Annotated in this window: 60 protein-coding genes (2 of these 60 running past the window's edge); 34 read left to right on the forward strand and 26 right to left on the reverse strand. The window is 47.6% G+C overall.

Annotated elements, in window-relative coordinates:
* The 7 genes from trpA to smpB form a co-directional block, all read right to left on the reverse strand.
* On the reverse strand, window positions 1-142 hold the start of the coding sequence (trpA, locus tag BM334_RS04195; protein ID WP_092838261.1) for a tryptophan synthase subunit alpha. 668 nt of this gene lie to the left of the window's left edge; 142 of the gene's 810 nt are visible here — the first part of the coding sequence; the start codon lies at window positions 140-142; its stop codon lies off the left edge, out of view.
* A complete protein-coding gene (gene trpB / locus BM334_RS04200) occupies window positions 139-1,371 on the reverse strand; it encodes a tryptophan synthase subunit beta (protein WP_092838264.1) in 1,233 nt (410 codons plus the stop codon). Before trpB ends, trpA begins: the two co-directional genes overlap by 4 nt.
* Before the next feature lie 15 nt (window positions 1,372-1,386).
* Window positions 1,387-2,808, reverse strand: a complete 1,422-nt coding sequence (gene trpCF / locus BM334_RS04205; protein ID WP_092838267.1) for a bifunctional indole-3-glycerol-phosphate synthase TrpC/phosphoribosylanthranilate isomerase TrpF — start codon at window positions 2,806-2,808, stop codon at window positions 1,387-1,389.
* The gene (gene trpD, locus BM334_RS04210; RefSeq protein WP_092838270.1) at window positions 2,801-3,805 is read right to left on the reverse strand and encodes an anthranilate phosphoribosyltransferase; all 1,005 of its coding nucleotides are present in this window, start codon (window positions 3,803-3,805) and stop codon (window positions 2,801-2,803) included. The genes trpCF and trpD overlap by 8 nt, the downstream gene beginning before the upstream one ends.
* 1 nt (window position 3,806) lies before the next feature.
* Window positions 3,807-4,421, reverse strand: a complete 615-nt coding sequence (locus tag BM334_RS04215; RefSeq protein ID WP_092838273.1) for an aminodeoxychorismate/anthranilate synthase component II — start codon at window positions 4,419-4,421, stop codon at window positions 3,807-3,809.
* Window positions 4,422-4,424: 3 nt separating this feature from the next.
* Entirely contained in the window at window positions 4,425-6,029 is a 1,605-nt protein-coding gene (locus tag BM334_RS04220) for an anthranilate synthase component 1 (protein WP_420849426.1), read from the reverse strand.
* A 271-nt stretch (window positions 6,030-6,300) separates the two neighbouring features.
* A complete protein-coding gene (gene smpB, locus BM334_RS04225; protein WP_055438511.1) occupies window positions 6,301-6,780 on the reverse strand; it encodes an SsrA-binding protein SmpB in 480 nt (159 codons plus the stop codon).
* Between the two features lie 107 nt (window positions 6,781-6,887).
* Here smpB and BM334_RS04230 point away from each other — a divergent pair, with 107 nt between their 5' ends.
* The 3 genes from BM334_RS04230 to sixA are packed head-to-tail and all read left to right on the forward strand — an operon-like array spanning window position 6,888 to window position 8,200.
* Complete coding sequence (locus BM334_RS04230) at window positions 6,888-7,325, forward strand: type II toxin-antitoxin system RatA family toxin (protein WP_092838279.1); 438 nt, start codon at window positions 6,888-6,890, stop codon at window positions 7,323-7,325.
* A gap of 2 nt (window positions 7,326-7,327) precedes the next feature.
* Window positions 7,328-7,687, forward strand: coding sequence for an RnfH family protein (locus BM334_RS04235; RefSeq protein WP_092838282.1), 360 nt, complete (start codon window positions 7,328-7,330; stop codon window positions 7,685-7,687).
* A 6-nt stretch (window positions 7,688-7,693) separates the two neighbouring features.
* On the forward strand, window positions 7,694-8,200 hold the full coding sequence (gene sixA, locus BM334_RS04240; RefSeq protein WP_092838285.1) for a phosphohistidine phosphatase SixA: 507 nt from the start codon (window positions 7,694-7,696) through the stop codon (window positions 8,198-8,200).
* Between the two features lie 46 nt (window positions 8,201-8,246).
* On the opposite strand, the gene smrB is transcribed toward sixA, so the two are convergent.
* Window positions 8,247-8,786 (reverse strand): endonuclease SmrB, encoded by a 540-nt coding sequence (smrB, locus tag BM334_RS04245; protein WP_092838288.1) that lies wholly within the window; start codon window positions 8,784-8,786, stop codon window positions 8,247-8,249.
* 100 nt (window positions 8,787-8,886) lie between these two features.
* Here smrB and prmB point away from each other — a divergent pair, with 100 nt between their 5' ends.
* From prmB to BM334_RS04270, 5 genes are read left to right on the forward strand one after another with little or no spacing between them, the layout of a single operon-like run.
* Complete coding sequence (gene prmB, locus BM334_RS04250) at window positions 8,887-9,783, forward strand: 50S ribosomal protein L3 N(5)-glutamine methyltransferase (protein ID WP_256209360.1); 897 nt, start codon at window positions 8,887-8,889, stop codon at window positions 9,781-9,783.
* 26 nt (window positions 9,784-9,809) lie between these two features.
* Entirely contained in the window at window positions 9,810-10,907 is a 1,098-nt protein-coding gene (aroC, locus tag BM334_RS04255) for a chorismate synthase (protein WP_092838291.1), read from the forward strand.
* 19 nt (window positions 10,908-10,926) lie between these two features.
* Complete coding sequence (locus BM334_RS04260) at window positions 10,927-11,496, forward strand: elongation factor P hydroxylase (RefSeq protein ID WP_092838294.1); 570 nt, start codon at window positions 10,927-10,929, stop codon at window positions 11,494-11,496.
* Window positions 11,486-11,620 (forward strand): entericidin A/B family lipoprotein, encoded by a 135-nt coding sequence (locus BM334_RS04265; RefSeq protein WP_072243350.1) that lies wholly within the window; start codon window positions 11,486-11,488, stop codon window positions 11,618-11,620. Before BM334_RS04260 ends, BM334_RS04265 begins: the two co-directional genes overlap by 11 nt.
* A complete protein-coding gene (locus BM334_RS04270; protein ID WP_092838297.1) occupies window positions 11,613-12,758 on the forward strand; it encodes an ATP-NAD kinase family protein in 1,146 nt (381 codons plus the stop codon). Before BM334_RS04265 ends, BM334_RS04270 begins: the two co-directional genes overlap by 8 nt.
* On the opposite strand, the gene BM334_RS04275 is transcribed toward BM334_RS04270, so the two are convergent.
* Window positions 12,755-13,075, reverse strand: a complete 321-nt coding sequence (locus tag BM334_RS04275; RefSeq protein ID WP_092838300.1) for a 2Fe-2S iron-sulfur cluster-binding protein — start codon at window positions 13,073-13,075, stop codon at window positions 12,755-12,757. The two genes, BM334_RS04270 and BM334_RS04275, sit on opposite strands and share 4 nt — an antisense overlap.
* Window positions 13,076-13,215: 140 nt before the next feature.
* Between BM334_RS04275 and BM334_RS04280 the strand changes: the two genes are divergently transcribed.
* Complete coding sequence (locus tag BM334_RS04280; RefSeq protein WP_092838302.1) at window positions 13,216-14,517, forward strand: NCS2 family permease; 1,302 nt, start codon at window positions 13,216-13,218, stop codon at window positions 14,515-14,517.
* 6 nt (window positions 14,518-14,523) lie between these two features.
* Window positions 14,524-15,009: a xanthine phosphoribosyltransferase gene (gene gpt / locus BM334_RS04285; protein ID WP_092838305.1), complete on the forward strand. Its 486-nt coding sequence runs from the start codon at window positions 14,524-14,526 to the stop codon at window positions 15,007-15,009.
* Between the two features lie 117 nt (window positions 15,010-15,126).
* On the opposite strand, the gene BM334_RS04290 is transcribed toward gpt, so the two are convergent.
* Window positions 15,127-16,833: a proline--tRNA ligase gene (locus BM334_RS04290; RefSeq protein WP_092839298.1), complete on the reverse strand. Its 1,707-nt coding sequence runs from the start codon at window positions 16,831-16,833 to the stop codon at window positions 15,127-15,129.
* A gap of 64 nt (window positions 16,834-16,897) precedes the next feature.
* Window positions 16,898-17,683: a tRNA (N6-threonylcarbamoyladenosine(37)-N6)-methyltransferase TrmO gene (tsaA, locus tag BM334_RS04295; RefSeq protein WP_338052140.1), complete on the reverse strand. Its 786-nt coding sequence runs from the start codon at window positions 17,681-17,683 to the stop codon at window positions 16,898-16,900.
* A gap of 172 nt (window positions 17,684-17,855) precedes the next feature.
* On the opposite strand from tsaA, the gene BM334_RS04300 reads away from it, so the two are divergent.
* Window positions 17,856-18,503, forward strand: a complete 648-nt coding sequence (locus BM334_RS04300; RefSeq protein ID WP_092838308.1) for a toast rack family protein — start codon at window positions 17,856-17,858, stop codon at window positions 18,501-18,503.
* 59 nt (window positions 18,504-18,562) lie between these two features.
* Here the strand turns inward: BM334_RS04300 and BM334_RS04305 are convergent, their stop codons facing one another.
* The 10 genes from BM334_RS04305 to BM334_RS04350 all read right to left on the reverse strand — a co-directional run bounded on the left by BM334_RS04305 (window position 18,563) and on the right by BM334_RS04350 (window position 31,857).
* Window positions 18,563-18,967, reverse strand: coding sequence for an H-NS family histone-like protein (locus tag BM334_RS04305; protein ID WP_092838311.1), 405 nt, complete (start codon window positions 18,965-18,967; stop codon window positions 18,563-18,565).
* Between the two features lie 117 nt (window positions 18,968-19,084).
* A complete protein-coding gene (locus BM334_RS04310) occupies window positions 19,085-20,728 on the reverse strand; it encodes an electron transfer flavoprotein-ubiquinone oxidoreductase (RefSeq protein WP_092838314.1) in 1,644 nt (547 codons plus the stop codon).
* A 23-nt stretch (window positions 20,729-20,751) separates the two neighbouring features.
* Window positions 20,752-22,956, reverse strand: coding sequence for a putative bifunctional diguanylate cyclase/phosphodiesterase (locus BM334_RS04315; RefSeq protein WP_092838317.1), 2,205 nt, complete (start codon window positions 22,954-22,956; stop codon window positions 20,752-20,754).
* Between the two features lie 2 nt (window positions 22,957-22,958).
* The gene (locus BM334_RS04320; protein WP_092838320.1) at window positions 22,959-24,899 is read right to left on the reverse strand and encodes an acetoacetate--CoA ligase; all 1,941 of its coding nucleotides are present in this window, start codon (window positions 24,897-24,899) and stop codon (window positions 22,959-22,961) included.
* A 51-nt stretch (window positions 24,900-24,950) separates the two neighbouring features.
* A complete protein-coding gene (locus BM334_RS04325) occupies window positions 24,951-25,847 on the reverse strand; it encodes a hydroxymethylglutaryl-CoA lyase (RefSeq protein WP_092838323.1) in 897 nt (298 codons plus the stop codon).
* Between the two features lie 11 nt (window positions 25,848-25,858).
* The gene (locus tag BM334_RS04330) at window positions 25,859-27,817 is read right to left on the reverse strand and encodes an acetyl/propionyl/methylcrotonyl-CoA carboxylase subunit alpha (protein WP_092838326.1); all 1,959 of its coding nucleotides are present in this window, start codon (window positions 27,815-27,817) and stop codon (window positions 25,859-25,861) included.
* 9 nt (window positions 27,818-27,826) lie between these two features.
* Window positions 27,827-28,615, reverse strand: coding sequence for an enoyl-CoA hydratase-related protein (locus tag BM334_RS04335; protein ID WP_092838330.1), 789 nt, complete (start codon window positions 28,613-28,615; stop codon window positions 27,827-27,829).
* 9 nt (window positions 28,616-28,624) lie between these two features.
* On the reverse strand, window positions 28,625-30,232 hold the full coding sequence (locus BM334_RS04340) for a carboxyl transferase domain-containing protein (protein WP_092838333.1): 1,608 nt from the start codon (window positions 30,230-30,232) through the stop codon (window positions 28,625-28,627).
* A gap of 27 nt (window positions 30,233-30,259) precedes the next feature.
* Entirely contained in the window at window positions 30,260-31,429 is a 1,170-nt protein-coding gene (locus BM334_RS04345) for an isovaleryl-CoA dehydrogenase (RefSeq protein WP_055438092.1), read from the reverse strand.
* The gene (locus BM334_RS04350; RefSeq protein WP_092838336.1) at window positions 31,426-31,857 is read right to left on the reverse strand and encodes a MerR family transcriptional regulator; all 432 of its coding nucleotides are present in this window, start codon (window positions 31,855-31,857) and stop codon (window positions 31,426-31,428) included. Before BM334_RS04350 ends, BM334_RS04345 begins: the two co-directional genes overlap by 4 nt.
* 71 nt (window positions 31,858-31,928) lie before the next feature.
* Here BM334_RS04350 and BM334_RS04355 point away from each other — a divergent pair, with 71 nt between their 5' ends.
* Window positions 31,929-33,107: an acetyl-CoA C-acyltransferase gene (locus BM334_RS04355; protein ID WP_092838339.1), complete on the forward strand. Its 1,179-nt coding sequence runs from the start codon at window positions 31,929-31,931 to the stop codon at window positions 33,105-33,107.
* Here BM334_RS04355 and BM334_RS04360 read toward each other — a convergent pair.
* Window positions 33,104-33,949: an EamA family transporter gene (locus BM334_RS04360; RefSeq protein ID WP_092838343.1), complete on the reverse strand. Its 846-nt coding sequence runs from the start codon at window positions 33,947-33,949 to the stop codon at window positions 33,104-33,106. The two genes, BM334_RS04355 and BM334_RS04360, sit on opposite strands and share 4 nt — an antisense overlap.
* A 1-nt stretch (window position 33,950) precedes the next feature.
* Window positions 33,951-34,835, reverse strand: a complete 885-nt coding sequence (locus tag BM334_RS04365) for a helix-turn-helix transcriptional regulator (protein WP_055438088.1) — start codon at window positions 34,833-34,835, stop codon at window positions 33,951-33,953.
* A 243-nt stretch (window positions 34,836-35,078) separates the two neighbouring features.
* Here BM334_RS04365 and BM334_RS04370 point away from each other — a divergent pair, with 243 nt between their 5' ends.
* From BM334_RS04370 to BM334_RS04475, 22 genes are all read left to right on the forward strand, one after another.
* Window positions 35,079-36,575 carry a CoA-acylating methylmalonate-semialdehyde dehydrogenase gene (locus BM334_RS04370; RefSeq protein WP_092838346.1) on the forward strand — a complete coding sequence of 499 codons (1,497 nt, stop codon included), beginning with the start codon at window positions 35,079-35,081 and terminating at the stop codon, window positions 36,573-36,575.
* Between the two features lie 12 nt (window positions 36,576-36,587).
* Window positions 36,588-37,745, forward strand: coding sequence for an acyl-CoA dehydrogenase family protein (locus tag BM334_RS04375; RefSeq protein ID WP_092838349.1), 1,158 nt, complete (start codon window positions 36,588-36,590; stop codon window positions 37,743-37,745).
* Between the two features lie 31 nt (window positions 37,746-37,776).
* Complete coding sequence (locus BM334_RS04380) at window positions 37,777-38,901, forward strand: enoyl-CoA hydratase/isomerase family protein (protein ID WP_092838352.1); 1,125 nt, start codon at window positions 37,777-37,779, stop codon at window positions 38,899-38,901.
* A gap of 107 nt (window positions 38,902-39,008) precedes the next feature.
* Entirely contained in the window at window positions 39,009-39,902 is an 894-nt protein-coding gene (gene mmsB / locus BM334_RS04385; protein WP_092838355.1) for a 3-hydroxyisobutyrate dehydrogenase, read from the forward strand.
* 10 nt (window positions 39,903-39,912) lie between these two features.
* The gene (locus BM334_RS04390; protein WP_092838358.1) at window positions 39,913-40,677 is read left to right on the forward strand and encodes an SDR family oxidoreductase; all 765 of its coding nucleotides are present in this window, start codon (window positions 39,913-39,915) and stop codon (window positions 40,675-40,677) included.
* A gap of 6 nt (window positions 40,678-40,683) precedes the next feature.
* Window positions 40,684-41,586, forward strand: a complete 903-nt coding sequence (locus BM334_RS04395; RefSeq protein WP_177215022.1) for a transcriptional regulator GcvA — start codon at window positions 40,684-40,686, stop codon at window positions 41,584-41,586.
* Complete coding sequence (locus tag BM334_RS04400) at window positions 41,579-42,205, forward strand: alpha/beta family hydrolase (protein ID WP_092838365.1); 627 nt, start codon at window positions 41,579-41,581, stop codon at window positions 42,203-42,205. Before BM334_RS04395 ends, BM334_RS04400 begins: the two co-directional genes overlap by 8 nt.
* 69 nt (window positions 42,206-42,274) lie before the next feature.
* The gene (gene rlmM / locus BM334_RS04405; RefSeq protein WP_177215024.1) at window positions 42,275-43,390 is read left to right on the forward strand and encodes a 23S rRNA (cytidine(2498)-2'-O)-methyltransferase RlmM; all 1,116 of its coding nucleotides are present in this window, start codon (window positions 42,275-42,277) and stop codon (window positions 43,388-43,390) included.
* Between the two features lie 251 nt (window positions 43,391-43,641).
* Window positions 43,642-44,202: a hypothetical protein gene (locus BM334_RS04410; protein WP_126801819.1), complete on the forward strand. Its 561-nt coding sequence runs from the start codon at window positions 43,642-43,644 to the stop codon at window positions 44,200-44,202.
* A complete protein-coding gene (locus BM334_RS04415) occupies window positions 44,175-44,855 on the forward strand; it encodes a Tle-like phospholipase domain-containing protein (protein WP_092838375.1) in 681 nt (226 codons plus the stop codon). The genes BM334_RS04410 and BM334_RS04415 overlap by 28 nt, the downstream gene beginning before the upstream one ends.
* Window positions 44,856-44,944: 89 nt before the next feature.
* Window positions 44,945-45,682, forward strand: a complete 738-nt coding sequence (locus BM334_RS04420) for an ankyrin repeat domain-containing protein (RefSeq protein ID WP_092838378.1) — start codon at window positions 44,945-44,947, stop codon at window positions 45,680-45,682.
* A 282-nt stretch (window positions 45,683-45,964) separates the two neighbouring features.
* Window positions 45,965-47,269 (forward strand): RHS repeat domain-containing protein, encoded by a 1,305-nt coding sequence (locus BM334_RS12725; protein WP_241970898.1) that lies wholly within the window; start codon window positions 45,965-45,967, stop codon window positions 47,267-47,269.
* 5 nt (window positions 47,270-47,274) lie between these two features.
* Window positions 47,275-47,958 carry a hypothetical protein gene (locus tag BM334_RS04430; RefSeq protein WP_092838384.1) on the forward strand — a complete coding sequence of 228 codons (684 nt, stop codon included), beginning with the start codon at window positions 47,275-47,277 and terminating at the stop codon, window positions 47,956-47,958.
* 184 nt (window positions 47,959-48,142) lie between these two features.
* On the forward strand, window positions 48,143-48,685 hold the full coding sequence (locus BM334_RS04435) for a hypothetical protein (protein WP_092838387.1): 543 nt from the start codon (window positions 48,143-48,145) through the stop codon (window positions 48,683-48,685).
* 27 nt (window positions 48,686-48,712) lie between these two features.
* Entirely contained in the window at window positions 48,713-49,012 is a 300-nt protein-coding gene (locus tag BM334_RS12620; RefSeq protein WP_126801820.1) for a hypothetical protein, read from the forward strand.
* Window positions 49,013-49,502: 490 nt separating this feature from the next.
* Entirely contained in the window at window positions 49,503-49,832 is a 330-nt protein-coding gene (locus BM334_RS04445) for a hypothetical protein (protein ID WP_092838393.1), read from the forward strand.
* Window positions 49,833-50,039: 207 nt separating this feature from the next.
* Window positions 50,040-50,594 (forward strand): hypothetical protein, encoded by a 555-nt coding sequence (locus BM334_RS04450; protein ID WP_092838397.1) that lies wholly within the window; start codon window positions 50,040-50,042, stop codon window positions 50,592-50,594.
* A gap of 99 nt (window positions 50,595-50,693) precedes the next feature.
* Window positions 50,694-52,106 carry an RHS repeat domain-containing protein gene (locus BM334_RS04455; protein WP_476742290.1) on the forward strand — a complete coding sequence of 471 codons (1,413 nt, stop codon included), beginning with the start codon at window positions 50,694-50,696 and terminating at the stop codon, window positions 52,104-52,106.
* A complete protein-coding gene (locus tag BM334_RS04460; RefSeq protein WP_092838404.1) occupies window positions 52,090-52,545 on the forward strand; it encodes a hypothetical protein in 456 nt (151 codons plus the stop codon). The genes BM334_RS04455 and BM334_RS04460 overlap by 17 nt, the downstream gene beginning before the upstream one ends.
* A 78-nt stretch (window positions 52,546-52,623) precedes the next feature.
* The gene (locus tag BM334_RS04465; RefSeq protein ID WP_241970900.1) at window positions 52,624-53,235 is read left to right on the forward strand and encodes an RHS repeat domain-containing protein; all 612 of its coding nucleotides are present in this window, start codon (window positions 52,624-52,626) and stop codon (window positions 53,233-53,235) included.
* A complete protein-coding gene (locus tag BM334_RS04470) occupies window positions 53,168-53,986 on the forward strand; it encodes a hypothetical protein (RefSeq protein ID WP_126801821.1) in 819 nt (272 codons plus the stop codon). Before BM334_RS04465 ends, BM334_RS04470 begins: the two co-directional genes overlap by 68 nt.
* Window positions 53,986-54,459 carry a hypothetical protein gene (locus BM334_RS04475; RefSeq protein ID WP_092838413.1) on the forward strand — a complete coding sequence of 158 codons (474 nt, stop codon included), beginning with the start codon at window positions 53,986-53,988 and terminating at the stop codon, window positions 54,457-54,459. The genes BM334_RS04470 and BM334_RS04475 overlap by 1 nt, the downstream gene beginning before the upstream one ends.
* A 397-nt stretch (window positions 54,460-54,856) precedes the next feature.
* On the opposite strand, the gene BM334_RS04480 is transcribed toward BM334_RS04475, so the two are convergent.
* The 3 genes from BM334_RS04480 to ppnN form a co-directional block, all read right to left on the reverse strand.
* On the reverse strand, window positions 54,857-55,861 hold the full coding sequence (locus tag BM334_RS04480; protein WP_092838416.1) for an isocitrate dehydrogenase: 1,005 nt from the start codon (window positions 55,859-55,861) through the stop codon (window positions 54,857-54,859).
* 118 nt (window positions 55,862-55,979) lie between these two features.
* A complete protein-coding gene (locus BM334_RS04485; RefSeq protein ID WP_055438077.1) occupies window positions 55,980-56,351 on the reverse strand; it encodes a DUF3192 domain-containing protein in 372 nt (123 codons plus the stop codon).
* Window positions 56,352-56,385: 34 nt separating this feature from the next.
* On the reverse strand, window positions 56,386-57,417 hold the 3' portion of the coding sequence (gene ppnN, locus BM334_RS04490; protein WP_055438076.1) for a nucleotide 5'-monophosphate nucleosidase PpnN. It continues 324 nt past the right edge of the window; the window shows 1,032 of its 1,356 coding nt (coding positions 325-1,356); the start codon falls outside the window, past its right edge — the gene reads right to left on this strand; its stop codon occupies window positions 56,386-56,388.

The following is a 57,417-nucleotide window of genomic DNA, read 5'->3' on the forward strand; positions in this document are numbered from 1 at the left end:
ATGCGTCGGCACCACCGGCCACCAATGCATCAATAACTTTTAAGCTGAGCTCTGGGGTGGGGTCGCCCAATGTCACAAAGGGAACAAATGCCCCTTGCTTAGCGGCTGACAAACGACTAAATAATTGTTCGTAGCGGCTCATGCTTGGCCTCCTTGCGGTGCTGACTGGGCTTCGGTACGTTCCTGTAAAATACGACGTACATGGTCAATGTCTTTGTCGCCTCGGCCAGATAGGTTAACCAACAGCACTTTAGGCGCATCGGGTTGCGCTGCACGTTTCAGTGCATAGGCCAACGCATGGGCAGACTCTAAAGCTGGAATAATACCTTCGTGCTTGGCGAGTATTTGAAAGGCTTCTAAGGCTTCGTCGTCAGTTACCGATTCATAGCGGGCGCGACCAATAGAGCGCAAATACGCATGTTGTGGGCCAACGCCAGGGTAGTCAAGACCGGCTGAAACCGAATAGCTTTCTTCAATTTGGCCTTCGTCAGTTTGCATTAAAAACGAGCGGCAGCCATGCAAAATGCCAGGCTTGCCGGCAGCTAGCGTGGCGCCGTGCAGGTGCGTGTCGACCCCTTTACCCGCCGGTTCAACGCCCACCAAAGCAACGTCTTGTTCGTCAATAAACTCGGCAAACATACCAATGGCGTTCGAGCCACCGCCCACACAGGCAATGACTTCGTCGGGTAGGCGGCCAATGCGTTCAAGCATTTGTGCTTTGGCTTCGGCACCAATCATGCGGTGAAACTCGCGCACAATGGTAGGAAACGGATGCGGGCCAGCTGCGGTACCAAGCAAATAATGCGTGGTACTGTAACTTGCTGTCCAGTCGCGCATGGCTTCGTTAACCGCGTCTTTTAGGGTGCCACTGCCGGCATCAACGGCGACCACTTTCGCGCCCATAAGCTCCATACGGAACACATTCGGTTGCTGGCGAGCGACGTCTTTGGCGCCCATGTAAATAATGCATTCAAGGTCAAGTAAGGCGCAGGCTAAAGCTGTTGCCGTGCCGTGCTGGCCAGCACCGGTTTCAGCAATAATACGCTGTTTACCCATGCGCTTGGCTAAGAGAGCTTGGCCAAGCACCTGATTGGTTTTGTGCGCGCCGCCATGCAGTAAGTCTTCGCGTTTTAAATAAATTTCGGTGCCGTTGGGCGAGTTTTGCGGCAAGTTACGGCACTTAGACAGTGGTGTTGGACGGCCTAAGTAGTTTTTTAATAGGTCGCGAAACTCGGCTTGGAAAGCTTCGTCGTTTTGCGCATCGATAAATGCTTGTTCAAGTTGATCAAGCGCTGGTAGAAGTATTTCTGGCACAAATTGGCCACCAAAATCGCCAAAATAGGCGGATAATTTTTCAGTTGAAGAGCTCATAAATACTGCACCTTGTTATGAATTCGATGAAAGTGTTTCGTGTTCGCGCGTTGCCACGCGGCCATACTGACGAATGGCAGCAAAAAACGCGATGATTTTGCCGGCATCTTTGCTGGCTTTAGCATGTTCTACGCCCGAGTTGACATCGAGGCGGTTGACGCCGGTTTGCTGCGCTGCCCTCAAGTTACTTAGCTGAATACCACCAGCTAGCACACACTGTTGGCGTTGCTGTTCGGTTAGCCCATTGAGCAGTTGCCAATTGAAGGGCTGGCCGCTGCCGCCAAAGCGGTTGTCGAGCAAAAATTCATCAACGTCCATTTGTGGAAGCACAAGAGGCTCATCGACGCCGATAGCCTTCCAAATTCTGGTGCCAGCGGGCAATGCTTTGCGTAGTTCACTAACATAGTCGAGGTCTTCTTGACCGTGCAACTGCACCACAGCAAGTTGAAGCTGCTTGGCGATGTCGCTTACTTGGGCCAAGGGTTGATCGGCAAAGACGCCCACGAACTCGAGTTGTGGCTCGGTGGCAACTATTTCAGCTGCCTGCTCGGGAGTGACACAGCGCGGCGAATGGCCGACAAAAATGAGCCCACCATAAGCGCTACCAGCCGCACGTACCACGCTTGCGTCTGCCGGTTTGGTTAGGCCACAAACTTTGTGTTGGCCGTAAATAAGTTCACGGCAGGCTTGGTCAACATTGGCTTGTTGCGACAAGGCACTGCCAATTAAAAAACCGTCCACATGTTCGGCGGTTTTACGTATGGCTTGATGCTCACTGTAACCAGACTCGGCCACCACCAAGGTACCAGCAGGTATTTGCTTGCTCATGCTAATACTACGCTGTGGGTCAATGGAAAGATCGTGCAGGTTGCGGTTGTTAATACCAATAATTTTGGCGTTTAACTTAAGTGCGCGCTCAAGTTCTTCTTGGGTAGCCACTTCAGTAAGAACATCAAGCTGGTAACGCGCTGCTAACTCGGCTAATTCACGATATTGGGTGTCGTCGAGTATCGACAGCATTAATAAAATAGCGTCGGCGCCGAAATGCCGTGCTAGCAGCACTTGCTCGGTGGTAACAATAAAGTCTTTGCATAGTACCGGCAGGTTTACGGCGGCACTCACGGCCGCTAAGTAGCTGAAATCACCCTGGAAAAAGTCGGGCTCGGTGAGTACCGAAATGGCATCGGCGTATCGGCTGTAGGTTTGCGCTAGGCTTACCGCATTAAAATTAGGGCGAATGAGGCCTTTGGAAGGCGACGCTTTCTTGCACTCTAAAATAAAACTGGCTCGGGGTTTGGCTAGAGCTTCAGCAAGGCTGCGGGTACTCGGTTTTAGTTCCGCGGTTAGCGCTGGCATATCCATCGTCTGCAATTGCTCAGCAAGCCGCAGTCGGCGTTTAGCCACAATTTTTTGTAATATTGACGGGGTATCAACCACGGTTAAACTCCTGCAGCTTTTGTAAGTGTGTCAGCGCTGCGCCACTGGCCAAGTGTTCGCGTACCAAGGCGGTTGCTTCAGCCAGTGACGCTGCTTGGTTGGCAATATACAGCATGGCTGCAACGGTTACTGCAACGGCGTTCAATTGTGCCTCGGTGGCTGTACCAGCCAAAACGTTCTGCAGTAATTTAGCGTTAAAATCGGCGTCGCCACCGCGCAATTCTTCGATGCTAGCGCGTTCTACGCCGAAAGTATCTGGGCTTAAGGTGTAGTCGTGCAGTTCACCGTCTTTCAGTTCTACCACATGGGTTTCGCCATGCAGGGCAATTTCGTCTAAGCCTGAACCGTGCACCACCATGGCCCTTTGGCAGCCGAGTAGGCGCAGGGTTTCAGCCATAGGGCGGCACCAACTTGGGTCGTAAACGCCCAATACTTGTGCATCAGGGCGAGCCGGGTTCACTAACGGGCCAAGTAAATTAAACAGCGTGCGGGTTTTCAATGTTTGGCGGCTTGGCATGGCATAGCGAATGCCTGGGTGATAATGCGGTGCGAATAAAAAGCAGAAATTAAAGGCATCTAACTGGCGCTCAGCAACTTCGGGGTCTTGTGTGACAGACAAGCCAAGGCTTTCTAACACATCGGCCGAGCCTGAGCGCGACGACACACTGCGATTGCCATGCTTAGCCACGGTTAAGCCCATACTCGCAGCAACTAAGGCTGCGGTGGTTGAGATATTCATGGTATTACTACCGTCGCCGCCGGTACCGCAGCTATCAATCACTAGTCGGGTAGGGCGTTTAAAGGTTTTCGCGGCACGCCGCAGAGCTTGCGCCGCGCCGGCCATTTCTGGCGGCTGCTCACCGCGCAGTTTCATGGCAACTAGCGCTGCTGTAATTTGAATGTCGTTTAGCTCACCTTTTACCAGGTGATCAAATAGCTTCTCAGCCGCTTTGGCGCTTAGCTCTTCGCCTGCAAGTAGTTGATGAATGGCTTGCATGTTAACTCCCGTACTGCTGCATTAAGTAGGCCACGGTTTGCGCCAACAATTGGCTGCCATGACTGGTTAATATGGATTCTGGATGAAATTGAAAGCCAATGGCTTGGTATTCTGGAAACTCAGCGGCCATGGGTATCGCCCCGATGGCAGCCAGAACCCGAATACGTTCCGGTAACCGGTAACCGCACAACGAATGATAACGCGCCACGGTTAAGGGGTTATCCAGGCCCGCAAACATGGCATGAGGCTGCGTCACAACCTGTGCTTTTTTGCCGTGCACGGTTTCATGGCAGCGGTCAATGTCACCGCCTGCGGCATGAATGAGCGCCTGAAAGCCCAAACAAATGCCTAACATTGGAAAGCGGCCTTTGGCCCCTTCAATAAATGCTAATAAATTACCTGATTGCGCTGGATGACCAGGGCCTGGTGATAAGCAAATAAGCTGTGGCCCAGTATAGTCGGCCATTTGTGCAAGTAACTGTGCGGCATCCACGTTGTTACGATAAATGACTAACGGGTAGCCAAGTTGGCGTAACTCGTCGACTAGGTTGTAGCTAAACGAGTCAAAATTGTCGATCATGACAATGCGTGCAGGAGCGGTGTTGGTGGTGTTCATGGTTTACTCCTGTACCTGTTGATTAGCAATTCTGATGGCTTCTAAGACGGCCCGCGCTTTGTTCTCTGTTTCTGCAACTTCAGCCGCGGGGTCTGAGTCGTGCACGACACCAGCGCCGGCTTGAACCACGGCTTGACCGTTTTGCACAAACGCCGAACGAATAACAATGCAGGTGTCCATGTCGCCGTGCCCGTTGATATAGCCAACAGCGCCGCCATAGCTGCCGCGGCGCTGCTTTTCAACACCACGAATAAGTGCTGCGGCGCTTATTTTAGGGGCGCCAACTAAGGTGCCCATATTCATGCATGCGCGGTAAGCATGCAGGGCGTCAAGGTCATCAGCCAGTTGAGCCACAACACGAGACACCAGGTGCATGACGTGTGAATAACGGTCTACTTGCAATAAGTCAGCGACGTAACGGGTGCCTGGCTGGGCAATGCGGGCTAGATCATTGCGTGCTAAATCAACCAGCATCATGTGCTCAGCAAGCTCCTTTTGGTCAAGGCGTAACTCAAGCTCCAATCGACTATCAAGGTCGGCATTAATACTGCCATTACTGTGTTTGCCGCGCGGACGGGTTCCAGCAATAGGGTATAGCTCAACTTGGTTGGTGTTTTTGGTATATTTCAGTGCAGATTCTGGCGACGCGCCAAACAGCTCATACGCCGGTGTGCGCATGAAAAACATATAAGGCGACGGGTTCATTTGTTTCAATTGCGCGTATGCAGCAAGGCTGTCTTGGCAGGCCATGGTGAAGCGTCGCGAGGGTACTACTTGGAAAATGTCACCAGCGCTAATGTGCTCTTTAAGATCAAGCACCTGCTGGGCAAATTCTTTTGCTGATGGCGTTGCGCTTACCTTGCTGTCAACCACTTGCGCTTGCGCAGCTGAGGGGCTGCTTGAGCTATTGACGGCCGGCAGCTGGCACAGTGCCGCAATACGGCCGAGTTGCTGTGCGATGTCTTGATAGTATTGCGCACTTTGTGGGCCGCTGAACAAACTGGCAAGTAGCTCGGTGGTTTGCTGTTGATGATCAATTACTAATAGCGTTTCAGCAACGTAAAACTGGTAGTCAGGGCATTGGTTAACCCCGTCATCAACGGTGGGCAACTGCTCGAAGCTAGCAACGTAGTCGTAGGCAAAAACACCGCCAATAAATAGCGCGAGCGGATGGATATTACCTTGTTGCGCATGCTGCTGCAGGCGCTGCTGAATAATACGCAGGGGTTCAACGTTACTCACCATACGTAAACGCGAATCTTCGTCGGCTGCGGTCGGCAAGGGTTCGAACGTGCAAATAAGCTGACTTTGTGCGGTGCTTAGCTGACAGACATCGCGCAACTGCTCCGTTAACCATGGCAGCAAGGCTTCGCCGTTGGCGGTTAATGCGTTAATAGTCACGGTTTGAGCTTGGCAGGTTAGCTCCAGTGCGGCATTGACCATAACTAAGCTTTTTAGATTTTGGCGAGACTGTATTTCTGCGGAGTCAAGCAACAAGCTAGCTTGTGAGGGGCCGCATAAACGTTGATACAAGCCCAATGTGTCGGCTTGGTATGGCAGCTTCATGCGTAAGCTTGTCAAATGTCCGGGCTGTTCAATAATATTCACAATGAATGTCCGCTTTAAGTTGTTTGTAAAGTTGTATAATTATTTGCGCTTCATTCGGCTTCAATTTGCGGACATAAAAAAACCCGCTCATTGAAGCGGGTTTTGAAGCATTACGTGAGAAACACGCACACAAGCATCGCCCGCTAGGTCGGGAAATGCCACCACCAGTTTTTTTGTGTTTGGGTCGTTAATGTGATGTTCAACACGTTATATAGCCTTTTTTAAACTTGTTTAAGTGTGAAACTGAAGTTATCGCTTTTTTATCTGCGTGTCAACGCACATTGTGCTTCATAATGCGCGCTTTTTGGCGCTGCCAGTCGCGCTCTTTAATGGTGTCGCGTTTATCGTGGGATTTTTTACCCTTAGCTAGGTAAATTTCCAATTTTACCAAGTGCTTTTTCCAATACATGGCAGTAGCGACAATGGCATAGCCCTCACGCTCGCTAGCGCCGATAAGTTTATCAAGCTCGCGCTGCTTTAACAGCAGCTTACGGGTGCGTTCTGGGTCGCAAACCACGTGCGAAGAGGCTGAAATAAGCGGCTGTATTTGCGCGCCCAATAAGTAAGCCTCACCGTTTTTGATGATGACGTAGGTATCGCTGATATTCACTTTGCCGGCGCGAATACTTTTTACCTCCCAGCCCTGCAGGGCGAGACCGGCCTCGAATTTGTCTTCGAGAAAATATTCATGACGTGCTTTTTTGTTCAGCGCGATGGTATTTGAATTCTGATTTTTTTTAGCTTTGCTCATAGCGCGTATTATACCTATGCCAATGAAAAAGAAAATTTGTTTGTGCATGTGAACACGTGCAAGAAATGCGCTATCATGCGCATCATTTGTAACGAACGAGGAAACCGATGCCGACTATTGAACGAAGCGCCTTGGTGCCATATAGCGATGCGCAGATGTACGCTCTGGTCAACGATGTCGATCGTTACCCGGAATTTGTGCCGGGTTGTCGTACCGCCACTGTTCTGGAAAGCACCGATGTTATGAAAGTTGCGCGGTTAGACATTAGTAAAGCAGGCATCAGTAAATCGTTTACCACGCGCAATACCCTTGAGCCGCATGAACGCATTGGCATGGAGCTAGTCGACGGGCCGTTTCAATATTTGCGAGGCGGCTGGAGCTTTCATGCGCTTGATCAGAACGCGTGTAAAATTGTGCTGAAGCTTGAGTTTGAATTTGCCAACCGTTTGCTTGGCATGGCGTTTGGTAAAATTTTCAATGAGTTGCAAAGCCGTATGGTTGATGCGTTTGTGCAGCGAGCACAACAGGTTTATGGGAATAATTAGCCATGTCAGCTGAGCAAATACAAATTGAAGTGGCTTACGCGATTCCGCAACGACAGCAAATTATTCCTTTGCGGGTCGTTGCTGGCACCACGGTTGCCGAAGCGATTGAGCAGTCAAATATCAAACACTATTTTCCAGAGATAGATCTAGAGCAACAAAAGGTTGGTATTTGGAGCAAAGCTGTTAAATTGGATCAAGAATTACGCGAGGGCGATCGGATAGAAATTTATCGTCCGTTGATTGCCGATCCGAAAGCTGTGCGTCGTCGTCGTGCTGATCAAGCCAAAGACGAAGGTCGCGCAGACCCTGTGACTGGTGGGCGTCGTCGGCGCCGCGCCGAGGCGGATGAGAATGAGGGTTGACAAGTCGTGGCGGTAACCTTGTTTATTATGCGTCATGGTGATGCAGAGCCAGCGCAAGCATTAAAAGCAGATGCAGTACGACCGTTAAGTACCATGGGCGAGCATGAGGTATTAGCGAGCGCAACCTGGCTGAATGACTATATTCAGCAGCGCGGCGGCAATGGCCTCGATTGGTTAACCGTAAGCCCCTACATTCGTGCGCAACAAACAGCCACCATTGTCGAGTCTGAAGTTGCTGTTAGCACGCGTGACATTTGCGAAGATGCAGTGCCCGAGAGCAACCCAGAAACCTTTGTCGATTGGTTTTTTGCTATGTTGCAAACGCACCATATGAACGCCAAGCACGTGATGTTAGTGTCGCACATGCCGTTTATTAGTTATTTGGTTGCTACGCTAGATAAACAAACACCACCGTTGTTATTTCCTACCGCAGCCATGGCAGAAATTCGTATTGATGTGAACGCTGGGCGCGCTGAATTTGTGCGTATGATTGCCCCTAGCGCAGCGGAGTAATTACAAAAAGCGCAGCGGAGTAATTACAAAAAGCGCAGCGGAGTAATTACAAACCGCGCAGCTGAATAAGTACCAATAGTGCCGCGGCGCCGCCGTACTCCTTTGGCGCCTGATGAAATGCTCGAACCGCCGGGTGTTGAATCAGCCAGTGCGGTAAATTTTCTTTTAATATTCCCTTACCATGGCCACTCATAATTGAGCAGCAGGCCAGCTGCTCGCGCTGACATGTATGCAGCAAAGCAGCTATTTCGCGTTTGGCCATTGCTTGTGTCATACCGTGTAAGTCGAGCATGATTTCCGGCGGGTAGTCGCCGCGGCGCAGTTGCTTGAGCACGTGCGTCGACTCACCTTCAGCACAATAGCGCACCGCGCCTTCGGGCAAATGCGCTCGAAAGGTATCTGAAAAAAAGAACTCGGCGTGTTGCTGTTTCGCGGCGGCGCGCTGGCGCTTGTCAAAATGTTGAGCTTCGCGCATGAAGGTGTTGCTGCGGCGTCGCTCGGGCTGATGAGTTTCACTGCGAATGCGGCGATCAACTTTCACTTGTTCACGAAACAGCGCGAAATCGTCGTCAAAATCTTTATTCATCGTGGTTCTATTGGTGCGAAATGAATGGTATTAGGGTATCTTATGTCGCTAAATATGCAATCGATTAAGTACTTAATCAGTTTAACTTCGGAGACAACGGGTGACAAACTTTAGCACCACGACACTGCATGACGCCATGCGTTGGAGTGTCAGCACCATGCAAGCGGCAGACATTTACTTTGGTCACGGTACGGATAACGCGTACAGTGAAGCGCAGCTGTTGTTAGGGCATGTTACTCAACTTAATTTTAGCCAACTGGATCAGTTTCAATCGGCACGTTTGCAAGACTCTGAATGGCAACATTTTACCAAACTTGTGCAGCAGCGCATTGATGAGCGTAAACCGGCGGCTTATTTAATTGGCCAAGCGTGGTTTGCCGGCTTGCCGTTTGTGGTTGATGAGCGTGTGTTAGTGCCGCGTTCACCTATTGCCGAGTTGATTGAACAGCGTTTTTCACCATGGTTAACTGACGAGCCGACACGCATTCTTGATTTATGCACCGGCAGCGGCTGTATTGCCATCGCGTGTGCGTATGCTTTTGAAGAGGCAGAAGTAGATGCGTTAGATTTGTCGCTTGATGCGTTAGCCGTGGCTGAGCAAAACATTGCCATGCATGATCTCGAACATCGTGTTATTCCCATTCAGTCGAACTTATACGATGCGATTCCGAAGCAACGTTATGATTTGATAGTGACCAATCCGCCTTATGTCGATGCGGAAGATATGGCTGATTTGCCGGATGAATTCCACCATGAACCGGAACTGGGTCTTGCTGCAGGGGATGATGGCTTGGACCTAGTGCGGACCATTTTGCGTGAAGCGCCCGATCATTTAACCGAAAACGGTTGGTTGGTCTGCGAAGTCGGCAATTCCATGGTTGCATTAGCGCAAGAGTTCCCTGAAGCACCTTTTGAATGGGTTCGCTTTGAGCATGGTGGGGACGGCGTATTTGTATTGTCTTATCAAGATCTTATAAAGTACCACCAACAGTTTTAAATTAACCACAGCGGCGAAAAAGCATTATGGCAGCAAATACTTGGGGTGAATTATTTCGAGTGACAACCTTTGGCGAAAGCCACGGGGCGGCGCTTGGTGCAGTTATTGACGGCTGCCCGCCGGGCCTAGAGTTGTCAGAAGCTGATATTCAACCGTTACTTGATAAGCGTAAGCCGGGCCAAAATCGTTATACCACGGCGCGCCGTGAAGCCGACGAAGTACGCATTTTGTCGGGCGTGTTTGAAGGCAAAACAACCGGTACTCCTATTGGTTTATTGATTGAAAATACCGATCAACGCAGCAAAGATTACAGCGACATAAAAGATAAATTTCGCCCAGGCCACGCGGATTATACCTACGCCCATAAATATGGTGTACGCGACTATCGTGGCGGCGGCCGCTCATCGGCACGCGAAACCGCGATGCGAGTTGCAGCAGGTGCCATTGCGCAAAAATATTTAGCGGCAACGCTTAATATGCAGTTTCAAGCCAGCGTGGTACAAATTGGGCCGCATAGCACCCACCCAGAATTAGCGACTTTTGACTGGCAGCAGGTAGCGGACGACCCACTGTTTTGTGGCGATGCGCAAATGTCAGCTGCTGCTCAAGACTATTTGAAGCAGCTGTTAAAAGAAGGCGACTCGGTGGGGGCGCGGGTGCGTCTAGAGGTGAACGGTGTTCCTGTGGGCCTCGGTGAGCCGGTATTTGACCGACTAGACGCCGATTTAGCGAAAGCCTTAATGAGCATTAACGCGGTAAAAGCAGTCAGTATTGGCGATGGGTTTGCAGTTGCGGAGCAGCGCGGTAGTGAACATCGTGATGCGTTAACGCCACAGGGGTTTAGCAGCAATCATGCAGGCGGTGTGCTAGGTGGAATTAGTAGTGGCCAACCATTGATTGCCGAAGTGGCGTTTAAACCCACCTCTAGTATTACCACTCCAGGTGACACTATTGACGTACACGGCCAACCAACCACTATTGTGACCCGCGGGCGCCATGACCCTTGCGTTGGTATTCGCGGGGTGCCTGTGGTTGAAGCAATGGCCGCATTGGTGCTGATGGACCACGTACTACGTCAGCGCGCACAAAACGGCACTGTCACGCATTCGTTTCCGCAAATTTAAGGGGTGTTTGGTCAGCAGTATGTCGGACAAGCATCATTATTCTGATTTGATTTCGCTATTTGCGCAGTGTTTTTACGACGAATTTAACACGCGCCTCGTGTGTGGCAACAACGAACCCTATTATCAGCCAGCAACAAGCGAGCAAGACCATCACCGCATTGTGTTTGCCCATGGTTTTTTTGCTTCGGCGTTGCATGAAATAGCTCATTGGTGTATTGCCGGTGAGCGTCGCAGGCAGCTCTTTGATTACGGTTACTGGTATGAACCAGATGGCCGCACGGCACAGCAACAAGCCGAGTTTGAGCGGGTAGAGCATAAGCCTCAGGCACTAGAGTGGCTGTTTTCATTGTGTGCAGGTGTGCCGTTTCAAGTGAGCGTGGATAACCTTGGTGGTATTGAGGTTGATCGCGAAGCTTTTACAAAAGCTGTTCAGCAACAATTAGCTACGTATATAATTAACGGATTACCACGACGCGCAGAAGTTTTTGCTCGGGCACTGGCGCAGTTTTATCGCCAACCATGGCCCGCTGCATTGATTCTTTCGTGGAATAATAGTCAACAAACTAAGGAAGTTACTTATGAAAATTAAATACTTTTTTATGTTACTCGTAGCTTTGGGTGTGAGTGGCTGTGCCACGGTAGAGGGCATCGGCAAAGACCTCGAAAAAGCTGGCGAAGCAATACAAAAAGAATCTCGCGACCAAAGTGAATAACTCCCACACCTTTCGTATTGGCTTGGTTGTTAACCCATTCGCAGGCTTAGGCGGCTCCGTTGCATTAAAAGGCAGTGATGGCGCTGAAACCGCCGCGAAAGCCTTGGCGTTGGGGGCAACCCCTAAAGCACCAGAGCGCGTTAAACAGGCGCTTCGAGTTATTCTGCCATATCAAGCACACGTGACCTTTATTACTGGCGCGGGTAATTTGGGTGCAGACATTTTAGAGTCGATGGGCTTTTCGTATGAGATTGCTTATGAAGCTTCACAAGAAGCCACTACTGCAGCAGATACACGCGCATTAGCCGAACACATTGGTGCGACAAAATCCGTGGATATTTTGTTGTTTGCTGGCGGCGATGGCACAGCGCGCGACATTTGTGCCGTTTACCCACTCGAACAGCCGGTGCTTGGCATTCCAGCTGGCGTGAAAATTCACTCTGGAGTTTATGCCATTTCGCCAACCGCCGCAGGTAAGGTGCTGGAGCAAATGCTCTCTGGCCAGCTGACGACGGTAACCCAAGCCGATGTTATGGACATTGATGAAGATGCGTTTCGTCAGGGAACTGTGCGCGCGCGCCGCTATGGTGAAATGCTGGTACCGGCCGAGCTGCGCTATGTGCAAGCGGTAAAAATGGGCGGTAAAGAGAGTGATGAATTGGTGTTAGCCGACATTGCAGCCGACGTTATTGAAGGCATGGATGACAATACTTTGTATGTCATGGGTTCCGGTTCAACCGTGGCAGCAATTATGGACGATCTTGGGCTTGATAATACCTTGCTTGGGGTTGATGTTGTGGTGCAACAACAACTGGTTGCTAGCGACGTGACGGCCAAGCAACTTGAACAACTCATTCAGCAGCACAACGGGCCAGTGCAACTGGTGATTACAGTCATTGGTGGACAAGGCCATATTTTCGGCCGCGGCAACCAACAATTAAGCCCAAAAGTTATTCGTTTGATTGGTAAAGACAACATTCACGTTGTGGCCAGCAAAGCGAAGTTACAGGCGCTTGGCCAACGGCCGTTAGTGGTTGATACCGGCGAGCCTGAACTCGATGCAGAACTTGCCGGCTTAATGCGGGTAACCACCGGTTATCACGACGAAGTATTCGTGCGTGTTGAAGGGGTTCATTAAAACTGCGATTTAGGTAGCCGTACGACAATGCCGTCAAGCTCTTCAGTCATATCAATTTGACAACTTAGGCGGCTGTTGTCTTGTGGTTCAATAACCATATCGAGCATGTCTTCTTCCATTTCGCTGGCGGGTGGTATTTTGTTCACCCAAGCTTTGTCGACATAACAATGACAGGTAGCACACGACATAACGCCGCCGCATTCACCTAAAATTCCGTCGATCATATGGTCAACGGCACCTTCCATTAGGTTTTGACCTACTTCAACGTCAGCTTCAAATTCACCGCCTTGGGCATCTATATAAATCACGCGTGGCATTTTGTTACTCCCATGATGTTGCGTGCCTTTGCTGGCGCAGCTTATCACAGTCTCGCTAGTTGATAATAGTCGAGAAATTAGCGCTAGATTAATGTAGAATACGGCAATTTTTTTAACCAGCAACGCAAGAGTGGGGGCTTATGCAAGCTTTATTGGAGCGACTGTTTCAGATCAAAGCGCAGGGTAGCACGGTAAAAAGGGAAGTTATTGCCGGTTTCACAACCTTCTTAACCATGGCATATATTATCTTCGTCAACCCTTCCATGCTAAGCGAAGCAGGCATGGACTACGGCGCTGTATTTGTTGCCACTTGCTTGGCCGCTGCCATTGGTTGTTTGGTGATGGGCTTGTGGGCCAATTACCCTGTCGCATTAGCCCCAGGTATGGGGTTAAACGCCTTTTTTACCTACAGTGTGGTGTTGGGTATGGGCTACACTTGGCAAACCGCGCTAGGGGCCGTGTTTTTCTCGGGCATTCTCTTCTTCTTATTGTCTGCCCTGCGTATTCGCAGTTGGATTATTAACTCCATTCCGGTGACTTTACGTTTAGCTATTGCTGCTGGTATTGGTGCGTTTCTTGCGTTAATTGGCTTAAAGAACGCCAATATTATTGTCGCTAATAACGCCACCCTCGTTACGTTAGGAGACATGGGCTCGCTGTCGGTACTATTAGCTGGTGCTGGCTTCTTTTTGATTATTGGCCTAGTTGCTCGTGGTATTCAGGGCGCTGCGTTAATTAGCATTCTTTTAGTGACCGTGGCCGGTTTTTTACTTGGCGACGTACAGTACAATGGCATTATCGCGGCACCGCCAAGCTTGGCGCCAACGTTTATGCAAATGGACATAGCTGCAGCCTTTGATGTGGCGATGTTGAGTGTTATTTTTGCCTTCTTGTTTGTCGACTTATTTGACACCTCAGGCACGCTCATGGCGGTTGCACAACGCGCTGGAATTGCTAAGCCGGATGGTAGTTTGCCGCGTTTAGAACGTGCGTTGATGGCTGATAGCACCGCTACGGTTGCGGGGGCCGCGTTAGGCACATCAACCACCACTAGCTATGTTGAGTCGGCGTCTGGCGTCGCCTCTGGCGGTAAAACCGGTTTAACCGCCGTGGTGGTTGGACTATTGTTTGTGGCAGCAATATTTTTTGCGCCATTAGCGGCTATGGTGCCCGCGTATGCAACAGCAGGCGCTATTATTTACGTTTCTGTATTGATGTTATTTACTTTACGCTCGGTTGATTGGGAAGACATTACGGAAGCAGCGCCTGTTGCTGTGGTGTTATTAATGACGCCACTGACATTCTCCATTGCTGATGGTATCGCGTTAGGCTTTATAAGCTATGTGGTGGTGAAGGCTCTGGGTGGCCGTATTCGTGAATTAAATTGGAGCGTGGCTTTATTAGCGGCGCTGTTTATCGCAAAATTTATTTGGTTGGGGTAAGACGTTATGGGATGGCATTCAAATCGCGAATTTTTCGTTTCTTGGGAAGAATTACATCGCGCAACTAAAGAATTGGCGCGACGCCAATTACCAGCAGAGCAATGGCGCGGCATTATTGCCGTTAGTCGTGGTGGGTTAGTGCCTGCGGCTATTGTTGCGCGTGAGTTGAATGTGCGCGTAGTTGACTCCGTGTGTGTGAGTTCTTATGACCATGATAGTCAGCGCGACAACGTCACCTTATTAAAAGATGTTAGCGCAACCGAAGACGGCGAAGGTTTTTTGGTGATTGATGATCTTGTCGATACCGGTAACACCTTGAAGTTCTTACGCGAGCGTTTCCCTAAAGCTAAGTTTATTACAGTGTACGCAAAGCCTGCTGGCATGGAATTAGTTGATGATTTTGTTGCTGATTTAGAGCAGGAAACTTGGATTCATTTCCCGTGGGACATGCATTTGCACTATGTGGAGCCATTGGCCGGCTCTGAAAGCTAAGCTCGTACGAGCTCGGTTTAAGCATTAAAAAAGCCCAGCTTGTGTTGCAAGCTGGGCTTTTTGTTTGTACGCACACTCGTTTGTGTAACTGTTTGTGTGACAAGTATGCCGTGACTCTTAAACCTTAGTTTTTAAGGTTGCAACCACGTCTGCAATAGCAATTTTGTCTTTATTGCCGCTGCGACGGTTCTTGTACTCAACCGCTTGCTCGTCAAGGTTTCGCTCGCCAATGACAACTTGATGAGGAATACCGATTAATTCCATATCAGCGAACATAACGCCTGGGCGTTCTTTACGATCGTCAAACAGCACGTTAAAACCAGCGGCCGTTAATTCGCTATATAGTTTTTCAGCGACTTCTTGCACCCGTGCAGACTTGTGCATGTTCATCGGCACAATGGCAACATCAAATGGTGCCAGCGCGTCAGGCCACGTAATACCGTACTCATCGTGATTTTGCTCGATGGCCGCGGCGACAATGCGTGATACACCAATGCCATAACAACCCATGTACAAGGTTTCGTGCTTGCCAGTGTCAGTTAACACGCCGACTTTCATGGCGTCGGAGTATTTTTTCCCGAGTTGGAAAATATGGCCCACTTCAATACCACGCTTAATTTGCAATGTGCCTTGACCACATGGGCTTGGGTCGCCGGCAACCACATTGCGTAAGTCAGCCACTGCAGGCAGCGCGACATCGCGCTCCCAATTGATATTGAAGAAGTGGAAGTTATCTTCGTTGGCACCTGCGGCAAAATCGCTCATAACCGCAACGCTGCGATCAATAACCATCGGTAAGTTTAAGTTTACTGGGCCGAGAGAGCCTGGGCCTGCACCAACTGCAGCGCGAATTTCTTCTTCACTCGCAAATGTTAGTGGGCTTGCAACCAGTTCGTGTTTTGCGGCTTTAATATCGTTGAGTTCATGATCACCACGAACAATGAGCGCCACCAGTTGGCCTTCTTCGGCACCGTGCACGATTAATGTTTTCACGGTTTGCGTTATGGGCAAATTAAACTGCTCAACTAATGCGGCAATGGTTTTTGCGTTTGGTGTCGCTACTTTTTCTAACTCAGCACTTGGCGCAGGGCGCTGCGTTTGTGGCGCCACAGCCTCGGCTAATTCAACGTTCGCGGCATAGTCTGAGCTATCGGAAAAAGCGATATCGTCTTCGCCTGAGCTTGCCAATACATGAAACTCATGTGACGAGCTGCCACCAATGGAGCCGGTATCTGCAATAACTGGACGGTAGTCCAAGCCTAAGCGTTCGAAAATACGACAATATGCAGCATGCATGACGTCATAGGTTTGCTGCAGCGATTCTTGATCAAGATGGAACGAGTACGCATCTTTCATAATGAATTCGCGTGAACGCATGACACCAAAACGAGGGCGAATTTCATCGCGGAACTTGGTTTGAATTTGGAACAAGTTTAATGGTAACTGTTTGTAGCTACTGATTTCTTTGCGAGCAAGTTCTGCAATGACTTCTTCGTGGGTTGGGCCTAACACAAAGTCACGGTTGTTACGGTCGTGCAAACGCAGTAGCTCAGGGCCGTAGTCTTCCCAGCGGCCAGACTCTTGCCATAAATCAGCGGGTTGTACCATTGGCATTAACACTTCTAGGGCACCAGCGCGTTCCATTTCTTCGCGCACCACAGCTTCAACCTTGCGCAGCACGCGCAGGCCGGTTGGTGTCCAAGTATAAAGGCCTGCTGCAACTTTACGAATCATACCGGCGCGCAGCATAAGCTGATGGCTAATCACTTCAGCATCGGCAGGAGTTTCTTTTAGTGTTCCGAGTAAATATTGGCTGGTACGCATGTGTTCCCCAATTTTCCAGCAAAGCAACAAAGTATTGGCGAATTCTACCAGTAGCGGGGCTTCGTCAAAAGCCTTTAACGACACTAATTACGTGATTTTGTTGATTAACGACCTGCCAGCGAATATTCACGTCGTAAAGTGTCATGCCGTAAGTCTTGTCTACGTCCTGGCTATTGTTTTGATAAGCAGGGCGAGGGTCTTGCGCCAGAACCTGTTCAATAAGAAGTCGAAGTTGCGGATACTCGGATGCTAAACATTCGATTTGTGCCGCGGCTTCGGGACTAAACACGGTGGGTAATGTGGCGGGGCTGGTTTGAGCAAAACCACCCTGAGCGTTGCTTATTGCATCTGCATAAGGAATATAAGGTTTGATATCAAGCACTGGCGTTTTATCCACCCAGTCGCCACCAATAACGTCGATAAACACCCGTTCGCCGTCAATTCGAATGGCCTCAAGTTCAACCACAGAAAGCCCTATGGGGTTCGGGCGGAACGTCGATCGGGTTGCAAATACGCCCAGCTTTTTATTACCGCCTAGACGAGGAGGGCGAACCAAAGGCTTCCAACCTTGTGCTTGGGTTTGGTGAAACACAAACATAATCCAGAGGTGAGAAAACTGCTCTAAACCCCGCACACTGTCTGGGTGCGCTGCAGTGCCGTGCAGCTCGATGGTTGCGCGCGCAGCGCGAACTAAGCCTGGCTGCCTAGGTACCGCAAACTTTTGCGCGTATGGCGAACGAATAATACCAATAGGGTGCATGGTTATGGGGTTTTGATTGGTTGTTTGAGTAGAGCCGATGATCATTCGCGCATTGAGTTCAGTTGAGAAATTAATTGTGTATTTGAGCATAGTTTTGTGAATTTGACCAAGTTCTGATGTTTTTCCACAATTTTTAATTACATAACCATATGAAATATAAGCGATAAATAAACTGGCACGGTAATTGCTTTATAAACGTTGACGAAATTTGATGCGTCTTAACCAACACTTAAGCGTAATGATGAAAAAACGGAGAACAATAATGAATCGCCAACGTACTATTTGGAGTGTCGCGTTTTCAATGGTTGCTGGGGTAACTTTAATGAGCTTGCCTTTTACAGCTGACGCGGCCGAGCAAGAAAAAATAATGAACGCGGAATATACCGTCAGTACAGCCACTGAGGTGGAGTTTGATTCAGGGGTAGGGCAAATCACCTTTGAGCGAACGCAAGGCAATGTCATGCAGGTTAGCGTTCGTGCTTATAAAGACAACGATACAGTATTTGATAAAGATGGCAATGTGGAAGCCGCTGAGCTTAGCGCTCGTCAGTCTGGTGACCGCCTTATTCTTGAAGTTAAAGAACAAGACGGTATTCAACTTGATTGGGTTATAAAACTGCCACAAGTAGCCAGCCTTGAAACCGACCTTGGCGTAGGCGAAATTAGCGGCGAGTTGTGGGTAAGTGATATCAATATTGATATTGGCGTGGGTGAAGTTGATCTTGATATTTTTGGCAACTATGCCTCAATAAAGACAGACGTTGGGGTTGGCGATAGTAAAATTCGCGGCATTGGGCAAATTGAGAATAATCGATTTTTAATGACGGCTAATAGTCGAGCCTCGTCTAACGGTGATGCTAAAATATCTATCGACGCTGGCGTGGGTGATGTCAGTATTCGAATTGAATAAAACGAAAAAGCCCACGAATTAAAGTTCGTGGGCTTTTAATTTTGAATTGACTGAGTAAGTTATTTAATTAAGAAGCTATCTAAAGACTTGCCGTTTTCAGTCGCTTGTTTTAGCGCATTTGGCATGCGGCCCTGGCCGGTCCACGTAATACGTTCACCATTCACATGAATTTCATATTTTGGTGGTTTGGGAGCCCGTTTAGCGCGCTTCGTTTTCGCGGTGACGCCGGCTTCGCCGGCTAGCTCAGCAACATTTATTCCAGCTTCGTCCATGGTTCTGCGAAGTTGCTCAATAATACGTTGCTTTTCTGCTTCAACTTTTAATAGTTCAGCTTCTTCTTCGCGACGATCTTCGATGACTTTAGTTAATTTCTCGCTTACTTCTTCAAGTTCTGAAACCGATAATTCCTTTACCGCAGCTTTTAAACGTCGTCCATGGGTAAGAATATCTAAAAATTCGCTCATGTTTATTTCCAAGTTAATAACAAAGTGTATTTATATTTAATACATTGTTTAATCAGACGACAATCTCAAATATTTGTCCGATATATCTTACAAATAAAATGAGCGAATTTAAACAAATTACATATTTGGGTAATTTGGTCCTCCAGTTCCTTCTGGTGTTACCCAAGTAATATTTTGAGACGGATCTTTAATGTCACAAGTTTTACAATGAATGCAATTTTGTGCGTTTATTTTAAATACGGCTTCGCCATTTTCTTCAACCACTTCATACACGCCAGCAGGGCAGTAACGCTGCGCCGGCTCGGCAAACTCAGGAAGGTTTACCTGTAATGGAATAGTCGCGTCTTTTAACTGTAAGTGACACGGCTGATCTTCTTCATGGTTAGTATTTGACAAAAATACCGACGACAAACGATCAAAAGTTAATTGATTATCAGGTTTTGGATAATCAATCGGCTTGCAGTCGCTCGCTTTGCGCATTTGTGCGTGGTCAGCGTGATTATCTTTAATGGTAAATGGTAATTTTCCACCAAACCAGTTTTGATCAATAGTGTTGTACGCACCACCTAGAATAGTGCCAAACTTATGCACTGCTGGGCCAAAATTGCGTGACCGATATAACTCGTCGTATAGCCATGAATTTTCAAAGCGCTCGGCAAAGTCTGGTAGTTCTACCGGCACGGATTCATGTTGTAGCGCCGCAAAAATACTCTCTGCAGCCAACATGCCCGACTTCATAGCGGTGTGATTGCCTTTAATTTTGGCAAAATTTAAGGTACCCGCGTTACAACCCACCAACACACCGCCGGCAAACGTCATTTTGGGCAATGAATAAAGTCCGCCTTTAGCGATTGCGCGGGCGCCGTATGTCACTCGTTTACCACCTTTTAAAGTTTTCGCGATTTCTGGGTGGGTTTTAAATTTCTGAAATTCGCCAAATGGGTTCAAATAAGGGTTGCTGTAATTTAAATCAACAATAAGGCCGACATAAACCTGGCCGTCTTCAGCATGATACAAATAGCCGCCGCCGCTAGCATCATTTTCAAGTGGCCAGCCAGTGCTATGAACCACTAGGCCAGGCTGATGCTGCTCAGCAGGAACATCCCAGATTTCTTTGAAGCCGATGGCATAATGCTGCGGTGATTTACCGTCAGCCAGATTAAACTGCTGCTGTAAACGTTTGCCTAAATGGCCGCGGCATCCTTCAGCGAAAACCGTGTATTTGGCGCGTAGTTCCATGCCTGGTTCAAAACCGCTCTTTTGCTCACCCTTGCTGTCTAAGCCCATGTCGCCGGTGATAATGCCCGCTACGCGGCCTTCTTCAATGATAATATCGGCGGCCGGAAAGCCTGGAAATATTTCCACGCCAAGCTGTTCGGCTTGTTCGGCAAGCCAGCGACATAAGTTACCCATGCTTGCAATGTAGTTGCCGTGGTTATGAAAGGTTTTTGGCGCCATAAATCCAGGTAACCGAGTTGCTTTCTCAGCGTTTTTGAACAGCATAATATGGTCGTCGGTTACCGGCGTATTCAAAGGCGCACCGCGTTCTTGCCAATCAGGAAACAACTCATTCAGCGCGCGCGGCTCAAATACTGCCCCCGACAAAATATGAGCACCCACTTCAGAACCTTTCTCGACAACGCAAATCATGAGCTCTTGCTCACGTTCTTGAGCTTGTTGTGCAAGGCGAATAGCACAGCTTAAGCCGGCCGGGCCAGCACCTACAATAACGACATCAAATTCCATACTTTCGCGTTGCATAGATTACTCCTATTTATTTCGCGTTAACTGTTTGGCTCACCGTGTTTGACCTGAGAGGCCAGTAACTCAGTTATGTCTTGCTTGGGTAATGGTCGCGCCAAATAATAGCCCTGGGCAATAAGACAGTCGCGCTGTATTAAAAAATCAACTTGTTGTTGGGTTTCAACACCCACGGCACTAATTGAAATGCCAACACTGTGAGCGAATTTAATCATAGTTTCGGCAATTAATGCATGTACTTTACTGTGGGGAATATCTGCCATCAAAGGTTGACTGATCTTCAGCAAACTTGGTGGGAAATTTTGCACCGCATCCATGGTCGCGTGATTCAACCCCATACCGTCGATGGTTAATTTAACGCCGGTGTCGCGCACTGTTGAAAGCACACTATTATCTTGATTCGCGTGCGCACAGTACAGCTCTTCTTTTATTTCAATATGCAAGCTTTCGGGGCCGACTTGGTTACGCCGCAAATGCGATGTTAGAATTTCAGGCAGTTCTGGCAAAGCTAATTGTTTGCCAGATAAGTTGATACCGATGGTTAGTTCAGTATTACCACGTTGGGTAAATTCGGCATAGTCGCTAACAACTTGGCGAATCAAATTATCAGTTAAGGGTACAATTAAGCCGGTGTCTTCTATTAGCGGTAAAAACTCTTCAGGGTAAACTAATTCGCCATCTTCGTGTTGCCAGCGCATTAAAGCTTCAAAACCAACAATTTGCTGTGTAATCAAATCAAACATGGGTTGATAATGAATAATGATACTATGCGTCTCAATCGCTCGATGTAGTTGTTCAAGCAAAACCTGACGTTTAGATAGTTCTGACTGCTGTGCGCGCGTGTAAGTGGCGATACCGTGGTAATCGGCTAATTTGGCTTCTATTAAAGCTGCGTCTGTGTGTCGCAAGAGGGTATCGGCGTCGTAATCGGCCTCGCTAGCAAAAGCAATGCCAATAGATGCTGATGCATAAATCTCATGGCGACCAATAAAAAATTGCGGTTTAACTAGCCGAGTTAACTCGTCTGCAAGCTCCTTGGCTTGCAGCTCAGAGCTTGCTATTTGCTTTATCACCAAAAACTCATCGCCACCAATACGGGCAATAAAATCAAAATTGTGGGGGCTGCTTTGTAAACGGTGTGCTAAACGTTTTAATAGTTCATCGCCTACTTTGTGACCAAGAGCGTTATTAATATCTTTGAAATGATCAATATTAAGTTGAATAGCAACAAGCTGTTGCTGCGTTACCTTCACTTCCGCTAATCGTTCACCTAGAAAGCGGATCAATGCGTTACGATTTGGTACTTCTGTAAGCGCGTCATGTTCAGACAGATAGGCGAGTTGCTTTTCTACTTCATCACGCTTCTTAAGACTTTGATTATAATTTTCATTTAGCTGCTGCAATGACTCTAGCTGGCTTTCTTGCTTACGAATTCGTGCAACCAGCATCATGAGCATGCCAGTTACAAACATTCCCATTAACGGCGTAATTAATGGATTAATGATGTGTAAGTCAGAAAACTTTGCCGGCGTTGGCCACATTTCAAAGTACCAATGGCCGTTTGCCACAGAGATAGTAAAGTCGGCTGCCCAGCGATCTTTTAACTCGGTTTCACCTGAGAAGTTATAAATCGTTTCGTTATGTTGCTTAACAGAGGTTTGGTAACCTTCAATAATATGATGATGAATGGTTTGCTTAAGTAGCTCTTGTGTGTCGATGACAGCGACGACAAAATAACTTTGCTGTGTTGTCATTATCGGAATGAATAGAGCTAAATCATGCTGCCTAGAGGAAAGGTTTCTGGCTGGCATGAATAGTGAATCATTAGTTACTTGCTCTAGTTGTGCGATATTAACCGTGGTGCCTTGATAGGTTTTAGCGCTGACTAATTCATTCCCCGACACTAGCGTTTGTGCAATAACGTTAAGGTCACGATCAACAATATTGACTTGTTTTACGGACTGGTAAAATGACGCTAATGCGCTGCGTAGCAGTGGCAATTGTTGTTGTGGTGTCCGGTCACTCGTTTTTAGCAGCGCCCCAGTTAGTTCACTGGCATATAGCAAGCGTACTAAACCACCACGAATATTTGCTTCTAAACTAGCAGCATCGGCTTGAATACGCTCTTGCATGCGGCGGTGATCGTAACTTTCGAGCAATAAGGAGGCGAGGGCAGTTAAACCCAGGCCAACTATCGCGGTAAAAACGATCGAGCGCCAAAACTTCATGACTAAGCCAACTCCGGTCGGTTACGGAAGTATTCAAGTGCTTCAGGGTTGGCCAAGGCGTCTGTATTTTTCACAGTTTCACCGTGAACCACTTGGCGTACCGCCAATTCAACAATTTTGCCGCTGATGGTTCGTGGAATATCACTCACTTGCGCAATAATTGCCGGAACATGCCGAGGCGTCGCATTGGCTCGAATCACTTGGCGTATTTGCTGTTGTAGCTCGTCGGTTAACTGAACGCCCTCGCGCAAGCGCACAAACAATACCACCCGTTCGTCATCTTGCCAGCGTTGGCCAATGGCGATGCTTTCTAACACCGCGTCTATTTTTTCAACTTGGCGATAAATTTCTGCGGTACCAATGCGCACCCCACCTGGGTTGAGGACTGCGTCAGAGCGGCCATAAATAATAACGCCGTTGTGCGCGGTTATTTCTGCATAGTCGCCATGGGCCCAGGTGTTTTCAAACCGCGCAAAATACGCATTAAAGTATCGCTCACCGGTATTGTCATTCCAAAAGCCAATGGGCATACAAGGGAAGCTATTACGGCATACTAGCTCGCCTTTTTGCTGCGTGACTGCTTGGCCTTCGTCATTAAATACTTGTACATCTAAGCCTAAGCCACGGCATTGTAACTCACCGCGGTATACCGGTAGCGTTGGGTTGCCAAGCGCAAAGCACGAGACGATGTCGGTACCACCGGAAATGGACGACAAACAAAGGTTTGCTTTGATATCGCGATAGACATAATCAAAACTCTCAGGCGCAAGCACCGAGCCCGTGGTTAAAATACTACGCAGCATTGGCAACTGATTCGACTCAGCTGGTTTGTAGTCCGCTTTTTCCAGTGCGGATAAATATTTGGCACTGGTGCCAAATACGCTGATTTTTTCTTGCTCAGCGATATCCCATAAGGCCTCAGGGCCTGGGTAGAATGGCGAGCCGTCAAACAGCAACAAGGTTGCGCCTTGGGCTAAGCCCGAAACAAGCCAATTCCACATCATCCAGCCGCAGGTGGTGAAATAGAAGAGCACGTCGTCACGGTCTATGTCGGTGTGCAAGCCATGTTCTTTTAAGTGCTGCAACAAGGTTCCGCCAATACCATGCACAATACATTTTGGCACCCCTGTGGTACCCGAGCTGAACATGATATATAGCGGTGCGTTGAACGGCATTCGGGTAAAGGTTAATTCGGTAGAGCTGCGGTCTAAATAGTCATTCCAGTGCGCCCAGCCCGTATTTAATTTCGGTTTAAAACCAGAAAAATCAACAACAAGCGTGCGTTCAACGGTTGGCAGTTGTTGGCGAATAGCCGCGGTTTTTTCACTGATATCAAGCTGTTTGCCGTTGTAATAATAGCCGTCAACGGTAATGAAAAGCTTGGGTTCAATTTGGCCAAAACGGTCAACCACACCCTGCACCCCAAAGTCAGGAGAGCATGATGACCAAATGGCACCTAAGCTAGTGGTTGCCAGCATACCGATAATGGTCTCAATGCAGTTTGGCATCATGGCGGCAACGCGGTCACCAGGTTCTACACCATCGGCCTTCATGGCAGCAGCGAGTGCGGCCACTTCATGCCGTAATTCGGCATAAGTGAGTTGCTGGCGCGTGCCATTTTCCCCGCGAAATACCAGGGCGATATGATCGTCGTTAAAACGCAGCAAATTCTCAGCAAAATTTAACGTTGCGTCAGGAAACCACTGCGCGCCTGGCAACTTATTTGCATCGACAACCGTGCGCTCACCACGCTCGCCGATAACGTCAAAGTAACGCCAAATTTGCGACCAAAACTGGTCACTGTGCGCGACCGACCACTGATGTAAATCGTCGTACGTAGTTAATTGCAGATTCGCCTGAGCATTAACCGTGTTCATAAAGTCGGTTATACGCGCTGCAGCGACTTGGTTTGCATCAGGCTGCCACATTATTTTTTGCGTCATTATTCTAGCGTTCCTGTTGTGCGTTTATTTCTTGCGTTAGGGTTCAGGTGGTTATTTAGCCAGCATAGCGTGCGCGACGTTTGAGCGCGGGCCATGAGCAAGGTGGCGGCATATATCAGCGCCGGCCTGAACAAGGTTATTCAAATCAATACCGGTTTCAATACCCATGCCGTGCAACATGTACACCACGTCTTCCGTGGCCACATTGCCACTGGCACCCTTGGCGTATGGGCAGCCGCCTAAACCAGCGACTGCACTGTCAATGGTTGCGACGCCCATGGGCAAACAGCTGGCAATATTCGCGAGCGCTTGGCCATAGGTGTTATGGAAGTGAAGGGCTAAGTTCTGCATGGGCACACGCTCGGCAACGACACTTAACATGCGTTGCGCATGCAGCGGGGTACCAACGCCAATGGTGTCGCCTAAGGACACTTCATAGCAGCCCATATTCCACAGTGTTTCAGCGACATAAGCCACATCGCTTAGGCTAACTTCGCCTTGATAAGGGCAGCCTAGCACACAACTGACATAGCCTCGAACCTTGATATTCTGCGCTTTCGCCGCAGCAATAACGGGCGCGAAGCGCTCAAGGCTTTCGGCAATGCTGCAGTTGATGTTTTTTTGGCTGAAGGCTTCAGAGGCCGCGCCAAAAATAGCCACTTCGGTGGCCTGTGCCTGCACTGCTGCTTCGAAGCCTTTTAAGTTCGGTGTTAGGGCGGCATAGGTAATGCCTGCTTGGCGCTCAATGCCGGCAAACACTTCAGCGCTATCGGCCATTTGTGGCACCCACTTGGGGCTAACAAAGGCACCGGTTTCAATGTAGCTTAAGCCTGCCTTGGCTAATGCATTAACCAAGGCAATTTTAGCTTCTACCGGCACAGCCGTTTCGTTTTGTAGCCCGTCACGTGGGCCTACTTCTACAATTTTTACCTGTTGCGGTAATGTCATAGCGAATTAGCCTATTCGTCTTTGAGGCTGATGAGCTCAGCACCATCACTAACGAGATCGCCAGCTTGGTAATACACCTGTGCAATTTCGCCGTCACGTGGTGCGCGAATGGTGTATTCCATTTTCATAGCTTCCATGATCACTAAAGCTTGGTCGGCTTTCACGCTGTCATTGGCACTGACCATAACTTGAACCACGGTACCATTCATGGGCGCGGTTAAGCTACCAGCGGCGGTTTCTTGCTCCAGTGTGTCAGCCACATTGTGGCGCGTGAAACGTAAGCTTGCGTGTTCTGTCATGACCATAATGTCGTGTTCAGTACGCAAAATATGTGCGTTAAAACGACGGCCGTTCTGGGTGAAAGTGAACTGTTCACCGTGCTTATCAACTTGCCATAACGTTTCTTCACCCACTTGCTGCCAACCGTTTTCTGTTGCGGTTAATTGAATATCAAGTAGCTGCTCGCCAAACTGTAAGTTTAGGCCAAATTGACGTGGCTGGTTCACACGAAAGCTATGCTGGGTATGCCAAGGGTTTTGTGATACGCCATGCTTTTCATCAAAGCGCTCAGCAAGGGTTGCCATTACCGCATAGTCGTTGGCCAATGCGCTGGTGTCAGCAAACAAGTCGTCGTGGTATTTTTCAATAAAGCGAGTGGTGAGCTCAGCTTGGCCAAATTTCTTATGCCCAGCAATACGGCGTAGAAAGTCGATGTTGGTTCGTACCCCGGCCACGCGATAGTCGTTCAATGCTTGAATTAAGCGGCGCAAAGCAATGGTGCGGTTTTCACCCCAAACCACTAACTTAGCGATCATCGGGTCGTAGTATGAACTAACTTCATCGCCTTCAATGACGCCGCTGTCAATTCGAACATGCTCAGAGCTAGCTGGCGGACGCAACACGTGCAAGGTACCGGTGCTTGGTAAGAATTCGTGCTCAGGGTCTTCCGCGTAAATGCGCGCTTCAAATGAATGCCCGGTCACTTCAATTTGGTCTTGCGCAAGCGGCAGTGGCTCGCCACTCGCAACCAGCAACTGCCAAGCAACTAAGTCTTGGCCGGTGACCATTTCGGTGACCGGGTGTTCTACTTGCAAGCGGGTGTTCATTTCCATGAAGTAGAATTTGTTGTCGGTATCAAGCAAGAATTCAACGGTACCGGCGCCGACATAATCAATGGCTTGAGCCGCGCGCACAGCAGCTTCGCCCATAGCCACGCGGGTTGAGCTACTAATAGACGGTGCAGGGGCTTCTTCAATCACTTTTTGGTGACGACGCTGCACTGAACAGTCGCGCTCGGCAAGATATACCGCGTTGCCGTGTTCGTCACAGAACACCTGAATTTCGACGTGTCGTGGGTTACCAATGTATTTTTCGACTAGCATTTTGTCGTTACCAAACGAAGCTTGCGCCTCACGCTTGGCCGAGTTAAATGCTTCTTCAAATTGCTTGGCACTTTCAACAATACGCATGCCTTTACCGCCGCCGCCATAGGCTGCTTTTAGCAGTACCGGGAAGCCAATTTTTTCGGCTTCGCCGCGCAACGTGTCTAAGCTTTGGTCGCTACCATGGTAGCCTGGCACCAAAGGCACACCGGCTTCACTCATGATGGCTTTGGCTGCGCTTTTTGAACCCATGGCTGCAATAGCGCTGGTTGGTGGACCAACAAAAATAATGTTGTTGCTAGCGCAAGCATCGGCAAAGTCTTCGTTTTCTGACAAAAAGCCATAGCCCGGGTGAATGGCGTCAGCGCCAGTTTGTTTGGCCGCAGCAATAATCTTCTCAATCACCAAGTAGCTTTCGGCACTTGGTGCAGGGCCGAGGTGAATGCTCTCGTCAGCCATTTGTACATGCTGTGCATTGGCGTCAGCATCGGAATATACCGCGACCGTGCGAATACCAAGATCGCGAGCGGTGCGGATAATGCGGCAAGCAATTTCGCCGCGGTTAGCAATTAGCAGTTTGCGCAACATTGCTGGTCCTTATTCGTTGGTGGTTTTCCAGTTCGGTGCACGTTTTTCTAAAAACGCGCTAAGGCCTTCTTGGCCTTCTGCCGAAACCCGAATTTCTGCGATACGTTCAATGGTTAATTGCCGCGTGTTGGCATTTAGTGGCTGCTGATCAACGGCCATGGCCAAACTTTTCGCTGCAGCAACGGCCGCAGGGCTATTGTTAATTAATGCTTCAATAAGCGGCTGTGCGGCTTGTTTTAAGTCTTCTGCTATATCATGAACCAAGCCAATGCGCAGCGCTTCTTCGGCGTTGAAGCGCTCGGCGGTGAGCATGTAACGGCGTGCTTGCCGAGTGCCCATGGCGCGCATCACATAAGGGCTGATCACGGCCGGAATTAAACCAATTTTTACTTCGCTTAAGCAAAAGCTTGAGGCCGGTGTTGCCAACGCAATATCACAGCAAGCAGCTAAACCAACGGCACCACCAAACGCAGCGCCTTGCACCAAGGCGATGGTGGGTTGTGGTAGCTCATCAAGTTCTTGCATTAAGCGCGATAACTCTGCGGCATCGGCAATATTTTCGTCATAGTTTTTGGCTGCCATAGAGCGCATCCAACCTAAGTCGGCGCCGGCCGAAAAGTTTTTGCCTTCTGAACGCAACACCAGCACACGTACTTGATTGTTGTTGCGAACCGCTGCAAGCGCATCAAGCAGCTCAGCGATCATGCGGTCGTCAAATGCGTTATGCACTTCAGGGCGGTTCAAGGTTAACCAAGCAACATGGTCAGCAACTGACAAAGTAATAGCGTGATAATTCATATTTGCCCCTTACATGCGGAATACGCCGAACTTAGTGTCGGCAATCGGTGCATTATTTGCAGCGGCAAGGCTTAAGCCTAATACAGTGCGCGTTTGGGCGGGGTCAATAATACCGTCGTCCCACAAGCGAGCCGAGGCGTAGTAGGGGTGCCCCTGCTTCTCGTAGGTTTCAATAATTGGCTGCTTTAATTTTTGCTCAGCGTCGGCACTCATGCTTTCGCCTTTGCGTGCTAGATTGTCTTTGGTGACTTGCGCCATAACACCTGCGGCTTGCTCGCCACCCATCACGGAAATACGTGCATTGGGCCACATAAACATCAGCGTTGGGTCATAAGCGCGACCACACATGCCATAGTTACCTGCGCCATAGCTGCCACCAATAAGTACCGTAAACTTGGGTACTTGCGCGCAACTTACCGCGGTCACCATTTTAGCGCCGTGCTTCGCAATGCCTTCCGCTTCGTATTTTTTACCTACCATAAAGCCGGTAATGTTCTGCAAAAACACCAATGGAATTTTGCGCTGAGCACACAGTTCAATAAAGTGTGCGCCTTTTTGCGCAGATTCGGAAAATAAAATACCGTTATTGGCGACAATACCTACCGGGTAGCCGTGAATACGAGCAAAACCTGTCACCAGTGTATTACCGTAGTTTTGTTTGAACTCGTCAAAGTCTGAGTCATCGACAACCCGGGCAATCACTTCACGCACGTCATAAGGCTTGCGCAAATCGGTGCCGACAATGCCGTATATTTCTTTGGCGTCGAAGCGTGGCTCTTTCACCTCGTGCTGTGGCACGGGTTTGGCGCCTTGATAATTCAGTCGTGCAACTGAGCGGCGGGCGAGGGCAAGCGCATGCTCATCGTTCATGGCAAAGTGGTCAGCTACGCCTGAAATGCGGGTGTGCACATCGGCGCCACCGAGTTCTTCAGCGCTGACTTCTTCGCCCGTTGCCGCTTTCACCAACGGCGGGCCCGCTAAGAAAATAGTGCCTTGCTCTTTCACAATAATGCTTTCGTCGGCCATGGCCGGCACATAAGCACCACCGGCTGTACACAAACCCATCACCACGGCAATTTGCGGAATACCTTGGGCCGACATGTTGGCTTGATTAAAGAAAATACGGCCAAAATGATCGCGGTCGGGGAATACTTCGTCTTGGCGTGGCAAGTTCGCACCGCCAGAGTCAACCAAATAAATGCATGGCAAATGGCAACGCGCTGCAATTTCTTGAGCGCGAAGGTGTTTTTTTACCGTTAACGGGTAATAGGTACCACCTTTTACCGTGGCGTCGTTCGCCACAATCATGCATTGCACGCCTTCAACCATACCAATACCGGCCACAACGCCGGCGGCAGGCACGTAATCTTCGTAACAATCCCATGCCGCAAATTGGCCGATTTCTAAAAATGGCGAGCCACTATCGAGTAATTTTTCAATGCGCTGACGCGCCAGTAATTTGCCGCGCGCTAAATGGCGTTCTTGATACTTGGGGCCACCGCCTTGCTTAATCTGCTCAGCTTTGGCGTACAAATCATCGAGTACTTCTTGCATGGCTTGTTGATTGGCCACAAAAGTTTCGTCTTTTGGGTTCACTGTGCTGGTTAATACCGTCACGGTTATAACTCCTAATGCGTTAGCAAGTTAAGCAGATTCACTGAACAGCTCGCGGCCGATCAGCATGCGACGAATTTCTGAAGTCCCGGCGCCAATTTCATACAACTTGGCGTCGCGCAATAGGCGCCCAGTAGGGTACTCGTTAATATAGCCGTTACCGCCGAGCAACTGAATAGCGTCGAGTGCCAATTGCGTCGCTAATTCTGCGGCATACAAAATAGCGCCGGCGGCATCTTTGCGGGTGGTTTCGCCACGGTCACATGATTGCGCTACCGCGTAAACATAGGCGCGAGCGGCGTTGGTACGAGTGTACATGTCGGCAACTTTGCCTTGTACCAATTGAAATTCGCCGATGGCTTTACCGAATTGCTTGCGGTCATGCACGTACGGAATAACCACGTCTAAACAGGCTTGCATAATGCCGCATGGGCCCGCCGCTAACACTGCGCGCTCGTAATCTAACCCGCTCATGAGTACTTCAACACCGCGGTCAAGCTCGCCAAGAATATTCTCGGCCGGAACTTGGCAGTCTTCAAATACAAGTTCACAGGTGTTTGAACCGCGCATGCCGAGCTTGTCGAGTTTTTGGGCCGTGCGAAAACCAGGGAAGTCTTTCTCAATAATAAACGCGGTAATGCCACGCGAGTTTTTGTCTGGGCTGGTTTTTGCGTATACCACTAATACATCAGCATCTGGCCCGTTAGTGATCCACATTTTATTGCCGTTTAACACATAGTGGTCGCCTTTTAATTCGGCTTTTAGCTTCATGCTGACCACGTCTGAACCGGCGTTGGGCTCACTCATTGCCAACGCACCCACGTGTTCACCACTACATAGCTTTGGCAAGTATTTTTCTTTTTGCGCTTGGGTACCATTGCGAGCAATCTGATTCACACACAAATTTGAATGCGCGCCATAGCTCAACCCAACAGACGCCGAAGCGCGGCTAATTTCTTCCATGGCAACAACATGCTCAAGGTAGCCTAAGCCAGACCCACCGAACTCTTCAGGAACCGTCATGCCAAGCAAGCCCAAGTCACCCATTTTGCGCCATAAGTCCGCTGGAAACTCATTTTTTTCGTCAATTTCTGCAGCGCGGGGTGCAATTTCATCACGTGCAAACGCATTCACGGTTTCGCGGATCATCTCGGCCGTTTCGCCAAGGCCAAAATTAAAAGTGGTGTACTGACTAATCATAATGTCTCCTGGTTTGGTGCTGCAGAGTTTGTAGATGCCTTGCTGTTTTCTATTTCCGCAAGTTCATCGCGACAACGCTCTTCAAGGTTGCCAAGCTCTACCAATAGTACTTTGATATCTTCAAGTTGCTGTTTCAATGACATCTTTTTGTCATCAATCAGCGCTAAAACGGTGTGTAGCTGACGCGCGCTACTGTTTTCCATGTCGTACAAATCGAACAGATTTTTCGTTTCAGATAACGAAAACCCTAACCGTTTGCCACGCAAAATAAGTTTCAAGCGCACGCGATCTTTATTGGTGTATAGCCGGGTTTGCCCCTGACGTTGAGGCGCCAACAGGCCTTGGTCTTCGTAAAAACGAATACTGCGCGTGGTGATGTCGAACTCTTTGGCCAGTTCGCCGATGCTGTATATGGTTGGTCGGTTCATTTGTGCTTGCTTGTCTTTATTGAGAGGGTTAAGCTTAATGCAAGTTGACGTTAACGTAAAGGTAAGAATTTATGTCTGATGCAGTAGTTATTGTTGCCGCGAAACGCACCCCAATGGGCGGTTTTCAAGGTAGTTTGAGTGATGTAAGCGCACCTAGCCTTGGCGCCATTGCAATCAAAGCAGCGCTGGCTGAAAGCGGTCTGCAGGGCAACGATGTGCAAGAAGTAATTATGGGTAACGTGTTGCCTGCGGGCCTAGGCCAAGCGCCGGCGCGCCAAGCGACGTTGTTTGCTGAACTGCCGCGTAGCGCTGGGGCTACCACTATTAATAAAGTATGTGGTTCTGGTTTGAAGGCGGTGATGTTTGCTCATGACTTGATTCATGCGGGCTCGGCCGATGTGGTTGTTGCCGGCGGTATGGAAAGTATGTCGAACGCGCCGTATTTATTGAAAAAAGCGCGTGCGGGTTTTCGTATGGGTCATGACGCTATTTATGATCATATGATGCTAGACGGCCTTGAGGATGCATACGAAGGCAAGGCAATGGGCTGCTACGCGCAAAGCACTGCGGATGAGTATGGCTTGGGCCGCGAAGCTATGGATAATTTTGCGCTGGCATCGCTAAGCCGCGCGCAAACAGCCATTAAAGAAGGTTGGTTTGTTAATGAAATTACACCGGTAACCTACAGCACGCGAAAAGGTAACGTGACAGTAGACATTGACGAGCAGCCGGGCAAGGCTATGCCAGAAAAAATTCCTGGATTGCGCCCTGCGTTTGCCAAAGACGGCACCATTACCGCGGCGAACTCAAGTTCAATTTCTGACGGTGCGGCGGCGTTAATTTTAATGCGCGAAAGCGAGGCGAAAGCACGTGGCTTGAAACCTTTGGCGCGCGTAGTGGGGCATGCGACGCATTCGCAAGCGCCGGCGGAATTTACGGTGGCGCCTATTGGTGCCATGAACAAATTGCTCGACAAAGTGCAGTGGAACAAAGACGACGTTGATTTGTGGGAAATTAACGAAGCCTTTGCCATGGTCACCATGTTAGCGATGCAACAAATGAACTTAAACCATGACAAAGTGAACGTGAATGGCGGCGCTTGTGCGTTAGGCCACCCTATTGGTGCAAGTGGTGCACGGCTGTTGGTTACCTTGCTGCATGCTTTGAAAAATCGCGGCAAGCAGCGCGGTGTTACCTCGTTGTGCATTGGCGGTGGTGAAGCCGTTGCCGTTGCTGTTGAAATGCTTTAACGGCGGCGCGACGCAAGCCATACTGAAGCCAGTAATATGGCACCGCCAAGGGCAAGCCGAAGCCAGTCAACGGCTTGCCCCCAAAAGGCAAAATTAATGAGTAAGCCGGCGGGTATTAGCATGTTATTCATGGTCGCAAGTTGGGCCACGTTAACGCGCTTGGCGCCGAGGTTCCAAGCGAGGTAGCCGAGCCCCGAAGCGCCGAGACCAAGCCAAACCAAGATGCCCCATTGCAATGTGGTGCTGGGCCATTTGTCGAAGTTGGCAAAGGCCGCCATGGCCAGGCTTGAAACGATGGTGGCACCCAGAAAGAACAACGCAAACACATGCACTTGATTGCGCTCGGAACCCAGCTCTAAGCGTTTATATAAAACTTGACCGGCAGCAAAACAAATATTGGCTGCTTGAATAAGCAAAAAACCGATAACGAAGTCATCGCTAAGCGTATTGAACCGAATAACAGCCGCACCGACAACAGCGAGCGCTGCAGCCAACCACCACTGTGCTGGAAGGTGTTTGCGTTCAAACAAAACGTCGTCGATTAAGGTGACATAAAGCGGTGTGAAAATGGTGAATAGCAGCACTTCAGGCACGGTCAAATATAAAAACGCGTGATACAAGAACAAGTACATCACGCCAATTTGAATGGCACCAATGGCTGCAAGCCGCCATTGTTGGGCAAAAGCGAGGCGTTTGGGCCGCCACAGCGGTAAAAATAGCAATAACGCAAGCAGCATTCGAATGTAGACCGCAATATAACCGTCTACTTGGCCGGCAAGAAATTCGCCGATTAACGAAAAGCTCGCTGCCCATAATGCGGTTACGGCCCATAAAATCCACATATTAACCTCGTTGGTTGGTAATGGTTTGACGATAAAACTGGGGTGACATGCCCATGGTTTTTTTAAATAAACGTGAAAAGTAGTAGGGGTCTTCAAACCCAAGTTGCTGGCTAATTTGACGAATGCTATCGGCGCTGTTGTCGAGCAACTGACAGGCTATTTTAACCCGAATTTGATTGAAATAACGCATAGGGCTTGTGCCTGTAAATTGTTTGAATTTTTTGCTGAAGTAATAGCGTGATAATCCGGCAAACTCCGCAAAATCATCTAGGCTTAAGTCGCGATGCGAGTTGTCGTACATAAACCGCTCAAGCGCCGCTAAGTCAAACTCTGTCGGCACTTGCAGGGTTGATGTTAGCCGCGGTAGCTCGGCGATTATTCGTTGCAGTAGGCTGGCGGCTACCACGGCTGCAGTAAATTGATGCCGTTGTGTTTGTAAATTAAGCAAGTCGGTCACCACAGGAATAAGCTGCCGCCAACGGGTTAGAGTGAGAACAGGTTGTGCGGGCGATAGATCAAGAAAGTCCATGCATGCAGCAGCTGAGGTGCCTTGAAAATGCGCCCAGTAAATGCTCCACGGCTGAGTTGTAGAGGCGGCATAGGTATGCGCCTCGTTGCTAGGAAGCAACAACAATTGCCCGGCCTTTAGTTCGCCCTCGGCATGCGCGGTGCGAAAGTATCCGCGGCCGCGGTGGCAGAAAATAAGCAAGTGATCGGTGTGTTTCTTGCGTTCAACATGGTGGCCAACGGCATCGACATAATGGCCGTAGGCCAGCGGATACAGGTGTTTTGTGAGGGCGTGGCGAGCTAATTGGCGGGTTAATTGCAGTGGCAATACAACGCGCGAGCTGCCACTAGGTAGCGGCCATGACGATGGTTGGCTCATGTGAGGTTCTCGGTTAAAGCAATTTTGTCCATTATAGGGGCAATATCGTCGATGTTAAAGCGCCACAAAAACAACGACAATGAAAGGGATAAGAGCGTGATTCGTTGTTCGTCCGTTCACTTCGTTCACTGTTCGTACGTGCTACGCACTGTTCGGAGTGTCTTTCACGAACAGCGAAGCAGACGAACAGCGCAGCGTACGAACAACGAACAACGAACAACGGTTTTCAAACGAGGTAGTGAGATGAAAAAGGTTCCTTTGTATATCGATGGTGAATTTATTCAGTCGCAAAGCGACAAATGGATTGATGTCACCAACCCAGCAACACAAGAAGTGATTGCTCAAGTTCCTTGTGCGACTCAAGACGAAATGAAGCAAGCGGTTGAGAGTGCGCAGAAAGCATTTTTAACGTGGAAAGAAGTGGCGGTTTCTGAGCGTGCACGTGTGATGATGCGCTATCAAGCGTTGCTGAAAGAACATCATGATGAAATTGCAGAAATTTTAGCGAGCGAAACCGGTAAAACCTTTGAAGACGCGAAAGGCGACGTGTGGCGCGGTATTGAAGTGGTTGAACACGCTGCAAATATTCCGTCGTTATTAATGGGTGAAACCGTTGAAAACGTGGCGCGTGGCATTGATACCTATAGCTTTACCCAGCCTTTGGGCGTGTGTGCGGGTATTACCCCATTTAACTTCCCGGCCATGATTCCATTGTGGATGTTCCCATTAGCGATTGCTTGCGGTAACACCTTTATTTTGAAGCCTTCTGAGCAAGACCCATTAACGCCAACGCGTTTGGTTGAGTTGTTTGAGCAAGCGGGCGCGCCAAAAGGTGTGTTGCAGGTTATTCACGGTGCGAAAGATCAAGTGGACTTCATTCTTGATGAGCCTGCTGTGAAAGCTATTTCGTTTGTTGGCTCTGTGGCGGTAGGTCAATACATTTATCGCCGTGGTACGGAAAACATGAAGCGCGTACAAGCATTCGCTGGCGCGAAAAACCATTGTGTGATCATGCCTGATGCCAATAAGTCGCAAGTGATCAGTAACCTGGTGGGTGCCTCTGTGGGTGCTGCAGGTCAACGTTGTATGGCTATTTCGGTGGCGGTATTTGTCGGTGCGGCCAAAGAGTGGATTCCAGAAATTGCTGCAGAATTAGCGAAAGTGAAGCCAGGTGGTTGGGACAATAAAGACGCCGCTTATGGCCCATTAATAAGCCCACAAGCGAAACAGCGCGTTGAAAACTTTATTACTCAAGGCGTGAAAGAAGGTGCTGAATTATTAGTTGATGGCCGTAACTGTGAAGTTGAAGGCTTCCCGAACGGTAACTGGGTTGGCCCAACCATGTTTAGCAAAGTGACCACGGATATGGAAATTTATAAAAACGAAATTTTTGGTCCGGTGTTGTGTGCCACTGAAGTCGACAGCCTAGATGAAGCATTGGCGATGGTTAACGCCAACCCATACGGTAACGGCACATCTATTTTCACGGCAAGTGGCGCTGCGGCACGTAAATACCAGCACAACGTTGAAGTTGGTCAAGTGGGCATCAACATTCCAATTCCGGTACCACTACCGTTCTTCTCATTTACCGGTTGGAAAGGTTCGTTCTTTGGTGATTTGCATGCTTACGGTAAGCAGGGCGTACGTTTCTATAGTGAAACTAAAACCATTACGGCGCGCTGGTTTGAAAGCGATATCGCCGATGTAACCGGCCCGAATATGACGATTAACTTACGATAATAGGACGTTGTCATGAATTTTAATTTAACTGACGACCAACAAGCTTTTGTCGACACGGCAAAAGCATTTGCAGACAAAGAATTAGCACCGTTTGCGGCGCAATGGGACGAAGAGTCTCATTTCCCCATTGAAGTGTTCCGGAAAGCCGGCGAAATGGGCTTTATGGGCATGTACACGCCAGAAGACGCTGGTGGTTTTGGCATGAGTCGCTTAGACGCGGCGCTGATTTTTGAGCAGCTGGCGATGGGTTGTACGGCCACCACCGCCATGATGACCATTCATAATATGGTGTCGTGGATGATTGGCTCGTTTGCCAAGCCGGAAGTGATCGAACAGTGGGTTCCAGAGCTTGTTACCGGCGAAAAACTTGGTTCATATTGCTTAACTGAACCAGGCGCTGGATCTGATGCGGCAAGCCTACGTACTACCGCTAAAAAAGACGGCGACGAGTACGTGCTAAATGGCTCAAAAATGTTTATTTCAGGCGCTGGCAGCACCGATGTGTTGGTGGTTATGGCGCGCACTGGCGAAGCTGGCCCCAAAGGTATTTCAGCGTTTGTGGTACCTGCTGACGCAGCCGGTATTAGCTACGGTAAAAAAGAAGCGAAAATGGGCTGGAACGCGCAGCCAACTCGCTTGGTGACCTTTGAAGACGTGCGCATTCCGGCTGCCAACCTACTTGGCGCTGAAGGCGAAGGCTTTAAGTTTGCTATGATGGGCCTTGATGGCGGGCGGATTAACATTGCCGTGTGTTCAGTAGGTACGGCACAGGCGGCATTAAACACTGCACGCAATTACATGCACGAACGCAGCCAATTTGGCAAAGAGCTTGCTCACTTCCAAGCCTTACAGTTTAAATTAGCTGACATGGCCACCGAGTTGGTTGCTGCGCGCCAAATGGTGCGCTTAGCTGCGTTTAAAGTAGACAGCAACGACGCAGATAAAACCACCTATTGCGCTATGGCTAAACGCTTTGCGACGGACATCGGCTTTAACGTGTGTAACGAAGCGCTGCAAATTCATGGTGGTTACGGCTACATTAAAGAATACCCACTTGAACGCCATGTACGTGATGTGCGTGTGCATCAGATTCTTGAGGGCACCAATGAAATTATGCGAGTAATTATTGCGCGCAGACTGTTGGCCGATATGGACCAAGCCATCCTTTAAGGGTGGCTTTTCTGTCTTAAAGGAGTCGAAGATGGAACCCGTCGTATTATTTGAAGAACTTGAATGTGAACACGGCAAGCGCATTGGCGTCGCGACGCTAAACTCAGAAAAATCATTAAACGCGCTAAGCTTGCCAATGATTCAATTGCTGCAGCCACAACTGGCGCAGTGGGCTGAAGACGAGCACATTACCTGCGTCATGCTGCAAGGGGCTGGCGAGAAAGCATTTTGTGCTGGCGGCGACATTGTTGCCATGTACAAAGCGATGCAAGCGAAGCCGGGTGTACTGGTTGACGAAGTGGCTGATTTCTTTAGCCAAGAGTACCGTTTAGATTACGCCATTCACACCTTTCCGAAACCGATTGTGCTTTGGGGCCACGGTATTGTGATGGGCGGTGGCATGGGCTTAATGAATGGTGCCAGCCACCGTGTGGTTACCGAGCGCTCGTTGTTAGCGATGCCGGAAGTAACCATTGGCTTGTACCCAGATGTTGGCGCGACCCATTTCTTAAACCAAATGCCCGAAGGTTGTGGTTTATTTTTAGGCTTAACCGGCGCGCACATGAATGCCACGGATGCATTGTATTTGAAACTTGCCGATCATTTTGTGGCCAGCACCAGCAAAGCTGATGTGTTAACTGGTTTACAAGGGGTGAAGTGGGGCGATACCGCTGCATTAAATCACCAAAAAGTGACCGACGTGTTGAATGACATTAGCCAACGCGATAGCAATCAACGCCCAGCAGGCCAAGTCGAAGCGCACCAGCCATTAATTAAAAAATTAACCAGTGGTAACGATATTGTCGATGTGGTTGCCAAAATCACCAGTGACAACAGCGATGACAAGTGGCTAGCCCGTGCTCGGCAGACGCTCGCGGCAGGCTGCCCAATGACCGCGCATATTGTCTGGAACCAACTACAGCATGGTGCGGATTTAAGCTTAGCTGACTGTTTCCGTCTGGAGCTGACATTATCGGTGCAGTGCGCCATGCGCGGCGATTTTGCCGAAGGTATTCGGGCGTTGTTAATTGACAAAGATAAACAGCCTAAATGGCAGCATGCGGCTGTGGCTGATGTGTCTGCGGATGATGTGGATGGCTTTTTCACGTCGCCGTGGGAGGCATCACAGCACCCACTCGCAAATTTAGGTAAATAAAAGCAAAAGCGATATTAGCTGTTAGATATTGGATATTAGCCAAATGTTTCGGCTTTTCTTCTGATAGCTAATATCTCCGTTATCAAATATCGATTTGGATCTTAATTATGGCGAATGTTGGATTTATCGGGCTTGGCAACATGGGCGGCCCAATGGCAGCTAACCTTGTAAAAGGTGGCCACAAGGTACAAGTTTTTGATTTATCAGAAGCGGCGTTAAGCGCAGCGAAAGAGGCCGGTTGCAGTATTGTGAGCTCGGCAACTGAAGCGGCGACTCACGTTGACTTCATTGTCACTATGTTGCCTGCAGATAAGCACGTCAAAAGCGTCTATTTGGCGGATGACGGGTTAATCACTGTGCTGAGCAAAGACACGCTGGCCATTGATTGCAGCACCATTAGTGCTGAAACGGCACGTTTTGTTGGTGCTGCGCTAAAAGAAAAGGGTATTGATTTTATTGATGCGCCTGTATCTGGCGGCGTTGGCGGGGCAAAAGCCTGTACCCTAACATTTATTTGTGGTGGCGAGGCTGGTGCTGTTGCACGTGCACGTGACGTACTGCAAGCAATGGGTAAAAACATATTCCATGCCGGTGAGATGGGCGCTGGGCAAGTGGCTAAAATCTGCAACAATATGTTGTTGTCAGTGCTTATGGTTGGTACTTCTGAAGCACTGCAATTGGGCATTGCCCATGGCCTTGACCCGAAAGTGTTGTCGCAAATTATGGCAGCAAGCTCCGGTAGCAACTGGACTTTAGATGTATATAATCCATGCCCAGGTGTGATGGATAATGTACCATCAAGCAATGGCTACCAAGGTGGCTTTTTGGTTGACTTAATGAGCAAAGACCTAGGCCTCGCACAGCAAGCTGCACTGGCTAGCGGCGCAGCTACGCCGATGGGCGCGCTGACCCATAACTTGTACCGTAGCTGGTCGCAGTTAGGCCACGGACGTGAAGATTTTTCAAGCATCTTCAATTACGTAAAACCAATTTCGAAGTAACGGATAATCTATGAACATTGCACAAAGCACTATTGTTATTACGGGCGGAGCACAAGGTTTAGGCCGTGCCATGGCTGAACATTTCGCGGCCGATGGCGCGCAATTAGCGTTGTTAGATATGAACGCCGAAACCTTAGCCGAAGCGGAAAAAATCTGCACCGAAAAGGGTGCGAAAAAAGTCAAAGGCTACGTGGTTAACGTGGTTGATGAAGCGGCTGTGGAAGCGGTATTTGAAGAAATTGTCGCTGATTTCGGTGGCATTAATGTGTTGGTCAACAACGCGGGTATTTTGCGTGATGGCCTAATGATTAAATGCAAGGACGGTGAAATTACGCATAAAATGCCGTTGCAACAGTTCCAGTCTGTACTAGACGTGAACTTAACCGGTACTTTCTTATGTGGTCGCGAAGCTTCTGCGCATATGGCAAAAGCCGGTAATGGCGGTGTTATTATTAATATTTCAAGTGTGGCGCGTGCTGGCAATATGGGCCAAACCAATTATGCCGCAACCAAAGCCGGTGTCGTGGCAATGACAGTGACTTGGGCACGTGAATTGGGCCGTTTCGGTATTCGCTGTGGCGCTATTGCGCCTGGGTTTATTGAAACACCAATGACAGCGCAAATGAAACCAGAAGCCATTGAGCGTGCTTTAAGCATGGTACCACTGCGCCGTTGGGGTCAACCTGAAGAGATTGCACACAGCGCACGTTACATTATTGAGAATGACTTCTTTAGTGGTCGTGTGGTAGAAATAGACGGTGGTGTACGACTTTAACGAGAACTGATGCGTAAATTACCCCCATTAAATGCTTTAAAAGCCTTTGAAGCCGCGGCGCGGCACCTAAGTTTTACCCGTGCCGCGGATGAACTGTACGTTACCCAAGCTGCAGTGAGCCACCAAGTTAAAGGTCTTGAAGAGTTTTTGGGGGTTCAATTATTTTTGCGTCGTAACCGTTCGCTCTTACTTACTCAAGAAGGGCAAACCTACTACCTTGAATTAAAAGAAATATTTGACCATATTGTGCAGGCGACGGAGCGCGTGAAATTTGCGAGTCAGCGCGGCTCGCTGACTATTTCTTTGCCGCCTAGCTTTGCTATTTTGTGGTTTGTACCGCGCTTAAGCCGTTTTCGCGAAGCTTACCCAGATATTGATGTACGTATTCGTGCCGTTGATGAAGTTGACGGCTCGCTCACCGATGACGTTGATGTTGCCATTTATTACGGCGCTGGCAAGTGGCCAGGTTTGCGCGCTTACAAGCTACACAATGAGTACCTTATACCTGTTTGTTCGCCACTGCTGTTAAGTGGAACCAAACCCTTACGTGAACCACGTGATCTGTTGAATCATACTTTATTGCATGACGAAACGCGTAACGCTTGGAAAGACTGGTTCAAATTGGTTGGTATTGATAAAGACAAAGGCGACAATGGCCCCATATTTAGCCATTCGAACCTTGCTTTGAAGGCGGCTGTGCACGGCCAAGGCATTGCCTTAGCCAACAACGTGTTAGTAAAACCAGAAATAGATGCAGGGCATTTAATTCAGATCTTCCCTGAAGCCTTACCTCGGCAAAAATCTTTTTATCTAGTTTGTCGTGACTCTCAGTCAGAAGTCGGTAAAATCGCCACCTTCCGAAATTGGCTACTACAAGTGGTGGAAGAAGAAGAGGACAGCTATGAGTGATTTGCAACGTGTCGCCATGAAGCAAGACAATGCGGATGGTGCGGTGCGAATTATTTTTGCCCACGGTGCAGGCGCCGGGCTGCAAAGCGATTTCATGCAGTATTTTGCCCTTGGCTTGGCATTAAAAAATATTGAAGTGGTGCGGTTTAATTTTCCATATTGGCAAAAGTTTATGGATACTGGCGTACGCCGCCCACCCAATCCGATGGCTGAGCTTGAACATTGCATGCGTACCGTAGCGCAGCAGTACAATGACAATAAGTCATTGTATTTAATGGGAAAGTCAATGGGTGCGCGGGTTGCTTTTCGGCTTGCTGATGAATTGAACGCAAGCGCAGCAATTGCACTTGGATTTCCGTTTCACCCAGTTGGTAAGCCTGAAAAATTGCGCCTTGATGACCTAGATAATAGCTGCGACCAAAATTTAATTATTCAGGGTACGCGCGATAGCTTTGGCAAACCTGAAGAAGTTGCAGGCTATAATTTGCCTAAGAATGTCAGCTTACAGTGGATTGAGCATGGTGATCACAGTTTAGAGCCAACGAAGCGAAGTGGGTTGGCGCGCGAGCAACTGTGGCAAAACGCCATTGAACAAATTGAAAAGCAAGTACGATATTAGCTATTAGATATCAGATATTAGCAGATGGTGGGAAAATTTAGGGTTTGTCTAATATTCAATATCTAATAGCTGTTATCGCTTTTGGGGTTAAAGATGAATGGAATTGTGGCCTATTGTCGGCCTGGGTTTGAAAGTGATTGTGCCGCTGAACTGCAGGATAAAACCGCAGCGCTAGGTATTTATGGCTATTGCCAAACTAAGGCGCAGCAGGGCTATGTTGTATATCGTTGTCAAAATGAAGAAGCTGAACACTTAGCCAAAAAGCTTGTGCTGAAAGAGCTTATTTTTACTCGTCAGTTTTTTGCGGTATTAGCGCACGTAACCGACTTGCCGCAAACAGACCGAGTGAGTGCGGTGCAAGTAGCTTTGCTTGATGAAACTGTGCAAGAAGCATTTACCGGTATTAAACCTTGTGGCGATTTGCGCGTAGAAACGCCAGATACGAACGACGGTAAAGAGCTATCAAAATTTTGTCGTAAGTTTACCGTGCCGCTGCGCCAAGGTTTACGCCAAATTGACTGGCTAACAACGAAAGAAAGCGATAGACGCCCAACACTGCATGCGTTCTTTTTGAGTAATCAAGAAGTGATGATTGGGTTTTCCTACTCGTTTAATCAGTCGCCTTGGTTGATGGGTATTCCTCGTTTACGTTCACCAAGTGAGGCACCTAGCCGCTCAACACTTAAATTAGATGAAGCATTTCAGGTGTTTGTGCCCGAACACGAGCGAGAAGCGCGTATTTCATCAGGTATGAACGCTGTGGATTTAGGCGCAGCACCTGGCGGTTGGACGTATCAATTGGTGCGTCGCGGTATGATGGTGCAAGCTGTTGATAACGGGCCAATGGCCGAAAGCTTGATGGAAACGGGGCAAGTTAAACATATTCGAGAAGACGGCTTTAAATACCGTCCGAAGAAAAAAAACGTAACTTGGTTAGTGTGCGATATGGTTGAGAAGCCTGCAAGAGTCGGCGAGCTGATGACAAGTTGGCTAGTTGAGGGCGACTGCGAAGAAGCCATTTTCAACCTAAAACTACCAATGAAACGCCGCTATGCAGCAGTGGCTGAATACCTTGAGCATATAAAACAAAACTTAATTGAGCATGGGCGTGGGCGGTTTGAACTACAAGCTAAGCAACTGTATCACGACCGCGAAGAGATAACAGTTCATATTCGTTGGATGTAACATTCTAACCCGGCCATCGTGCCGGGTTTTTTATTGCGCGCACGTTTCTAGTGCTATGTTGTGTATTATTTAACATTCCCATCGATTTACCGACTGCGTACTTAAAACCATTGAAGCCACCACCGACCAAGGACTTGTTACCAGCATGAGCTATCAGGGCGGGCAACATAAACGGCACCGTCACCACCACACACAACAGCCCCAAAGAGCAGCGTTATGATGGCTTTGGCAACATTACCTTTCGCACGGGTGTGGGCAATTACACTTACGCCACTGACGGCACTATGCGCTTAACGGATGTGGTTTCATCAAGTACGCGCAGCTTCACCTATGATGCAAGTGGCAACGTTCTTAGTGATGGCGACCGTACGTTCACCTATGACGGTGCTGACCGCGTTACCCACATCAGCGGTTACGGCACTAGCTCAAGCATGCGTTACGATGCCCAAGGCGCGCTGTACTATCAACAAGACGTTTTACAAGAAAGTAATCAAAGCGTAACCTACACAAAACACATGTATGACCCCACCCTCGGGCGCTTTTTACAGGCCGCCCCGAGTGGGTATTTTTTCAGTAAGCTGTGGAAAGGAATTAAGAAGTTTGTTGGAGTTATAATTGTTGCCGTTGCTTCATACTATTGTGCAGGGACATGTACTACAGCCATGTGGTCTTTGATCGGTGCAAGTGCTGGTGCTACTAGTGCTGCTGTAAATGGGGAAATATATTCACTGGGGCCTTACTCGGAGCTTTTACCGCAGGCATTGGAGCTGCAGTTGGTGAAGGTATGGGGGCGTTATTTGCCAATGGCTTAGCTGGTGGAAAGTTTGCTAATGGAGCAGTAAGTGCGGCATTTATGGCTGCTGTACACGTAGGAGTTGCTGCTTCTAGAAAACGAACGGCGCAGGAAGTAACTTATGCAAAATTAGCAAATGATGTCTATAAGCCTCAAGGAAAGGCAATTGATGGCTATGAAATGAGCAGAGATTTATTTACAGATTCTGAAACGGGACTTCAATCTGCTCTTTATGTCAATCAAGATACAGGTCATAGTGTTTTTGCATTTGCAGGCACAAACGGAGCCTCAGATTGGATTGCTAATATAAGACAAGCCTTTGGTTTAGAAAGTGCTCAATACACTCAAGCAATGGGACAAGCTCAAGCCGTTTATGCAGCAAAAGGCGGCAATGTTCAGTTTGTCGGTCACTCTCTCGGTGGAGGTTTGGCTACAACATCTGCAATTGTTACTGGCGTTAGTGCGACAGTATTTAATGCCGCAGGATTGAATCCAAGTACAGTAGGTGGTGCTTCACCTGCACCGGGATCGATAACACATTTCCAAAGTTCATTTGATGGACTACAAATGTTGAACTCTGATACCCCTGTTAAAACGTATGGTGAGCAAGTATTGTTAGGGCCTGCTGGGTGGCATCCTATGGGCGGTGTCTGCGAAAGAGTGAGGTGCTAGTTTTGGGGAAAACAATATTTCAACTAATTAATTTCGTAGTTGTGAGCTGCTTTGCGATAGGGTGCCACTCTATAGAAAGAAATCAAAATATGGATTCAGAGAATAAACAGTTTGTATTGAAGGTTGATAACGAGCTAGTTATTTCAATGCCTTTAAAGAAAATGTTCTTAGATCCTGATGTCAGGAAGTTGGCTCAATATGCAGGAGAAGGAAACCTTACGAAACTTGATGAACTTGTTAAACAAGGAGTAAATGTCAATTCCAGTGGTAATCAGGGGGCTACACCTTTATTCTGGGCGTTGAGAAATGAAAATTTTTCTGGATTTAAAAGGCTCTTAGAGTTAGGAGCCGATCCTAATATTGTTTTCGCGGATAGTTCCATTATGCATTGGGCAGCTAGGCACAAAGATATTCGTTTTTTGCAGCTAGCATTAAAGTTTAAAGGTAATCCAGATTTATATGCAGGTAATCCTAAAAAGACACCTATTTTTAATACAATTAGTGTTGAAGGTGGAGATAATCTACCAGCCTTGGAGCTTCTATTAAAATCAGGTGCAGACATTAATGCGCCAACAGGAAGTGAAAAGATATTTGGCATTTCAATGGGGGGAGTAACTCCTGTTTTGGCTGCGGCAAATATCATAAGGTTTGATATCGTATACTCACTGCTTGAGGCTGGTGCTGACTACGCAGTTGTAGATGATAATAAGAGGAATTTGGTGTCCAGAATTAAGTCTGTACAACATAGGCTTCAAGAAGGATCTAAACAAGAGATATTTTTAAAGAAAGTTGTTAAATGGCTAAATGATAAAGGTGTAGAAGTTTAACACTCTAAAATCGATTTATAGGTGTAATTGATTTCAAACCACTCTGCTGCCCCAGGGCAAGAGCGTGAACGTTTTTTAAGCATTCACGATGGTAGTGTTCAGAATTCTGTGTTATTTCACAAAGCTAGCATAATAGAAATGACACGTGACTAGGCCAGGCTTCGGCAAGATGGCGTTCAACATATTATGCCAACCAGTTTTAACAACTTATGAGTTGTCGCCGTTAGCGGCGCCGGCAGCTTAACTGAATACCGTTACACCGTGGCGGATGACGTGGTCATCGTGCAGCGCGAAAGCGCAAGCACAAGCACGGAAACCACGTACTTGCTCTTTAAAGACCACCTAGGCTCGGTGTTTACCACCTTGGCCACCACGGGCGAGATAATCAGCCAGCAGCTATTTAGCGCCTTTGGTCAAACCCGAACCATTTACACCACAGGCGGTGTTGCACTTGGCAGCATGTTGCCGCCAACCGAGCAAGGCTTTACCGGGCATCGGCAGATGGATGCCTTGGGCATTGTGCACATGAAAGGGCGCATTTATGACCCCACCCTCGGGCGCTTTTTACAGGCCGACCCGTTTGTGCAAGCACCCAAGAACAGCCAGAACTACAACCGCTATAGCTATGTGCTGAACAACCCCATGAGCTATACCGACCCGAGTGGGTATTTTTTCAAATCTTTGTTTAAGGGAATAAAAAAATATTGGCGGGTAATTGCTGCAGCAGTGGTCTCTTATTTTACTTTCGGGGCCGCCAGCGGATGGGCTTCAAGTTGGGCCTTAAGCTCAGGATTAAGTGCAAGCGCTGCTGGGTTTACTGGGGCAGTTGTCGGCGGTGCAGCAGCTGGTTTTGTAAGTGGTGCTATTATGACAGGTTCGCTCAGAGGAGCGATGAGCGGCGCTTTGGCGGGTGCTATTACTGGCGGTATTTTCGAGGGTATTGCTCAGTATGGATTTAACACATCAACGGTGACAGAGGCAGCCAGCGCAATGTTGCTAGAAGAAGCTGGTGTGCCAAGGGAAACCATAATGAAGCTATACAGTGAAGGTGGTGGACATACCTCACATGTTAAAGTAGATGCAAATGGTGATCCTATTCCTGATCAAGTTATTGATAGCGCAATGGATACAAAACTTGGTTTAAAAATGAAAGATGGAAAGCTAACAGGCTCTATTGACTGGGCTTGTAATGGAGGTCAGGAGCTTTGTAATCAATCTATGAAATATTTTGATGAAGTAGTATCAACAAATTCTGATTTGCTTGATATTACCAATAATCTAATCTCCGATTATTCTTCTGCTGATGCTTATTTAAACTTCACGAGTAATAAGAGTCCATATGCGCGAGGGCATTGGAACAACTCTGTAAAAGTGATCAAAGTCAATCGAAATTCAATTGTTTTGAAACGTGCATTACAACATGAATATGGACACTCGTTAGGCTTGTTCCACCGAACTAACGATACAATGAATTTCATGAGTTATTACGGGCTTGGCTCTACATATCAAAATATTGCACCACAGATGAATGCAGCACAGAGAAGATGGTTAATAGATGCTTATACTCCTTGGTATAAATTTTGGTGATGACTATGTTCAGATTTATTTTAGTTGTATTGCTCTTTAGTCAAGCTGGATTTGCCAATCAGGTTGGCAATGAGGGAGCTGAGTGTATCGTTTATATTGACCTTGAAAAGCTGGAAAGTGAGCAGCTTGTGCAGGTGGGGGAAAGTGTAAAGGCTGATGCTATACAAGTATGTAATTTCAATGTTAAAAGACGATATTTGTCATTTAAAACGCTAGTTGGCGATTCTATTTGTAGAGTTGAACAAAGAGAATTAGAGCTTTTTGAAGGAACTTTGGTTGATAAAAATATTCCCGCAGGCTATCACTATGCAACTGGTAAACAAGGTGGTTGTCCTAGTATGAACGAGTTTACGGAGTTAACAAATTTATCAAAGTCTTTGAATGCTAATCGTGTCACAATTTTACTAGATAAGTTTCAGGAAAACTTGGTAGATAAGGATTGCAAAAATCATGAAAAATACTTCGATTTATCGTTCTGGGATAAATATATAGACTCAGGTTATTCTGATTTTATGAAAAGTAGTAATACTGGCTCTGATATTAGAATAACGGATGTATCACGTTATTTATTATCAACTGACGAGAATATCCACCTCATCTCAATTTTAATCGCGGATACAAGTTGGTCGCTGGTAGCATTTATATCGAATGATTCAATAGTGATTAAAAGTGTGTCTAAAGATCTTTAGCAGGCTTGTGGCGGCCGCCAACGAACTGCGCAAGGCTTTACCGAGCATCGGCAGATGGATGTGCTTGGGCATATTGTAATTAAAAGGGCGAGGGTGATGAATATTCTGTGTCAGCCCAATTTAGTTTGCCACTACAAATCATAGCTAAAACGAAGCAAGTGAGAGCTTATTCTTTTTTGGTAGCTTGATCGAACACCGTTACACAGTGGCTGCCGCTGCATTTTATGGCGTTGGTGAAGCCTTTAGCGGTATGGATGTCAGCATGGGCACTAGCGGTTATTACGGCAAGGTGCTCATGCACGGCATAACCGGCGGCGTCATGAACGTGCTCAGTGGCGGTAAGTTTGGGCATGGATTCGCAGCCGCAGGCGTTACCCAAGCCTTTGCTCCGGCCATAGGCAAAATAGACAAAGGCAGTCGCTTTAGTGCAGGGCGCGTAGCCGCAGCCGCTGTAGTTGGCGGTACCGCATCAAGTTTAAGTGGCGGCAAGTTCGCTAATGGCGCGATAACTGGGGCTTTTTCTCGGTTGTTTAATGATGAAGGGTATCATCAAACAGTGAAAAAAAGAGTGCTAGAGTCAGGTAATCGAGCGTTAGCTCTTGTTAAAGATAAATCTGAACAGCTGTATGTTTACGCGAAAAATGCATTAGGAGAGACTGCGGACTATATAGCTGAGAAACTAAAATCCGGACTAAGTGTCAAATTTGATGCGGAAATCACAGGTTGAGCTTTAGGTCTTGGTGGATCAACAGGCGTGACATTAGCTTACACTCAATACAATATGGGCGTATATTATACAATTTCCGGTGGAGGGTATTCTGGTTTAGGTATAGGCAATAACTATTCAGTTGGCACTTTTTCGGGAGGTCTTGATTCTTTAAAAGGATTTAGTGGGTCTACCGGAGCCCACGGATTGATTTTTAAAGGTACTATGACCTTTGCGAATAAGGGAATTGGCCTTAATTCTCGATCTTTTGGTGTTGGAGCTAACGCTTTCGGTGGCGCTTTCGGGTTTATTAACTACACATGGGAATTAAGTCGAACTTATTATTAATATTATGATTGTTTCCTTTTTTTGCGTTGTCGGATTAGTAATGATTTTATTTATTGAGTATTACTTGTCCATGAAATTTGCGACAAAACTGTCAATTGAAGATAGGTCGTTCAGCCTGAGTAACAGAAAAATCAAGGATGCGCATGAGGCATTTACAAAAGGTAATCATTTATCTAAATATTTAAATAAAAGTGATGATAGATTAATGGTTGCCGTAATTAAAACAAGACAGGTGTTGACATTGGTTTTTATTATATCGTTCTTCCTTTGATTCTTTGGTTCAATTGATGAATTCAGGGTGCGTACCTAGGGTAATACCGCGAACGTTTTTTAGCAATATTACGTTCGGTTTGACGATCTGTATCGGTAGTGTTCAGAATTCTGTGTCATTTTACTAAGTAGCATAAGAAAGATGATACGTGACTAGGCCAGGCTTCGGCAAGGTGGCGTTGAATATATTATGCCAAGCATTTTTAACAACTTATGAGTTTTGGTCGTTAGCGGCGGCGCCGGCAGCTTAACCGAATACCGTTACACCGTAGCGGATGACGTGGTCATCGTGCAGCGCGAAAGCGCAAGCACAAGCACGGAAGCCACGTACTTGCTCTTTAAAGACCACCTAGGCTCGGTGTTTACCACCTTAGCCACCACGGGCGAGATAATCAGCCAGCAGCTATTTAGCGCCTTTGGTCAAACCCGAACCATTTACACCGCAGGCGGTGTTGCACTTGGCAGCATGTTGCCGCCAACCGAGCAAGGCTTTACCGGGCATCGGCAAATGGATGCCTTGGGCATTGTGCACATGAAAGGGCGCATTTAAAGTGTAAAGGTATAGAAGGGTTAGGCTCCGCCGAAATTGGCGGAAATAAAATTTGGTATGCCACTATTGGAAATTATAGTACGGCAGCTCATGAATTCGGTCATATTCTAGGGTTTGATCACGCTTCACCAGGAACCGGAGGTATTATGACTTACGATGAATTTCGGAGTGTAAGCTCCCATGAAATAAGAAGGGTTATAGAGGCTTATGGTGATTAAAATATTATTATACTGTGCCTTGTTGACGCTCAGCTTACCCGGGATGACCAGTTATAAAGATGAGCCCTTTAATTTAGGGCAATATAATGAAACCACTCCTATTGGAAAGGGGCTGTGTTTGAGGTATGAAATTACTGAACGATTTTTTATAGATAGACATGAGATTTTATTAAATAAAATCCACTCTCTATATGATGGAGTAACCTGTTTACAAGATGAGCTAACACTACCAAGCTATATATATGACTACAGTGTTGTGATGTTATTTGGCTTGTTCAATCAATTAGGTATTCATAAAAATAACATTATCGATGGCGAAGATCTCGATTTGTCTGAGTCGATTAAAAACCATTGCAAACATGAAAATTGCCCTAACGGAATAAACGAAATAGTTGATATTGAATATTTTGATGGTAAAGGTCGAGCTGAAAGTGAATATTCTATTTACTTTTACGAGGATGGTGACCTGAATAGTTTGAATATTGTTTTTTCAAGTCTGGGTGTCACTAAAGTGCAATCCTTCGTTATAATGAATGACACATAAATTGAGGGTATTCAATATTCTAATTAAGTCAGTTTTAATAACTTATGAGATGTCGTCGTTAGCGGCGGCGCCGGCAGCTTAATCAAATACCGTTACACCGTGGCGGATGACGTGGTCATCGTGCAGCGCGAAAGCGCAAGCACAACAAGTGAAGCCACGTATTTGCTCTTTAAAGACCATTTGGGCTCGGTGTTTACCACCTTAGCCACCACGGGCGAGATAATCAGCCAGCAGCTATTTAGCGCCTTTGGTCAAACCCGAACCATTTACACCGCAGGCGGTGTTGCACTTGGCAGCATGTTGCCGCCAACCGAGCAGGGCTTTACCGGGCATCGGCAGATGGATGCCTTGGGCATTGTGCACATGAAAGGACGCATTTACGACCCCACCCTCGGGCGCTTTTTACAGGCCGATCTCTTTGTGCAAGCACCCAAGAACAACCAGAACTACAACCGCTATAGCTATGTGCTGAACAACCCCATGAGCTATACCGACCCGAGTGGGTATTTTTTCAGTAAGCTGTGGGAAAAAATCAAGCCCATTATTGGTGTGATTGTCGTTGCGGCTCTATACGCCTATTGCCCAGCGTGTGCCACGTATTTTGCTAGCAGTTGGTATGGTGCTGCCACCGCAGGTGCTATAGCTGGTGGTGTTAATGCTGGCTTTAATGGTGGCAATATACTCACCGGTGCATTGCGAGGCGCCTTTGCTGCCGCTGCGTTTTATGGCGTTGGTCAAGCGTTTGAACCGGGTTCATTCGGTCATATTGCTGGAAGTGGTCTTGCCGGCGGCATTATGTCTGAAATATTTGGCGGGAATTTTGGGCATGGTTTTTTATCTGCCGGTGTTAATGCTATGGCCAGTGGCACTATCAACGGAATTAAACAGGTAGGAGGTCGCATTATTGCAAGTGCTGTTGTTGGCGGAACGGTTTCAAAATTAACGGGTGGCAAGTTTGCTAATGGTGCAATTGTCGCCGCATTTTCTCGCGTTGTAGATGAGACACAAAGTCGAGGCTCTAAACTTAGTGACGGTAAAGCCAAAGGTGAGCTAACACTACAGGAAACAGAAGCTCTTGATCGTGACCTAATAGAACTAAATAAAAAGATTAGTTCACTTAAGTCATTTCAACTTAAAGAGGAAGCTTTAAGCTGGTTACATAAAAATGTTCATCCACTTGCAGTTGATCACGATGTTGAAATTGCAGTTAACATTTTTGACGATCTTGGCCAAATTAGATTGGGAAATGCAGTTACCGATTATTATAGGCATGAAATTAGCTCAACAACCCTATTGACTTCTAATATTCGAGGGTGGGAAAAAGGTTGGGCAGCAAACTGGCATTCTCATGCAGACGGACCGAGTGGAGGATTTAGTTATTCTGATCACAAGCTATACCAAAGTTGGAGCGATGTAACACCTAATGTGACCTACCATATGTCTAGAATTAACTTTCATGGTCGCAACGTGTTAGATACATATGAGGGGCAGTATTATGTTAAAGATTATTAGTTACATTTGTTTTTTAGTTATAGGGATAATGATCCCATGTGTTATTAAAGCAAACCCTTTGGTTGAAACGCTTACCCCAATTATAAATTTTGACCACAAGTCTTTACAATTAAATATTGAAAATAGAGTGATTTTGGAAGGGTATTTGTTTATCGATAGAGAGGTATATTTATTTTCGAGTTTGGATTCGCTAAATAAATTCACATCTGTTGATAGAGTTACGATTAAAGCAAATGATGAAATTGAGCTATCAAATTTTAATGGATGTTTTGTTAGCGTTAAAGGTACTTTGAAGTTGTATACGGGTAATGTAAGTCGTTATTTTCTAGAAGATGTTGATTCAGTCAAACGGAGAGGATTATTTTACGATCTTGCTCTTCGGCAACAGCCTGATAAGCCGCCAAAGTGTTTGGTAAAGGCAATTATCGACGTATTGTAAAGCTCTTAATCAGATGATAGGAGGCGGCGCCGGCAGCTTAACCGAATACCGTTAACCGTAGCGGATGACGTGGTCATCGTGCAGCGCGAAAGCGCAAGCACGGAAGCCACGTACTTGCTCTTTAAAGACCACCTAGGCTCGGTGTTTACCACCTTAGCCACCACGGGCGAGATAATCAGCCAGCAGCTATTTAGCGCCTTTGGTCAAACCCGAACCATTTACACCGCAGGCGGTGTTGCACTTGGCAGCATGTTGCCGCCAACCGAGCAAGGCTTTACCGGGCATCGGCAAATGGATGCCTTGGGCATTGTGCACATGAAAGGGCGCATTTATGACCCCACCCTCGGGCGCTTTTTGCAGGCCGACCCGTTTGTGCAAGCGCCCAAAAACAGCCAGAACTACAACCGCTATAGCTATGTGCTGAACAACCCCATGAGCTATACCGACCCGAGTGGGTATTTTTTCAAAGCGCTATTCGACGGAATAAAAATACTGGCGACAGATCGTTTCCATAGCGGTTATGTTTATACCAGGTATAAATGTGATAGCAGCAGGGTTTATTTCTGGGTATATCGCTACGGGAAGTCTAAAAGGTGCAGTTATTGGAGCATTTACCGCAGGTATGGCAGGTCCTGCAAACACCTTAGGAGGATTTATAACCAATGGAGTCGTTGGTGGTCTCGCCAGTAAAGCTATGGGAGGTAAGTTTGGTCATGGCTTCTGGTCTGCTGGTATTGGCGCATCGCTTAGTGGAAGTATTAACGGTATTAAATCAGCATTTGGTCGAGTTGTTGCCAGTGCGGTTATTGGAGGCACAATATCTAAGATTACAGGTGGTAAGTTCGCTAATGGAGCATTTGGCGCTGCTTTTGCGAGAACGTTAGGAGAAGCTCGTGCTGGAAAGTTAGGTAGCTCAAAATCAGGGGCTAGCGATGACAATACGTTTGCAAATAGTAACCGTGAAGCATTGGATGCCGAACTTGCAGATCTAAATGTTAAAGCCAAGGAACATGGATTATTTACAGGCAAAAATGGTGAACTTGATGCTGCTAAGTGGTTAAATGAAAATGGAGGTCACTTACAAGACAAGTACGGGGCTGAAATCGGCGCGAATATTTATGAAAATCACGGTGGGCATAGTATTGGCAAAATAGTCACTAGCTACCATAGTAACTTTGTTGACTTATCTGATTCACTAAATATGTTTCCTCATAAGTTTGGTCAGGTAGCTGATTGGCATACACATTCTAATGGAAGTCATTATGCCTCATGGGGACAACATAGAGATAGCCATAAGTCATATTATAGAGCGTATGTTAGTTCGGTTTCTAGTGGAGCTACTAGTATGAGCTTGTATAATCCGGCAATTGCTCGTTCTACATGGCCTATCACTAGACAGTCGTATGAATCAGCGTTAACTTGTGTTGTAGGGAGCTGCTAATGTTTAAAAGAATTATTCTTTCAGTGTTAATATTATGTAGCTCTGTTGTTTTAGCGGATACCAAAGATAGTATGCTATATGCAACTTTTGCTGAAATATCTATTTTTCCTGATAAATTTGACAGGAAAAAGGTTGCTTTATATGGGTATCTCAAAAACCAAAATGGTGAACTTCATCTATGTGAATCAATGGAAGTTTGTTTTACTGAGAGTAAAAACAGGTTTGTTGTAGTTGGCACTACTACTGAAAAAACTGAACTAAAAGAGTATTTGAATTGTCATGTAGAATTTTTCGGTGAATTTTTTAAAGTCGATAAAAGCTTTGCATACGACAATAGGACTATATTAGGAAGGTTGAAGAGTTATCGGTCACCTAACTTATCAATAAATAGTGGCTATTTAACCATTAACAAGCGGTGCGATATTTATAATAAGTACACAGAAAAAAATGGTGATATAGGAGTATTAAATTAAGCCGCCTTGGCAGCAGTCTAAGCCAAGCAATAGAAAGGGTAGTGTTCAGAATTCTGTGTCATTTCACAAAGCTAGCATAAGAGAGATGACACGTGACTAGGCCAGGCTTCGGCAAGATGGCGTTCAACATATTATGCCAACCAGTTTGAGGGTGTTCAATATTCTGTGTCAGCCAAGTTTTCATAGGTCTATGTGATCGTCCAGTCGGCCGTCGAAGTGAATGCTCAGTTGCGACAGTGTCAGGTTCCAGTTTTGGACCGGATGCGACTGTAATCCCCCCGAAAAATCGGAGCAGTTATAAGTAGAAAATTCCATTAAACTAAAGGGATGAAGTTTTCTATGCACAAATAAGCACATAGTGCAGCAGTGGCAGAGCACCACTGCTGCAGTGGTGTGTTTATAGGCGATCAATAACAGCTTGTGTAAAATCGGTAGTGCCGCCGTTGCCACCGAGGTCGCGAGTAGTGCGGTCGCCAGTGGCAATAACGTCTGTAACTGCCGTCAAAATGCGTTTGGCTTGCTCTTGCATACCTAAGTATTCAAGCATTTGAATGGCTGCCAAAATAACTGACGTTGGGTTGGCAAGATTTTGGCCTGCGATATCTGGCGCAGAGCCGTGAACAGCTTCAAAAATTGCTGATTTTTCGCCAATATTGGCGCCCGGTGCCATCCCTAAACCGCCGACTAAACCTGCACACAAGTCTGACAAAATATCACCGAACAAGTTGGTGGTAACAATCACGTCAAATTGCTCTGGGTTCATCACTAATTTCATGCAAACTGCGTCGACAATCATTTCGTCTGACTGAATATCTGGGTATTCGGCCGCGACTTCGCGCGCAACTTTCAAGAACAAACCTGAGGTTGATTTCAAAATATTTGCTTTGTGTACCGCAGTCACTTTTTTGCGACCTTCGCGGCGCGCTAGTTCGTAAGCAAAACGCACAATGCGCTCAGCACCAGCGCGCGTAATTTTACTCATTGCCTGCGCTTCTGAACCGTCTTCTGATACCACTTGGCCAAGGCCTGAGTACATGCCTTCGGTGTTTTCACGTACGGTAACAATGTCGATGTCTTCGTAACGTGCTTTGGTGCCTTTAAATGATTTTACTGGGCGTACGTTTGCATACAAATTAAATTGCTTGCGTAAGCTGACATTAATTGAGGTGAAACCCTCGCCAACAGGGGTGGTTAATGGGCCTTTTAACGTCGCTTTATTGCGCGCTATGGCGTCAAGTGTTGCCTGCGGCAACAATTCACCTGTTTTTTCAAGCGCTGCTAGGCCGGCATCTGCAAATTCATAGTTAAAATCGCAACCCGCCTTGTCCAAAATTTTCAGCGTTGCGTCAATAATATCTGGGCCGATACCGTCGCCAGGAATTACGGTAATTGTGGTGCTCATTTGATGTACCTTCTTACTTCTAGGTCAATTAATTGGAACAATTTGATGGTAATATTTGGTGATATTTAATGGCGCGAACTATAGCAGAAAACCACGCCTACATGCGTGTTGTGGGTCATTAAAACGATTGATATTCGCTATAAGCGTCAGCGCCCCAAGCGATTAGCTTGTCGTCTTTAAACAGCAGCGGAGTGCATTCATCACGGGTGGTAATACCGTCAGATTTCACATGGTGAGTACGGTAAAACAAAATAAGCACTTCGCCGTTATCGGTTGCTTTCGCTTCACTAATATCGGGCGAGCCAAGTAGACGAATCACGTCGCCTTTGTCTGCACCTAAGTCAAGGCGACCGATTTGTTTGAGGTTAAAGGTTTCGCGTTCTTGCCAACTCATGTTTTCCGGGTCGGCCTGATAAAAATGCAATACAAGCGCAGCGGCCGCAACGTATACGGCAAAGCCAATAATGATAACTTTTAGCATTTTTGACATGCGCTGCGCTCCTTGTCGAAGTTACTTGTCTAAATTAATCGGTAATCACACGGTAACAAGGATGATACACCGAACCTGGTAGTTTCATGCGGCTTTGCTCGACGAATGCCTGTAACAACACGTCGAGTTTCTTCATCATGTTTTTTTCACCATGAATTTCAAATACGCCATGTTTACGAATTGCACGAATGCCGTCGTCTTTTACGTTACCCGCCACAATAGCCGAGAATGCACGACGTAAGTCTGCTGCTAGGGCTTGCGGGGCTTGATTACGATGTAAGTTCAAGTTTTTCACGTTATCGTGATTTGGCACGAATGGGCGTTGAAACGCTTCTTCAATATGCAGCGTCCAGTTGAAGCAATAGGAGTCACCGGTTTCACGACGGTATTCTTTCACCGCTTGGGCGCCTTGCGTCATAGCTTTTGCCACTTCTGCAGGGTCAGCCACAATAATTTGATACAGCTTACGCGCTTCTTCACCTAAGGTGTCTGCAACAAAGGCGTCAATGGCTTCAAAATAACCACGACTGCTTTCTGGGCCAGTTAGAATAATTGGCAATACCTGACGTTGGTTTTCTGGGTGCATTAAAATACCCAAAATATATAACAGCTCTTCTGCGGTACCAGCACCGCCTGGGAAAATCACAATGCCGTGGGCACAGCGTACAAAAGCTTCTAGGCGCTTTTCAATGTCTGGCAAAATAACCAGTTCGTTAACGATAGGGTTTGGCGGCTCGGCCGCAATAATGCCTGGCTCTGTGAAACCTAAGTAACGGCCATCGACAATACGTTGTTTGGCATGACCGATGGTTGCGCCTTTCATTGGGCCCTTCATAGCACCCGGACCACAACCAGTGCAGATGTTTAAGCTGCGTAAGCCTAACTGGTAACCCACTTCTTTGGTGTATTTGTATTCCACTTCATTAATAGAATGACCACCCCAGCAAACAATGACGTTCGGATCGAGGTTTGGCTGCACAACTTGCGCGTTGCGCAAAATATCGAATACCACGTGGGTAAGGGTGTGCGTGTCCGCTGAGTCTAGCGTTTGCGCATTGTAGCGTTC

This window comes from Pseudidiomarina donghaiensis (assembly GCF_900116895.1).
GTDB lineage: Bacteria > Pseudomonadota > Gammaproteobacteria > Enterobacterales > Alteromonadaceae > Pseudidiomarina > Pseudidiomarina donghaiensis.

Excerpts from the sequence above, each read along its gene's own strand:
- BM334_RS04330 (WP_092838326.1), bottom strand. The coding sequence starts at position 27,817 with ATGTTGCGCAAACTGCTAATTGCTAACCGCGGCGAAATTGCTTGCCGC.
- BM334_RS04375 (WP_092838349.1), top strand. The coding sequence starts at position 36,588 with ATGAATTTTAATTTAACTGACGACCAACAAGCTTTTGTCGACACGGCA.
- BM334_RS04320 (WP_092838320.1), bottom strand. The coding sequence starts at position 24,899 with ATGACGCAAAAAATAATGTGGCAGCCTGATGCAAACCAAGTCGCTGCA.
- BM334_RS04300 (WP_092838308.1), top strand. The coding sequence starts at position 17,856 with ATGAATCGCCAACGTACTATTTGGAGTGTCGCGTTTTCAATGGTTGCT.
- smpB (WP_055438511.1), bottom strand. The coding sequence starts at position 6,780 with ATGAGCAAAGCTAAAAAAAATCAGAATTCAAATACCATCGCGCTGAAC.
- BM334_RS04345 (WP_055438092.1), bottom strand. The coding sequence starts at position 31,429 with ATGATTAGTCAGTACACCACTTTTAATTTTGGCCTTGGCGAAACGGCC.
- BM334_RS04350 (WP_092838336.1), bottom strand. The coding sequence starts at position 31,857 with ATGAACCGACCAACCATATACAGCATCGGCGAACTGGCCAAAGAGTTC.
- aroC (WP_092838291.1), top strand. The coding sequence starts at position 9,810 with ATGGCAGCAAATACTTGGGGTGAATTATTTCGAGTGACAACCTTTGGC.
- BM334_RS04430 (WP_092838384.1), top strand. The coding sequence starts at position 47,275 with ATGTTCAGATTTATTTTAGTTGTATTGCTCTTTAGTCAAGCTGGATTT.
- BM334_RS04370 (WP_092838346.1), top strand. The coding sequence starts at position 35,079 with ATGAAAAAGGTTCCTTTGTATATCGATGGTGAATTTATTCAGTCGCAA.
- BM334_RS04480 (WP_092838416.1), bottom strand. The coding sequence starts at position 55,861 with ATGAGCACCACAATTACCGTAATTCCTGGCGACGGTATCGGCCCAGAT.
- BM334_RS04275 (WP_092838300.1), bottom strand. The coding sequence starts at position 13,075 with ATGCCACGCGTGATTTATATAGATGCCCAAGGCGGTGAATTTGAAGCT.
- tsaA (WP_338052140.1), bottom strand. The coding sequence starts at position 17,683 with ATGCTCAAATACACAATTAATTTCTCAACTGAACTCAATGCGCGAATG.
- smrB (WP_092838288.1), bottom strand. The coding sequence starts at position 8,786 with ATGAATAAAGATTTTGACGACGATTTCGCGCTGTTTCGTGAACAAGTG.
- trpB (WP_092838264.1), bottom strand. The coding sequence starts at position 1,371 with ATGAGCTCTTCAACTGAAAAATTATCCGCCTATTTTGGCGATTTTGGT.
- gpt (WP_092838305.1), top strand. The coding sequence starts at position 14,524 with ATGGGATGGCATTCAAATCGCGAATTTTTCGTTTCTTGGGAAGAATTA.
- BM334_RS04450 (WP_092838397.1), top strand. The coding sequence starts at position 50,040 with ATGGTGATTAAAATATTATTATACTGTGCCTTGTTGACGCTCAGCTTA.
- BM334_RS04475 (WP_092838413.1), top strand. The coding sequence starts at position 53,986 with ATGTTTAAAAGAATTATTCTTTCAGTGTTAATATTATGTAGCTCTGTT.
- BM334_RS04485 (WP_055438077.1), bottom strand. The coding sequence starts at position 56,351 with ATGTCAAAAATGCTAAAAGTTATCATTATTGGCTTTGCCGTATACGTT.
- BM334_RS04260 (WP_092838294.1), top strand. The coding sequence starts at position 10,927 with ATGTCGGACAAGCATCATTATTCTGATTTGATTTCGCTATTTGCGCAG.
- BM334_RS04470 (WP_126801821.1), top strand. The coding sequence starts at position 53,168 with ATGGCAGGTCCTGCAAACACCTTAGGAGGATTTATAACCAATGGAGTC.
- BM334_RS04390 (WP_092838358.1), top strand. The coding sequence starts at position 39,913 with ATGAACATTGCACAAAGCACTATTGTTATTACGGGCGGAGCACAAGGT.
- BM334_RS04265 (WP_072243350.1), top strand. The coding sequence starts at position 11,486 with ATGAAAATTAAATACTTTTTTATGTTACTCGTAGCTTTGGGTGTGAGT.
- BM334_RS04290 (WP_092839298.1), bottom strand. The coding sequence starts at position 16,833 with ATGCGTACCAGCCAATATTTACTCGGAACACTAAAAGAAACTCCTGCC.
- BM334_RS04305 (WP_092838311.1), bottom strand. The coding sequence starts at position 18,967 with ATGAGCGAATTTTTAGATATTCTTACCCATGGACGACGTTTAAAAGCT.
- BM334_RS04365 (WP_055438088.1), bottom strand. The coding sequence starts at position 34,835 with ATGAGCCAACCATCGTCATGGCCGCTACCTAGTGGCAGCTCGCGCGTT.
- BM334_RS04400 (WP_092838365.1), top strand. The coding sequence starts at position 41,579 with ATGAGTGATTTGCAACGTGTCGCCATGAAGCAAGACAATGCGGATGGT.
- BM334_RS04310 (WP_092838314.1), bottom strand. The coding sequence starts at position 20,728 with ATGCAACGCGAAAGTATGGAATTTGATGTCGTTATTGTAGGTGCTGGC.
- BM334_RS04280 (WP_092838302.1), top strand. The coding sequence starts at position 13,216 with ATGCAAGCTTTATTGGAGCGACTGTTTCAGATCAAAGCGCAGGGTAGC.
- BM334_RS04335 (WP_092838330.1), bottom strand. The coding sequence starts at position 28,615 with ATGAATTATCACGCTATTACTTTGTCAGTTGCTGACCATGTTGCTTGG.
- BM334_RS04415 (WP_092838375.1), top strand. The coding sequence starts at position 44,175 with ATGGGGGCGTTATTTGCCAATGGCTTAGCTGGTGGAAAGTTTGCTAAT.
- BM334_RS04325 (WP_092838323.1), bottom strand. The coding sequence starts at position 25,847 with ATGACATTACCGCAACAGGTAAAAATTGTAGAAGTAGGCCCACGTGAC.
- BM334_RS04235 (WP_092838282.1), top strand. The coding sequence starts at position 7,328 with ATGTCAGCTGAGCAAATACAAATTGAAGTGGCTTACGCGATTCCGCAA.
- BM334_RS04420 (WP_092838378.1), top strand. The coding sequence starts at position 44,945 with ATGGATTCAGAGAATAAACAGTTTGTATTGAAGGTTGATAACGAGCTA.
- mmsB (WP_092838355.1), top strand. The coding sequence starts at position 39,009 with ATGGCGAATGTTGGATTTATCGGGCTTGGCAACATGGGCGGCCCAATG.
- trpD (WP_092838270.1), bottom strand. The coding sequence starts at position 3,805 with ATGCAAGCCATTCATCAACTACTTGCAGGCGAAGAGCTAAGCGCCAAA.
- BM334_RS04460 (WP_092838404.1), top strand. The coding sequence starts at position 52,090 with ATGTTAAAGATTATTAGTTACATTTGTTTTTTAGTTATAGGGATAATG.
- BM334_RS04380 (WP_092838352.1), top strand. The coding sequence starts at position 37,777 with ATGGAACCCGTCGTATTATTTGAAGAACTTGAATGTGAACACGGCAAG.
- BM334_RS04315 (WP_092838317.1), bottom strand. The coding sequence starts at position 22,956 with ATGAAGTTTTGGCGCTCGATCGTTTTTACCGCGATAGTTGGCCTGGGT.
- BM334_RS04355 (WP_092838339.1), top strand. The coding sequence starts at position 31,929 with ATGTCTGATGCAGTAGTTATTGTTGCCGCGAAACGCACCCCAATGGGC.
- BM334_RS04230 (WP_092838279.1), top strand. The coding sequence starts at position 6,888 with ATGCCGACTATTGAACGAAGCGCCTTGGTGCCATATAGCGATGCGCAG.
- BM334_RS04360 (WP_092838343.1), bottom strand. The coding sequence starts at position 33,949 with ATGTGGATTTTATGGGCCGTAACCGCATTATGGGCAGCGAGCTTTTCG.
- BM334_RS04215 (WP_092838273.1), bottom strand. The coding sequence starts at position 4,421 with ATGAACACCACCAACACCGCTCCTGCACGCATTGTCATGATCGACAAT.